Origin of the sequence: Agromyces sp. H66, from assembly GCF_004959775.1 — a bacterium.
Classification (GTDB): Bacteria; Actinomycetota; Actinomycetes; order Actinomycetales; family Microbacteriaceae; genus Agromyces.
This window is the reverse complement of record NZ_SJZG01000013.1, coordinates 1-57,671: the sequence shown is the minus strand read 5'-3', so window position 1 is coordinate 57,671 and position 57,671 is coordinate 1. Positions and strand designations below refer to the sequence as shown.

At 66.6% G+C, this 57,671-nt stretch carries 48 protein-coding genes and 2 pseudogenes (1 of these 50 running past the window's edge); 33 read left to right on the top strand and 17 right to left on the bottom strand.

All coding sequences use genetic code 11. The features are described from left to right. A protein-coding gene (locus EZM51_RS20675) for an NINE protein (RefSeq protein ID WP_211195970.1) crosses the window boundary here: on the top strand, positions 1 to 255 show its end. Its footprint begins 774 nt before the window's first position; only the last 255 of its 1,029 coding nucleotides appear in the window; its start codon lies off the left edge, out of view; it ends in the stop codon at positions 253 to 255. Positions 256 to 396: 141 nt separating this feature from the next. On the opposite strand, the gene EZM51_RS17630 is transcribed toward EZM51_RS20675, so the two are convergent. Continuing rightward, positions 397 to 714 carry a DUF1778 domain-containing protein gene (locus EZM51_RS17630; RefSeq protein WP_136709624.1) on the bottom strand — a complete coding sequence of 106 codons (318 nt, stop codon included), beginning with the start codon at positions 712 to 714 and terminating at the stop codon, positions 397 to 399. Between the two features lie 141 nt (positions 715 to 855). Here EZM51_RS17630 and EZM51_RS17625 point away from each other — a divergent pair, with 141 nt between their 5' ends. Together EZM51_RS17625 and EZM51_RS17620 are read left to right on the top strand one after the other, a co-directional pair. After that, positions 856 to 2,877, top strand: a complete 2,022-nt coding sequence (locus EZM51_RS17625) for a hypothetical protein (protein WP_136709623.1) — start codon at positions 856 to 858, stop codon at positions 2,875 to 2,877. Between the two features lie 753 nt (positions 2,878 to 3,630). Then, positions 3,631 to 4,869 (top strand): IS256 family transposase, encoded by a 1,239-nt coding sequence (locus EZM51_RS17620; protein ID WP_136709672.1) that lies wholly within the window; start codon positions 3,631 to 3,633, stop codon positions 4,867 to 4,869. On the opposite strand, the gene EZM51_RS17615 is transcribed toward EZM51_RS17620, so the two are convergent. Further along, positions 4,866 to 5,642, bottom strand: coding sequence for a hypothetical protein (locus EZM51_RS17615; protein WP_136709622.1), 777 nt, complete (start codon positions 5,640 to 5,642; stop codon positions 4,866 to 4,868). The two genes, EZM51_RS17620 and EZM51_RS17615, sit on opposite strands and share 4 nt — an antisense overlap. A gap of 79 nt (positions 5,643 to 5,721) precedes the next feature. Here EZM51_RS17615 and EZM51_RS17610 point away from each other — a divergent pair, with 79 nt between their 5' ends. Further along, a complete protein-coding gene (locus tag EZM51_RS17610; protein WP_211195969.1) occupies positions 5,722 to 7,008 on the top strand; it encodes a YDG/SRA domain-containing protein in 1,287 nt (428 codons plus the stop codon). A 37-nt stretch (positions 7,009 to 7,045) separates the two neighbouring features. On the opposite strand, the gene EZM51_RS17605 is transcribed toward EZM51_RS17610, so the two are convergent. Genes EZM51_RS17605 through pglW form a run of 6 tightly spaced genes read right to left on the bottom strand, consistent with a single transcriptional unit; the run spans position 7,046 to position 24,629 of the window. Further along, a complete protein-coding gene (locus EZM51_RS17605; RefSeq protein WP_136709620.1) occupies positions 7,046 to 9,151 on the bottom strand; it encodes a DEAD/DEAH box helicase in 2,106 nt (701 codons plus the stop codon). After that, positions 9,132 to 10,466 carry a BREX system ATP-binding protein BrxD gene (gene brxD, locus EZM51_RS17600; protein ID WP_136709619.1) on the bottom strand — a complete coding sequence of 445 codons (1,335 nt, stop codon included), beginning with the start codon at positions 10,464 to 10,466 and terminating at the stop codon, positions 9,132 to 9,134. Before brxD ends, EZM51_RS17605 begins: the two co-directional genes overlap by 20 nt. Before the next feature lie 3 nt (positions 10,467 to 10,469). Further along, positions 10,470 to 13,130, bottom strand: coding sequence for a BREX-2 system phosphatase PglZ (pglZ, locus tag EZM51_RS17595; RefSeq protein ID WP_169053969.1), 2,661 nt, complete (start codon positions 13,128 to 13,130; stop codon positions 10,470 to 10,472). Then, the gene (locus EZM51_RS17590; RefSeq protein WP_136709617.1) at positions 13,127 to 16,828 is read right to left on the bottom strand and encodes a DUF6079 family protein; all 3,702 of its coding nucleotides are present in this window, start codon (positions 16,826 to 16,828) and stop codon (positions 13,127 to 13,129) included. The genes pglZ and EZM51_RS17590 overlap by 4 nt, the downstream gene beginning before the upstream one ends. Then, positions 16,825 to 20,448: a BREX-2 system adenine-specific DNA-methyltransferase PglX gene (gene pglX, locus EZM51_RS17585; protein WP_136709616.1), complete on the bottom strand. Its 3,624-nt coding sequence runs from the start codon at positions 20,446 to 20,448 to the stop codon at positions 16,825 to 16,827. The genes EZM51_RS17590 and pglX overlap by 4 nt, the downstream gene beginning before the upstream one ends. Next, a complete protein-coding gene (pglW, locus tag EZM51_RS17580; RefSeq protein WP_136709615.1) occupies positions 20,445 to 24,629 on the bottom strand; it encodes a BREX system serine/threonine kinase PglW in 4,185 nt (1,394 codons plus the stop codon). Before pglW ends, pglX begins: the two co-directional genes overlap by 4 nt. 254 nt (positions 24,630 to 24,883) lie before the next feature. Between pglW and EZM51_RS17575 the strand changes: the two genes are divergently transcribed. Together EZM51_RS17575 and EZM51_RS17570 are read left to right on the top strand one after the other, a co-directional pair. Beyond that, positions 24,884 to 25,396 carry a CYTH domain-containing protein gene (locus EZM51_RS17575; RefSeq protein WP_169053968.1) on the top strand — a complete coding sequence of 171 codons (513 nt, stop codon included), beginning with the start codon at positions 24,884 to 24,886 and terminating at the stop codon, positions 25,394 to 25,396. Next, complete coding sequence (locus EZM51_RS17570) at positions 25,380 to 25,937, top strand: hypothetical protein (RefSeq protein WP_136709613.1); 558 nt, start codon at positions 25,380 to 25,382, stop codon at positions 25,935 to 25,937. The genes EZM51_RS17575 and EZM51_RS17570 overlap by 17 nt, the downstream gene beginning before the upstream one ends. A 35-nt stretch (positions 25,938 to 25,972) precedes the next feature. Here EZM51_RS17570 and dgt read toward each other — a convergent pair whose 3' ends face one another. From dgt to EZM51_RS17550, 4 genes are all read right to left on the bottom strand, one after another. Then, on the bottom strand, positions 25,973 to 27,697 hold the full coding sequence (dgt, locus tag EZM51_RS17565; RefSeq protein WP_136709612.1) for a dGTP triphosphohydrolase: 1,725 nt from the start codon (positions 27,695 to 27,697) through the stop codon (positions 25,973 to 25,975). Between the two features lie 4 nt (positions 27,698 to 27,701). Beyond that, positions 27,702 to 27,959 (bottom strand): hypothetical protein, encoded by a 258-nt coding sequence (locus EZM51_RS17560; protein WP_136709611.1) that lies wholly within the window; start codon positions 27,957 to 27,959, stop codon positions 27,702 to 27,704. 899 nt (positions 27,960 to 28,858) lie between these two features. Then, positions 28,859 to 30,055, bottom strand: a complete 1,197-nt coding sequence (locus tag EZM51_RS17555) for a hypothetical protein (RefSeq protein ID WP_136709610.1) — start codon at positions 30,053 to 30,055, stop codon at positions 28,859 to 28,861. After that, entirely contained in the window at positions 30,045 to 32,900 is a 2,856-nt protein-coding gene (locus EZM51_RS17550) for an AAA family ATPase (protein WP_169053967.1), read from the bottom strand. The genes EZM51_RS17555 and EZM51_RS17550 overlap by 11 nt, the downstream gene beginning before the upstream one ends. Before the next feature lie 225 nt (positions 32,901 to 33,125). Between EZM51_RS17550 and EZM51_RS17545 the strand changes: the two genes are divergently transcribed. From EZM51_RS17545 to EZM51_RS17495, 11 genes are all read left to right on the top strand, one after another. Next, entirely contained in the window at positions 33,126 to 33,620 is a 495-nt protein-coding gene (locus EZM51_RS17545; protein ID WP_136709608.1) for a hypothetical protein, read from the top strand. Positions 33,621 to 33,747: 127 nt separating this feature from the next. Further along, positions 33,748 to 33,933: a hypothetical protein gene (locus EZM51_RS17540; protein ID WP_136709607.1), complete on the top strand. Its 186-nt coding sequence runs from the start codon at positions 33,748 to 33,750 to the stop codon at positions 33,931 to 33,933. Between the two features lie 2 nt (positions 33,934 to 33,935). Beyond that, the gene (locus EZM51_RS17535) at positions 33,936 to 34,595 is read left to right on the top strand and encodes a hypothetical protein (protein ID WP_136709606.1); all 660 of its coding nucleotides are present in this window, start codon (positions 33,936 to 33,938) and stop codon (positions 34,593 to 34,595) included. Between the two features lie 79 nt (positions 34,596 to 34,674). Continuing rightward, a complete protein-coding gene (locus EZM51_RS20880; protein ID WP_211195968.1) occupies positions 34,675 to 35,175 on the top strand; it encodes a nucleotidyltransferase domain-containing protein in 501 nt (166 codons plus the stop codon). Beyond that, entirely contained in the window at positions 35,172 to 35,504 is a 333-nt protein-coding gene (locus EZM51_RS17525; protein ID WP_136709605.1) for a HepT-like ribonuclease domain-containing protein, read from the top strand. The genes EZM51_RS20880 and EZM51_RS17525 overlap by 4 nt, the downstream gene beginning before the upstream one ends. Before the next feature lie 84 nt (positions 35,505 to 35,588). Beyond that, positions 35,589 to 36,425 (top strand): nuclease-related domain-containing protein, encoded by an 837-nt coding sequence (locus EZM51_RS17520; RefSeq protein ID WP_169053966.1) that lies wholly within the window; start codon positions 35,589 to 35,591, stop codon positions 36,423 to 36,425. A gap of 229 nt (positions 36,426 to 36,654) precedes the next feature. Continuing rightward, entirely contained in the window at positions 36,655 to 37,731 is a 1,077-nt protein-coding gene (locus EZM51_RS17515) for a hypothetical protein (RefSeq protein ID WP_211195967.1), read from the top strand. Further along, positions 37,709 to 38,602 carry a hypothetical protein gene (locus EZM51_RS17510; RefSeq protein WP_136709603.1) on the top strand — a complete coding sequence of 298 codons (894 nt, stop codon included), beginning with the start codon at positions 37,709 to 37,711 and terminating at the stop codon, positions 38,600 to 38,602. The genes EZM51_RS17515 and EZM51_RS17510 overlap by 23 nt, the downstream gene beginning before the upstream one ends. An 80-nt stretch (positions 38,603 to 38,682) precedes the next feature. After that, positions 38,683 to 39,150, top strand: coding sequence for an XRE family transcriptional regulator (locus tag EZM51_RS17505; protein ID WP_136709602.1), 468 nt, complete (start codon positions 38,683 to 38,685; stop codon positions 39,148 to 39,150). Beyond that, positions 39,147 to 39,548, top strand: a complete 402-nt coding sequence (locus tag EZM51_RS17500) for a hypothetical protein (RefSeq protein ID WP_136709601.1) — start codon at positions 39,147 to 39,149, stop codon at positions 39,546 to 39,548. The genes EZM51_RS17505 and EZM51_RS17500 overlap by 4 nt, the downstream gene beginning before the upstream one ends. A 188-nt stretch (positions 39,549 to 39,736) precedes the next feature. After that, positions 39,737 to 40,192 carry a hypothetical protein gene (locus tag EZM51_RS17495; RefSeq protein ID WP_136709600.1) on the top strand — a complete coding sequence of 152 codons (456 nt, stop codon included), beginning with the start codon at positions 39,737 to 39,739 and terminating at the stop codon, positions 40,190 to 40,192. 52 nt (positions 40,193 to 40,244) lie between these two features. Here the strand turns inward: EZM51_RS17495 and EZM51_RS17490 are convergent, their stop codons facing one another. Both EZM51_RS17490 and EZM51_RS17485 read right to left on the bottom strand, forming a co-directional pair. Continuing rightward, the gene (locus EZM51_RS17490) at positions 40,245 to 41,609 is read right to left on the bottom strand and encodes an MFS transporter (RefSeq protein ID WP_136709599.1); all 1,365 of its coding nucleotides are present in this window, start codon (positions 41,607 to 41,609) and stop codon (positions 40,245 to 40,247) included. A 322-nt stretch (positions 41,610 to 41,931) separates the two neighbouring features. Then, positions 41,932 to 42,675 (bottom strand): SDR family NAD(P)-dependent oxidoreductase, encoded by a 744-nt coding sequence (locus tag EZM51_RS17485; RefSeq protein WP_136709598.1) that lies wholly within the window; start codon positions 42,673 to 42,675, stop codon positions 41,932 to 41,934. A gap of 215 nt (positions 42,676 to 42,890) precedes the next feature. Here EZM51_RS17485 and EZM51_RS17480 point away from each other — a divergent pair, with 215 nt between their 5' ends. Continuing rightward, positions 42,891 to 43,745, top strand: a complete 855-nt coding sequence (locus EZM51_RS17480) for a helix-turn-helix transcriptional regulator (RefSeq protein ID WP_136709597.1) — start codon at positions 42,891 to 42,893, stop codon at positions 43,743 to 43,745. Positions 43,746 to 44,139: 394 nt separating this feature from the next. On the opposite strand, the pseudogene EZM51_RS17475 reads toward EZM51_RS17480, so the two are convergent. Further along, positions 44,140 to 45,305: pseudogene (locus tag EZM51_RS17475) on the bottom strand (RtcB family protein). Between the two features lie 408 nt (positions 45,306 to 45,713). On the opposite strand from EZM51_RS17475, the gene EZM51_RS17470 reads away from it, so the two are divergent. The 11 genes from EZM51_RS17470 to EZM51_RS17420 all read left to right on the top strand — a co-directional run bounded on the left by EZM51_RS17470 (position 45,714) and on the right by EZM51_RS17420 (position 53,206). After that, positions 45,714 to 45,947, top strand: a complete 234-nt coding sequence (locus EZM51_RS17470; RefSeq protein ID WP_136709596.1) for a hypothetical protein — start codon at positions 45,714 to 45,716, stop codon at positions 45,945 to 45,947. A 4-nt stretch (positions 45,948 to 45,951) separates the two neighbouring features. Then, positions 45,952 to 46,353, top strand: a complete 402-nt coding sequence (locus EZM51_RS17465; protein WP_136709595.1) for a type II toxin-antitoxin system VapC family toxin — start codon at positions 45,952 to 45,954, stop codon at positions 46,351 to 46,353. Positions 46,354 to 46,483: 130 nt separating this feature from the next. Then, a complete protein-coding gene (locus tag EZM51_RS17460; protein WP_136709594.1) occupies positions 46,484 to 47,014 on the top strand; it encodes a hypothetical protein in 531 nt (176 codons plus the stop codon). Between the two features lie 28 nt (positions 47,015 to 47,042). Next, complete coding sequence (locus EZM51_RS17455; protein WP_136709593.1) at positions 47,043 to 47,288, top strand: type II toxin-antitoxin system prevent-host-death family antitoxin; 246 nt, start codon at positions 47,043 to 47,045, stop codon at positions 47,286 to 47,288. Next, complete coding sequence (locus EZM51_RS17450) at positions 47,285 to 47,656, top strand: type II toxin-antitoxin system VapC family toxin (protein ID WP_136709592.1); 372 nt, start codon at positions 47,285 to 47,287, stop codon at positions 47,654 to 47,656. Before EZM51_RS17455 ends, EZM51_RS17450 begins: the two co-directional genes overlap by 4 nt. Before the next feature lie 287 nt (positions 47,657 to 47,943). Next, on the top strand, positions 47,944 to 49,377 hold the full coding sequence (locus EZM51_RS17445) for an HNH endonuclease signature motif containing protein (RefSeq protein WP_169053965.1): 1,434 nt from the start codon (positions 47,944 to 47,946) through the stop codon (positions 49,375 to 49,377). A 156-nt stretch (positions 49,378 to 49,533) separates the two neighbouring features. Next, a complete protein-coding gene (locus EZM51_RS17440) occupies positions 49,534 to 50,094 on the top strand; it encodes an RNA polymerase sigma factor (protein WP_136709590.1) in 561 nt (186 codons plus the stop codon). Next, the gene (locus EZM51_RS17435; protein WP_136709589.1) at positions 50,084 to 51,328 is read left to right on the top strand and encodes a hypothetical protein; all 1,245 of its coding nucleotides are present in this window, start codon (positions 50,084 to 50,086) and stop codon (positions 51,326 to 51,328) included. The genes EZM51_RS17440 and EZM51_RS17435 overlap by 11 nt, the downstream gene beginning before the upstream one ends. Positions 51,329 to 51,382: 54 nt before the next feature. Next, positions 51,383 to 52,522 carry a hypothetical protein gene (locus EZM51_RS17430; protein ID WP_136709588.1) on the top strand — a complete coding sequence of 380 codons (1,140 nt, stop codon included), beginning with the start codon at positions 51,383 to 51,385 and terminating at the stop codon, positions 52,520 to 52,522. A gap of 46 nt (positions 52,523 to 52,568) precedes the next feature. Further along, complete coding sequence (locus EZM51_RS17425; RefSeq protein WP_136709587.1) at positions 52,569 to 52,820, top strand: type II toxin-antitoxin system prevent-host-death family antitoxin; 252 nt, start codon at positions 52,569 to 52,571, stop codon at positions 52,818 to 52,820. Beyond that, on the top strand, positions 52,805 to 53,206 hold the full coding sequence (locus EZM51_RS17420) for a PIN domain-containing protein (RefSeq protein ID WP_136709586.1): 402 nt from the start codon (positions 52,805 to 52,807) through the stop codon (positions 53,204 to 53,206). Before EZM51_RS17425 ends, EZM51_RS17420 begins: the two co-directional genes overlap by 16 nt. Positions 53,207 to 53,231: 25 nt before the next feature. Here the strand turns inward: EZM51_RS17420 and EZM51_RS17415 are convergent, their stop codons facing one another. Continuing rightward, positions 53,232 to 54,587, bottom strand: a complete 1,356-nt coding sequence (locus EZM51_RS17415; RefSeq protein WP_136709585.1) for a hypothetical protein — start codon at positions 54,585 to 54,587, stop codon at positions 53,232 to 53,234. Positions 54,588 to 54,720: 133 nt separating this feature from the next. On the opposite strand from EZM51_RS17415, the gene EZM51_RS21285 reads away from it, so the two are divergent. The 3 genes from EZM51_RS21285 to EZM51_RS21150 are packed head-to-tail and all read left to right on the top strand — an operon-like array spanning position 54,721 to position 56,353. Continuing rightward, complete coding sequence (locus tag EZM51_RS21285; protein WP_282568153.1) at positions 54,721 to 54,984, top strand: GTP-binding protein; 264 nt, start codon at positions 54,721 to 54,723, stop codon at positions 54,982 to 54,984. Continuing rightward, positions 54,936 to 56,147 (top strand): GTP-binding protein, encoded by a 1,212-nt coding sequence (locus tag EZM51_RS21280; protein ID WP_349236074.1) that lies wholly within the window; start codon positions 54,936 to 54,938, stop codon positions 56,145 to 56,147. The genes EZM51_RS21285 and EZM51_RS21280 overlap by 49 nt, the downstream gene beginning before the upstream one ends. Next, the gene (locus tag EZM51_RS21150) at positions 56,114 to 56,353 is read left to right on the top strand and encodes a hypothetical protein (RefSeq protein WP_136709584.1); all 240 of its coding nucleotides are present in this window, start codon (positions 56,114 to 56,116) and stop codon (positions 56,351 to 56,353) included. The genes EZM51_RS21280 and EZM51_RS21150 overlap by 34 nt, the downstream gene beginning before the upstream one ends. A 37-nt stretch (positions 56,354 to 56,390) precedes the next feature. Here EZM51_RS21150 and EZM51_RS17400 read toward each other — a convergent pair whose 3' ends face one another. Next, on the bottom strand, positions 56,391 to 56,864 hold the full coding sequence (locus EZM51_RS17400) for a pyridoxamine 5'-phosphate oxidase family protein (RefSeq protein WP_136709583.1): 474 nt from the start codon (positions 56,862 to 56,864) through the stop codon (positions 56,391 to 56,393). Positions 56,865 to 57,281: 417 nt separating this feature from the next. Between EZM51_RS17400 and EZM51_RS17395 the strand changes: the two are divergent. Beyond that, positions 57,282 to 57,671: pseudogene (locus tag EZM51_RS17395) on the top strand (hypothetical protein); the annotation flags it as partial.

Below are 57,671 nucleotides of genomic sequence, written 5' to 3'. Positions count from 1 at the left end.
GTGTCCGACATCGCGACGGCCCAGGAGTACGGGTGGCTCGACGTCACCGGCAAGGTCACGTCGACGTTCGATGAAGACCAGGAGCTGGTCACCGTCGCGGTGATCGCTCGGGATGCCGCGGGCACGATCGTCGGCAGCGATTTCGCGTTCATCGATCGCCTGCCCGCGGGCGGCACCGCGCAGTTCGAGTCCTCATTCTGGAACGTCGAGAACCTGCCCGAAGGCGTGACCTTCGAGGCGTTCGCGTCGCTGTAACGAGTACGGGTCGGCCGCGTACTGCGCGGTCGACCCTTTCACACTCTTGACCGGACTTGCAGCCGACCCCACTCCCTACGCTGAGCGCGACGACCCCGAGCTCGGGTCATCCCTTGGCGACCGAGCGAAGAGGCCTCTATCTCAGGTGTTCAGCGGCTCCGCACGCTGTTCCGCGCCATTACGCGTCGCACGAATCAAGTCGGCAAGCTGTGGCACCACGTCAGCGTCGGCCTCGAGTGCACGCTCGAGTTGCAGCACCGCGTGCGGGCTCAGTCGTAGCACCTGATCTTCAAGAAGGATGGCGCGGGCGCGTTCCATCGCAGTTCCCAGCACGAACGACGTCACATCCTGCTGTTGGCGCGCTGCAGCAGACCGAATGAGTTCCAGCGCCTCTGGGGAAATCCGCATGTTGAGGCGCGCGCTACGGCCTGGTTCCTCAATCGACATCTCTCTCACCACCTTTGGACAGTGTACATACGTGGTGCGTACACCTCAATCCGCTGACTCTGACCGAGAACTGAACGCGCGCAGCAGAGAACCGCCACCGACGGCGGTCGCCGATACCGTGAACCCACGATCCCCTGGCCGGAGGGATGAACGATGACGAGCCCCACCTCGACAACACGCCCGCGCACCGCCGAGCGCATCACCACGCTCGCCGAGACCGAGCGCCTCGCCGCCCGCATTCTCGACCCGACGCGCACACGCCCGCTCGTGCTGGTGACCACCACGCACGGTTCGAACGGCACGGATGTCGCGGCATCCGTGCCCCTCGATCCGCAGCGCCTGCTCGACGAGGTCGGCGACGTCGCCGACGTGGCCGTGCTGCCGACGGGCGAGCTGAGCATGCACCTCGACGACCTGCTGCCCGACATGCTGCAGGTGTACGGAGGTGCGGGCCGTTCGTACCCGGTGGGCCTCGCCGCCGATCCCGACTGGCGGCGGTCGCCGCTGCGCTTCCCTGGCCGCGGCGCTCCGGGACGGGCGCTCGATCAGCTCGTCTCCGACGCGGTCGCCCACGCCCACGCGGCCGGGCTGTTCGCGCACACGCCGGCCCGCACCCGCCGGGTCACGGGCGAGATGCGCGGCTTCATCGCGGGCGGTTCGCGCGCGCTCGTCGTGCACGACGACGGCGGCATGTCGACGATCTGGGCCGAGCTCACGGCTCCCCCGACGCCGCTCGAGTGGCTCCTCGCCGAGGGATGCCGCGTGTCGGGCACGCTCGACGAGGACACGAACCGCCTGGTCGTCGACGAGCTCGCGGCATCCGATGCCGACCTCGCCGACGCGTTCCCGCACGCGTCGGTCACGCTCGCCCTGGTGACCGCGGTCGACGGCGACGAGGCCGAGCTGGCGTTGCATCCGTCGCATCGCAGCAGGGTGCACGGCACGGATGTATCGCCGAATCCGCTCGACCGCGTCGACCTGCTGCTCAGCGAGGGCGAGGTCGTCGCGGCGCGGGTCGTGCACCTGTCGACCGGGGCGCTGCACCTGCGCCTCTCCGACGTGGACGACGACGAACCGATCGTGCCGCCGCTCACGCTCATCGCCGGCGGCACACCGTGGCTGCGGGAGGATCGTCCGCTGCCGACCGGCTCGTCGGATGACTCGCAGGCGGTCGAGGCGCAGCTCGAGGCGCTCGACGCGCAGCGCCCGGCGGCGGAGTCGACAACGTCGCCGCTGGCTGCCCAGCCGGTGGAGTCGACGGATGCCACTGCACCGCCCGAACCCGATGGTGCGGCAGCCGGCGCGCCCGCCGTCGCGGCACCCCGGCCGCTGCCAGGGCCGGGGCCGCGCCGGGTCGTGTCTGCCTCGGTTCCGGATGCCGCGTCCGCGTCTGACTCGACGACGCCCGCGTCTGTCGCGGCGCGTCTGCTCGGGCCGGCGCCAGCCGCCGTTCCCGGCCCGTCGGCGCGCTCGGCGCTGCAGGCGACGCAGCTCGAACTCGAGGCGGAGCGGGCCCGCCGCCTCGCCGCCGAGCAGCGCCTCGCCGACGCGGGCGTCTCCGACTCGGCGCTGTCGCGGCTCCGCACAGGGTCTGAGCTGGACCGCCGCCGCGCGCGCGAACTGCTCGCGGAGAACGCCGAGCTCCGCGCCGAGCTCGGCAGGCTGCGCGGCGACCGGGCGGATGCTGCCCGCCGCCTCCGCGAGTACGCGCGGCGCGGGTCGGCTGCGGTGGACGGTTCGGGCCGGCCGGCGCTCGCCGGTCGTGCGGACTTCATCGACGCCGAGGCGTGGGTGCGGCACGAGATCTGCTGTGCGTGGGTCGAGCGCATCCCGGCCTGCGACAAAGTCGCCTACCCGCTCCCGACGTATGTCGTCGGCGCGGACTTCGCTGCCTCCCTGGAATCCCTCGACGCCGACAAGTTCGCAAAGGCGATGAAGGCCGTCGTCGACGTGCTCACCGGCCGCGCGGAGCGGCTGGACGGTCGCGAGGTCCACCGCCTCCGCACGTCGGATGCGGGCGGCTCACCGTACGTCGTTCGCGACGACGGCGCCCACGCCATGCGCTGCGCCATCGAGCGCAACACGCCCTCGGCGCGCCGGCTGCACTATTGGGTCCTGCCCGGCGGCGAGGACGAGCTGGCGCGGATCGTGCTGCATGACGCCATTATCGGTTAGCTGCTATTCGCCACTGCGAATCGATCGGTGCGAGCCGACTCAATCGAGGCTGGCGCGGGACAAGACAATCAGTCCCGCCCCCGTTCAGGCTTCCCGCTATCGCGGTGATTGATGACGCCGGTACGGCTCGAGAAGAGATGGCCGCGGGGATAGCGCATGCTGAGTTCGCCGGCATCCAGGTACCTGGGAGAGCGCCGAACGGGAGTGGCTGCAGCGCGCGGGGGTTATGGAAGACATTCAGCCCGTCCACCCATCGTTCTTCCCGTCCCGGCGTCACCTCCTCCGCAAACCTCACAGGACTTGCGGGCGTCTCAGGATCGAGCCGATAGCCCACGTGAACGATCGTGGTGTCGGAAGACCCGAACCCGGCTGCAACACCGATTCGATTGAACTTTGAAAGCGTTCCCGCGCCATTGAACAAAACGGCGCTAACGTGCTCTGCGTCAGGCAAGTCGAAGAAGCCTGAGGGCACTACTTTCGAGCCCCATCGATGCTCAGTCGTCGGGTTGGCAACGAGATTGTCGCCCGCATCAACCGTCAATCCGTACAAGTATGCCTGGAGCGCCCCAACGCTATATGTCATCGACATCCCATCGTGAAAGTCCTGGATCGCGATGACAAATGGACACCGAGCTACTTCGGGACGATCCCAGTAGCGCTTGCCAAGCTTCGCCGTCAACGGGGGACTGTCTGATTAACGGTGGATCTGGCTTGGCCTGACCGAAAGGAAGGGCGATGACCGATGTCATCGAGATGATCGATCCTGTGACGGGAGAGATCATCGATCAGCAGCAGATCGCGAAGCAGTTGCTCGCGCAGGCCAAGGAGCAGGGCGTCAGCCTCGTGGGGCCGGGCGGGTTGCTTGGGAGCCTGACGAAGACCGTGCTGGAGACCGCGCTCGAGGCCGAGCTGACCGAGCACCTCGGTTACGACAAGCACGGCGCCGCGCCGGGCGTGAATGCCCGCAACGGTACGCGGGCGAAGACCGTGCTGACCGAGGTCGGCCCGGTCGAGATCCAGGTGCCCAGGGACCGGGACGGGTCGTTCGAGCCGAAGATCGTGCGGAAGCGGCAGCGCCGGCTGGACGGCATCGACGAGATCGTGCTGTCGTTGACCGCCCGCGGCCTGACGACCGGTGAGGTCGCCGCGCATTTCGACGACGTCTACGGTGCACAGGTGTCGAAGGACACGATCAGCCGGATCACGGACAAGGTGCTCGACGAGCTCACGGAATGGTCCAACCGGCCGCTGGATCGGGTGTACCCGGTGGTCTTCATCGACGCGATCGTGGTGAAGGTCCGTGACGGGCAGGTCCGGAACAAGCCGTTCTACGTCGCGGTCGGCGTCACCACCGCCGGCGAACGCGACATCCTCGGCATCTGGGCCGGCGACGGCGGCGAGGGCGCGAAGTTCTGGCTCGGGGTGCTCACCGAGATCAAGAACCGCGGCGTCGAGGATGTGTGCATCGTGGTGTGCGACGGGCTGAAGGGGCTGGCCGAGTCGATCAACACGACGTGGGAGCTCGCGACGGTTCAGACGTGTATCATCCATCTGATCCGGAACACCTTCAAGTACGCGTCCCGGAAGTACTGGGACCAGATCGCCCGCGATCTGCGCCCGGTGTACACGGCGCCGACCGAGGCCGCGGCGCGGGCCCGGTTCGACGAGTTCGCCGAGAAGTGGTGCACCATGTACCCGGCGATCCGGCAGCTGTGGCAGAACGCGTGGGCGGAGTTCATCCCGTTCCTGGACTACGACATCGAGATCCGCCGCATCATCTGCTCAACCAACGCGATCGAATCGCTCAACGCCCGCTACCGCCGCGCGGTTCGGGCGCGAGGGCATTTCCCGAACGACGCCGCAGCGCTGAAGTGCCTCTACCTCGTGACGCGCTCGCTTGACCCGACCGGGCGCGGCCGGGCACGCTGGGTCACGAGGTGGAAGCCGGCGCTGAACGCGTTCGCGATCACGTTCGACGGCCGAATCAACTAATGACCGCCACGCCAGATCCACCGTTTATCGGACACACCCGTCAACGGACCTGCAAAGCGAATTGGCAGGTAGTTGGCGAAGTAGTCGTCGACTTCTTGTGGCGTCTTCGGCCGCGGGGCGTCGACCGTTTGCCCGTTGATGATTGATGGGTTGATGGTCGTTGCTTCGATGCCAAAGCGATGTTCGCGGCCAATCGCGAGCAGATCCGGTGCTTGATCTGGAAATGACACTGAGTAGCCCGCCTCAATTAGAAGAGCGTACAAATAGAGTTCCCAGATCCGCGCGTCGAACCCTGTGGATTGAAACTGTTCGACGAAGTTCCCGTCTCTGTCGTCGTAGCACCGCATCAGGCTCGAAATGATCTCCCGGGCAGCGTTATGGCCTCTCCCGGACTCGATCAACCGGAAGCGAGGATGCATCTTTTCCACCGATACACGTGGGGCAAAGAAGTCGACCGGGCCTGTCTCGTCACCATGCAGGCGCGGCGTACGCTCGACCTCGGCGGTTGCGTCCGAGGCTGCCATGTGCATGGCCGCAACAGCGCGCTCTAGGGTGTCGAAAGAGTCTGTGTGCGACACCAACTGAAACCTCCCCAGTGGATCCCTTGCAAAGATCGCCCCTGAGTACTGCAAGCTTGCGTCCTCCCTAAGAACGCCAAGGACGTCACAGTCTTCGTTCTGGTACCACGCAACCTCATCAGAGGGCAGAGGCGCGGCGGTTGGGCGGGCATACGCAGCGAGCGCATCGAATCGAATGCGTGGGATCCGGTTCATGTACTCAGGATGAGGCATTCGGCAGCGCGGCGTCAGTTCGTGCCGTTCGGTCGTCGTACGAATGGGACATGATTACCTCGTGCCTCCAAGACCCCGCTCCCGATACTCGCGACCATTACGCTCCTCCCGTACATTCGGCTCAATCCCAGAGGTCACCGTTGGGTCCTGGTTTGAGAACCGGGTAGCACTTCGCGAGGCGGGCGTCCACCCGCCGAATCAAGCGGGGATTAGCGGTACTCCGGCCGAGGGGGCAGACTCCATCGTCCTCTCCGGCGGCTATGTCGACGACAAGGACCACGGCGACGTCATCATCTACACCGGTCAGGGTGGGCGCGGAGCGAACGGCAGGCAGATCGCCGATCAAGATCCCGAGAGGGACGGAAACGGCGCCCTCATTACAAGCATGAGTCGCGGCCTTCCGGTCCGTGTCACCCGCGGAGCAAAGCATAAGTCACCGCTTTCGCCGAAAAGCGGATACGCCTATGGCGGGCTCTTCCTCGTGAAGAAGTGGTGGACTGAACGTGGCGTGGATGGCTTCTTGATCGTTCGCTTTCGCCTGGAGCGGCTCGAATCAGAGCGGGATGGATCGTCATCTCCCCCCAATCGTGACGAGCCGGATGCCTCCCCTCCTCCTGCTGGGGTGGAGAGTTCGTCCGCTACGCCAGCGAGCGATTTCGAACGGCTCCTGGACACGATTGGAGGCGAACTCGCGCAGCTCCAGATTCTCCTGAGAACTGGAGCCGTCACGTCGTCGATGCAGGCTCAATACGACGCAATCACCCTTGCCATGAATGTTCGTGTGCCAAGGAGCGGGCGAAGCGGCGAGCGCGAGTTGTTCCGGCGAATCCGACGTGAAACCGACGACCTGCACTGGGACCATCCGGAGCTCGACCCGGCGTCGACGCCTCGATCCGAGTTGACCCGAGAGCGCACCGCCCAGTACCTGCAGAATATCGTGCGCGATTCCGGCCTCGACCGCACGCTCTTCGACGGGTCTTCAGTGCACGAGACTCTGGTGAACGATACCCCCGCGCCCCTCCACACCCACCGGGAACCTCACCCTCACGCTCTCGAGCTCACGAAATCAGCACGATTCCGACTGCAACAGGCGCGCGCCGGGCGCCGGGCGCTTGATACAGATGTGGTGATCTCGGCGCTGACTGTGCTCTACGAGGGGGGAGGCCGCGCTCCGAAGGCGGCGCTCGCAGACTCGCTCAATCTGCCCGACTCGAGGGTCGACCCGACCATCGCGGCGCTTCGACGGATCATCAACGTCGATGGCTATGAAGCGCTCGGCTTCGATCCCGACGGATCGACCGTCGTCCTGGACACCGCGCTCGTCGCTGAGCAGTTCCAGCTTGGTTAGCGCAGGGCGACATGGCAGGGGTGACAAAGGCGAGTGACTAGTCTTCGCTGCCCGAGGCCATCACGATCCCGTCCGTCACGATCTCCATGGCCCCGACCCGATCGGCAAACCGCTCAGCGAGCGTCTCCTGAGCCAGCCCGCCCGGCAGGGCCGCCGAAAACTTCAGCCCCGCCACCGCGTCGGGGCTGATCCACGGCACGGCGTCCCGCACGTCCGCGCCACGCACGTCGGCGACTCCGATATCGACCGGGAGAAGGATGCCTTCGTTCGCCGCCGTTGCCGAGTCAGACAGCCCCATCCCTGCGATCAGCGTCTGATTCGCCCGCAATCCGGCCCAGGTCCAGAACCTGACCGCCGTGCCACCGCGCTGCATCACCAGCCCGCCGTCGTCAACGCGCTCGCCATGCAGCGTCCGTCCGCCCTCGAGCCGCACGACGGCTCGCTTCGACAGCTTCACCGCGGGGTCGACCCCGAGGAGCACCTCACGACGAGCACGCATCATCTCGAATGACTCGGCGATCGGCTCGGAGGCCCACCGAACCTTGCCCTTCTCGGGATCCTCACTCACCACAACTTCATGCTTCTGCCAGTCGACCGATTGCACCTTCCACGCGCGACCTGCCAGCAAGAGCGGTTTCCGGCTGTCGACGACGTCCCGAGTCATCGACAGCGGGGATACCGATCCGATCTCGCGCACACCGGCGACCACACGCAGTTCGAGGTCGGCGACGAAGGAGGACAGCAGATCCATGAAGTAGCGACGACCGAACTCGCGTTCTGCCGCAGGCCCGATGAAGAGGAACCCGCCATCCTCGACGAGGTACTGTTCGGCGCGCAGGTAGTCGAGCACCTCCTCGGCGCCATCCATCACGGCGCACCCCGACCACCAGTCATGCCAACCGTTCGCGGGGAACCGTCCCTCCTGCAGCGCGAGCGCCAGGAGCTGCTGGGCGGCGATGTGTCGTGGATGCGGCGGCGGAAGCACAGGCTCCACGTAGCCGCGCGACCAGAGATGAAGGAGACCAGCGGCACGGAGGAAGGTGTCGAGGTCCGTGGCGAGGAAAAGTGCGTTCCGCGCGGTCCCAGCGCGCCGGCCGGTGCGTCCGAGTCGTTGCAGGAACGACGCGACGCTGAATGGTGCGTCGATCTGGACCATGCGATCAAGGTCGCCGATGTCGATCCCGAGCTCGAGCGTGGATGTCGCGACGATGACGCAATCTCGCGCTTCGGCGAATGCCCGCTCAGATTGGCGGCGTTCATCCACCGACAATGAGGAGTGTGAGACGAACGTCGTCACGCGTCGCTGACGTAGCTCGAACGCGAGCTCCTCGGCCTGCGCCCGAGATTGGCAAAACACCAGGCGCTTCTCGCCGACATACAGCCGCGAAAGGATCTCGGCGGCGTTCTCGACCGAGCCGACGTAGTCAAGCGTGACATCGGGGGCGGATGCTGCGCCGCCTCCGTCAGCAACGACTTGGCGGTCGACCCCGGCCGAGGCATTCGAGCCTTGCATCCACGTCAGGATCTCGTCCGGGTTTCCCACCGTCGCGGACAGCCCGATTCGCTGGATGCGTCGCCCCGCGAGTCGCTGGATCCGCTCGAGCACTGCCAGGAGGTGCCAGCCCCGGTCCGCCGACGCGAATGCGTGGAGTTCGTCGATGACGATCGCGCGCACGGTCGCGAAGAACGACCGGTGGTCGACCCGTCGCGATACGAGCATCGCCTCGAGCGATTCAGGCGTAGTGAGGAGCACGTCCGGCGGGTCGGCGAGAATCCGCCTGCGCTCACCATCGCCGATGTCGCCATGCCAGAGCCCGACCCGACGCCCCACCCACGCCGCGTATGTCTCCAGCCTGGGGTGCAGGTTGTTGAGCAGCGCTTTCAGCGGGGTGACATAGATGACCGTGAGTCCACGCCATCCTTCGTCGACCATGTTCGAGAGCACCGGGAACATCACTGCCTCGGTCTTGCCACCAGCCGTGGGGGCAATGAGGAGGCAGTCGGCACCGGATCGCACCGGAGCGATGGATGCCTGCTGCAAGGGCCGCAGCTGCGTCCACGCCAACGCGTTGACGATGTGGTACTCGATTGCCGCGCTCAGTTGATCGCCGGGCCCGCCTCGATCAGACGTCGAGCTCGACATCATCCACTCCCCCGGCCGGCGCATGCTTGCCGCCGAACCGAGTGACCGCGAGCTCGGCCTCGGTCATGTCTGCGGCGGGAATCGCACCGAGCGCGTCCCGTCTCGGCTCGTACTCCTCGAACTGGTCAGCCCGATCCAGGATGTCAACCAGCCGTCGCAGATACAGACGCGGCGCGACTCCGACTCGGCCACCCAGCTGCCCAGCGATCGACGAGCCGAGCTCGCTCAGGAACGCGTCATCCACGAGAGTCAGGAGCCGGTCCTGCGTCGGCTGACCGCTGGCGTACACCTCGCGGATGCGGGCACCGAGCTCGTGCAGGGATGCATCAGTGAACCCCGTGAGCCGAATCTGCGGCGCACGCGGATTATCGAAGCGAGGGTCGCCACTGAAATCAGCAGCGATCCGCTGCGCAAGCGGTGGCAGTCGCTGCATCCCCTGTGGCCCGTCGAAGAACGCGGGAGTGCCGGTGATGAGGATGTAGAGGCCAGGGAACCGCCCGGCGTCAACCTCGTCGACGAGCTGTCGCAGTGAGTTCAACGACCTCTCGCGGACGTCGGATCGCACACGTTGCAGTGTCTCGACCTCATCGAGGATGACGACCAGACCGCGATAATCCGAATCGCGCAGCACAGTGAGAAGCCCCTGCAGGAATCCAAGCGCTCCGAAGTGGTCGAGCTCACCACGCAGACCAGCGCTACGTCGCACACCCGCGGCGACGTGCGGTTGTCCCGCCAGCCACGCGAGCAACCCCTCAGCTTGTGCCGCGTCGCCGGCGCGGACGGCAGCGCGGTAGCCGCGGAGTGCCGTCGCAAATGCCGGCGCCGTCTTGCTCACATTGCTCAATCGCCGCTCCATGAGCGCGTCGGCCTCGGTTGCGACCTCGTGCGGGTCGGCGCCGTTCGCGCCGGCATCGATGGCATCGCCCTCGAGCACATGGAACCAACCGTCAATCACTTCGCGAAGTGCGCTCGGCTGTGCCTCCGCGGTCGCGAGGTTCTCGATGATCCGCCGATAGACGGTCTCTAGCCGGTGGAGGGGGGTTTCCGTCTCCGAGATCTGCAATTCGGCGGTCGCGAATCCCTGCTTCTTCGCGGTTTCGCTGAGCCACCGGGCGAAGAACGTCTTGCCCGAGCCATACTCGCCTCGCACGGCTTTGAACGATGCCCCGCCCTGCGCGACAGCGTCGAGCTCGTCTCGCACGGTCGCGTCGAACCGATCGAGCCCGACGGCCATGACGTCGAGGCCGCGCTCGGGGACGGTGCCACGGCGCAGCGCGTCGATGATGTCGCGGCGTCGGCGGGGGCTGATGTCCACGGGTTACCTCACGTTGAACTGTTCGCGCAGCAGATCGACGTCGAGCAAGATCGTCACGCCATCGCGGTCGAGCGAGATCACATCGTAGCCCTCGACGTTCAGCAGCCTGCGGAGCGCGGCGAGGGTTTGATCGATGGCTGTGGTCGCGATGCCGAGCCCCGCACCAAACGCATCCCGATGCGCGCGGCCGCGCTGTTTGTGAAGCACATCAATGGCGCGGGTGACCACGTCGTCTGACAACGCGTGCCGGCCGGCACGGGTCTTCTGCGAAGCGTAGAGATCGGATGCCACGAGACGTGACGACAAGCTCGATTCGTGCTCGCCGCCCGCCTCTACGTCGAACATCGCGGGCGTCTGCTCGGCGACGCGTCGTGCCGGTCGTCGGGCAGCCTTGATCGGAGCGGGTGCTGCGCCGGCTGTCGCCGACTCGTTCCACCACGTGGGTGCCTGCGGCACGGCGTCAGGCCAACCGGGGATCTCCCCGCCGCGGGCGTTTCGCAAGACGATCACCGGCACCGTGAGCTCGGCGAGAGCCGCGCCACCGTGGTACCCGGCCGCCTTTGGCATGTAGCGAAGGCGCTCGTCGACTGCCAAGATCGCGCGGCCGTCGGGGCTCAGCACCCGCGACCCCGAGACGAGAACCTCATCCGCAGCGAGTGGCCCGCTGTCAACCGTGCGCCACCGTGCCCCGCCAGAGCCACCCGCGATCGGACGGTACTCGCCCCCGCGCTCGATCACGTGCCCATGGTCGGAGGTCAGCACCACCGCCCGGCCTGCCAACGCCGCGGCGTCCAGGAGTGCCCGAAGGTGCTGCACGGCGGCGAGATTCCAACGAGTGCCACCCGGGTCATGCTTGGCGAGCGCATCGTCGATCGTGTTCAGGACCACACCAACGACCTTGCGTTTCCCATCGTTGATCGCGTCGATCACCGAGCGAGGAAGCTCGTGCCCGCCCGCCGCCCGAAGGTCGTCCTTATGGAACACCACTCCGCCAGCCTGCTGGGCGAACTGCGCCTTCTCTGTCGTCTGGTCCCCAGAGCGAAGGTCACTCGAGAAGAAGGACGTGCGCGAGAACCTGGTCAGCGACGGAAGTGCCGCGAGCGCGACCAGCCGCCGCGGGTGCCCATCGGGCAGCACCTCGACCCAGCCCGTCTGCTGCGCGTCCTGTGCAATCTCGGTCGCGGTCGCGACGCTCATGCCGTCGATGAGGATGACAAGGGTCTGGAGCCGCGTGGACAACGGCACCACGACGCGTTCGAGCAGCTGCTCGACAGGGATGACCGTACCCGCGTGGGTTTCTCCGGTGAGCAGCGCCGCGGCCGCCGCGTCCTCGCGGCCGCGGCGATGCCGGGCACGCTCCACGAGCGCCGCGTAAGCCGCCGCGGTCGCGGCGCCGGATGACCCAACCCAGGCAGCAGACAAGGCGCGATCGGCCCACCCGGTGTCGTGCGCGTACGCAATGAGTGTTTCGTCAAGGGATGCCGGGCCCTCGACGTCGACGGACATCCATCGCATCAGACGCACCGCCATCTGAGCGGTGAACACTTCAGACGCGTATCGCGCGGCGAACGCGTGCCCAGACAGGTTGCGTACGGCCGACTCGGCGAGTGCAGCAGCGTCCGATGCTCCGGCGAGCCATGCCTCGATCGCTTGGCCAACCTCGCCGAGCCGAGCGAACATGCCGGCCCGCGTGAAGCGAGACTGGGCTGCGCCAGCTTCCCAGCCCAGATCCTTCGCGAGCGCCTCCGCCTGGTCGAGGATGTGCTCGAACCCGTCGTCACCGAGAGCTTCGCGTCGGAGCACCGCGGCGATCGAGGCGTCAGCGAGGCCGCGGGCATCTCGCTCCTCGATGTCCGGGCCAAGCAGCTTCTCGAGCCGCACACGCGCAGCGAGCGCATCTCCTGGAAGCGACGACCGGCCACCGGTCGTCCAGAGCACGTCGGCAATCAGGCCGATTGCCGCGATCGAGATCGGATTGTCGGATGCCGCCGCGCGGAGCGCGAGCACGACGTGGCCACCCAGGACCTTGCCGGCCGCGGCGGTGAGACCTTCTCGTGTGGGGTCGTCGAGCTCGCGCCAACGCGTTCGCGCGTCAGCGCGTTCGAGCTGTTCAAGTACTCGTGCGGCGTCGATCTCCTCGAGCAGAGAGATGCCGAGGATCTCCGCGAGCAGGAGGCGAATGACCACACCGGTCGACAGGGGTCGGCCGGTCTGCTTCGGCCACCTCGTGGCCGGCTGATAGCGCAGGAGCGCCTCGGGAAGCCAGTTCTGGCCGATCGCGCGGAGGGCAGGGTCGACGTCTTGGCTTCGCACGGCGAAGAGTCCCGGAACGAGGTTCCAGACGTCGAGTCGAGTGATGCGCTGGTGGTAAGCCTGGAGCAGGATCGCCGAGCCGAGCTCGTCCTCGGTGAGCGGAGTGACGACCGCGAGCAGCTCATCGGGCTCAAGAGAGTACAGCTCGTCGAGAATGGCGAGCTGCGAGACACCCTCGGCAATGCGGATCGTGCGCCCCGCCGCGACGATGGACCTCGGCCCGCTCCACGATGATTGTGCGCGCAGAATCAGCACTCGTTCGGCGGCTCGGGCCATCGCGGCGAATGCCGCGACGTGTTCCTGCACCGCGGCTTCGGTTGCGACGGGGACGTGCGTGGTGACGGGTGTCACTCGAGCCACCATTTGATGCGAACACGCTTGCCCGGTGCCTGTTCCATCGCGCTGCGAATTTCATCGCGCAGCGCGTCGATGTTGGAGGTAATGGACGCGACATCGGGGAGGACGACCTCGTCAGGGTTCACGATTGGGCCTGCGCCTGAGGCGGAATCGCCGTCCGGTCGGGGAGCGAGCGTCGATCCGGCGCTGGACGCACCGTCACCAGGTCGCGGCATCGGCCCCGGTCCCGGCTCGGCCTTGCGGACCCGGGCGAGCACCGCTTGTCGCGCGACCACCATCGCCTGATCTAGCACTTCGCCGAGCGGGCTGACGTACTCGTTCTCCGAGGCCGCCGCGCGAAGCGCACCAATCGCATGCGCAGCCTCGGGCGCATCATCGAGCGCGTCTGCTGCGCGGAACGTGTCCCAATCGGCGGCAGCAAGCTTTCGCTGCAGGGCGGCCGCACTCGAAGTCGAGCGTGCCAGTGGAGTCACGTCCGTTCCGAGCTCCGTGGCCGCGAGCCGCTCGATCATGACCAGCGGATTGCGCTCCCCGGCGACCGCCGACACGAGACTCTGCGCCCGACGCGCGGTGGCGAGGCGCCCGACGGGCGCATCCGTGGCGATGCCCAGGTCACCAGCGTGACGAATGAGCTCTGTAACGAGACCATCAGCCGCCGGAACAGCCTCCCGCGCCCGCGGCTGCACAGCATCGCCGAAGCGCCGCACCGCCGTCGAGATGCGCGCGTGCTCCTTCGGCATGCCGAAGACCGCGGCGGCGACCTCGTTCGCCCGTTTCCAGTCGGCTTCGCTTGGCAGGTTCGCCGATCGAAGCACGAGGTCATTCGGGATCGAGCCGACTGCGGGCGCGGGCACTGCGGTCTCACCGCGCACCCACTCGCGGTCGGCGATGAGCGCCCAGCTGGCGATGAGCGCATCCTCGACATCACGCGCCATTCCCCACGTTGCGAGTCGATCGCGCAGCGTCTTCACGTCAATGCGATCATCCGCCTCGGCGGCCCACTTCGAGAAGGTGTCGCGCCATCGGAACTCCACCATTGACGCGACGAACACGTTCTCGCTGAGCGTTCCCAGCCCGAGCGGCACGGCGATGCGCTTGAGGACCTCCTGCTCGGGCCGAGCAAGTCCTTCTGCGCGACCGCCCGCGCTGACGGCGGTCTCGACCAGCTCCACAACTCGTCGGAGATCGATCGTGCGAATCTCGGCGCCGCTCGGCTCGAACGCTGGATGCTCGGGGAACTCCACAGCCCACGCCTGCTCGAGTGCCGACTGCAACCCCTTCAGCAGGTCGTCGGCGACCGGCGGACTGATCTTCAGCCCACGGAACAAGGTGGAGAACACCTCTGACGGCGTGAGGTCGTCATCGACATCGCCGGATTTTCTGCTCGAGACGGCGTACGCCTGTCGCAGCGCCGAGACGATCGAGGTGCGAAGAGTCTTCCGCTGATTCTCGAGTGCCTGCCGGGCCGGCTCCCGGTCGGTGGCGGGAAGATGGCTCGAGTTCTGATCAAACTGGTTCGGCAGCAGCACGTGCTCGAGCTTCACGAGCTTGCCAAGGTCCGCGAGCCGATCCTGCGTGAGGAAGTTCGGAATCCACACGATGGTCTGCGATTCGACGCCCTCATCTTGCAGGTCGCTGAGCCGCGCCAGATCGTCAGTCGGGGGTCGTCCGTCGGCGTCGTAGGGGTAGTCGATCACGAGTTTCCACTCGTCGCCCGACGAGATGAGGTCCTCGTCGCGGACATCATTTTGGTCGCGCACGTTGCCGAAAATCGCGACCACGTTCCGCTTGCGACCACGCCAGACGTGTGTCAGCTGCTTCTCGCGAATGAGCCCGCCGCCAGTCAGCTTCAGTTCGCCCTGGACGAGGTCGCGGATGAGCACGCGGCGGTTCGAGGGATTGTCTTCGGATGCCACGCGCTCGAGGATCGAGTCGTAATCGACCCCGCTGAGGTGGATAGCGATGAGCGGGTCGACACCCTCGCCAATCGAGACCTCACCGAACTGCTGTGCCCACTGGCCGACCCACGTGCGCACCTGCTGGGCCTCGGCCCCGGGCACGTACGAATTGATGGTCCCGTAGTTCAGCGCGGCCAGTTTCGCGGCGGTGAGGTTGCGCAGCGATGCCGCGCCCGGCGCGAGGTCCGCAACGAGCAGTGTCTTGGCGAGACGGTCTTCCGTACGGAACGGATGCTTCCGCCCGAGGGCACGCGCGTCCGACTCCATCAGGTTGTGCTTGTTCAGCAGGAACGGGCGGAACTTCTCCTCGTAGAACGACCGGGCGATCGAGAATCGCCGCTTCATGTCGTTCGTCAGCGGGGTCGAGCTGCCGGTCATGATCTGGTCGAAGAGGTCACCGACGGGAACGACATCGGATGCGGTGAGCTCGCTACGCCCATCTGCGAGCAGCTCACCCATGAGCTTGAGGGCGGTGCGCTCGCGCTGCATGAGTGACGACAAGGCGATCATCGAGTCGACGAGGGCGGGCGAGAACGGGTACACATCAGCGAAGTCCTGCTCGTCCGAGTTGACCTCATCGGTCATCAGGTACGTCCAAGCACCACTGCGCTTGACGCTCGCGAGGGCGTCACCGAGAACGGATGCCGCAGCGTCCGAGGTCGGCGCGAGGAGTCGCTGCTTCACGATCTTCGGCAGGTCGGCGGCCTTGAGCTCGATGCGCTCGAACCGGTCCTCCCACCACTGGAACGACTGGCCGATGGCTTGCTGCTGTGCACCGTCAATGCTGTCGCCGAGGAAGTCTTTGAGATCGCGTTGGCGAGCGACGAACGAGACGATCGGGATCGGCAGCGATGAGACGCCGGTCTCGACCAGCTTCGCGACTTTCGAGGTCTCCTCCTGGATGAACGCGCTGTCGGAAAGGTGCTGTCCGAGCCAGAGCACGAGCTCGTCGAGGAAGAGCACGATGCCGTCGTACCCCAGACTCTTGGCGTGCTCCGTCATCCTCTCGAGCCCGGTGGAGATGTCGAGCCACTGGCCCGCGTGCGTGTAGGACTGGTAGAGGGTGGAGGTGAGGTCAGTCACCAGGCGGTCGCGCTCCGCGCCGCCAGCGCGGATAGCCGCGTCGAAGCTCTCGGCATCCCAGGGTGCGCTGAAATCGCCCCAGCCATCGTCTGCGCCGGTGCTGATCGCGGCGAAGAACGCAGCATCGCCCATTCGCGCTCGAGCATTCGCGGCGTCGGCCAGGAGGCTGTCGCTCACATGGAGCATCGGAGTGGGCGCATGCGGGTGCGAGTTACGAACCGTCTTTAGATAGCCGTTGAACAGCTCATCCTCGAAGCTCTTGGCGCCAAGCAGGTGGTAGTCGATCGCGAGCACGTTTCGGGCGAGCACGCCGCTTCGACGATCCACGACGCTCGCGAGGCCGTCGAGTTTGCGCGCCGTCAGGTTACCGGTGAGCAGCAGGTGCAGCACCGCCATGAAGTGCGACTTACCACTACCGAATGAGCCGTGGATGAACGCGCCCTTGGCGCGCCGCTCCGCGAACGTGCGCTCGACGATACCGAGTGCATCGTCGAGCGACTCGGCGATGGAATCGGTGACCACATAGTCCGAGAGGGTACGGTCGGCGTGCTCGACACCCTCGTGGAGTTGCAGCACGAAATCGGATGCGTCGACCTTCTCCGGGATGTTGATCAGGTCGCGCAGCGGCGAAGTGAGGTTCAGCTCGGTCATGCGTTTGCCTTTTCGGTGGTTGCAGGCCGTCGACCGCGTCGTGTGACGGACGGAATCGGAGCCCACGCGTTCACCTCGTCACGGCTGACGCCGTATTGGGCGAGGAGACCTTCGAAGACGCCGGTGATCGCGTCGGCCGGGCTCGTGCCGAACGCCGGATCGACGTCAGCATGCCACTGCCGCAGCCACGGCTCCAGCTCGACGAGCCCTGCGAACAACGGCATCAGCGCATCGGATGACGCACCCTCGGCACTCATCGCGGACGCTAGACCCAGGAGCGCCTGACCACGCTCCGCGTGGTCCCAGCCGGCCCAGCCGAACACCGCGCTGTCGTCGTTCGGCAGCACCGCACCGGGATACGAGATGAATCGCTCCTTGGGCACGTCGAGCTTGCCGCGCGCTTTCCAATAGGTCGGCTTCTGGAAGTCGGCCTGCGTGTACTTCGGCGGCACCGGGATCGAGACCTTCTCGCCGCGATCCTCCGCGCGCTGGAGCTCCCAGACATGCTGCCACACTCGGAAATTCTGGAGGCCCTTCGGTTTGTACCGCTGTACGGCCACGTGCGGCACCGATTCTCCAAGGATCAGTTCGGCGACCAGCGCAATGTAGTCCACGTCGGACGATCCGACCAGCAACTCGGCCAGCTCGCGCGCCCGCGCATCGCGGCGCAGCTCCTGCGCGAGGTCCCCGACCGATCGTGTGGCCGGGCGGCCATTCGCGTCAACCCAGAGGTCTCGTGACTCCAGTCGGTCGAGTAGGGCATCGCGAAGCGCACCCGGGAGTTGGTGCTCCCACGAAGGGCCAGCCCACCGCCGCTTGTACTCGGGCTGCTCGAGGAGGCGGATCCAAGGGTTTGACGCTATCTCCGAAAGGCGACGCTCCACCAGCTCCCGGTATGCTCCCGGCCAGCTTGCCGGCACATCGGTTACCGGCTGACTCCCGTGCCGATCGAACCAATCTGATGTGATCTCGCCAGACTGAACACGGCGTGCAAGCGCGACTTCGAACGCACGCGATCCGAGTTCAATACTTCCGTTCGCCTCACCCACGAGCGGTCGATTAGTGAGTCCATAGATCGAATACGTCAGCCAGTCGAGCTCTTCCTGAGCCCACACCATTTGGCCACGGATTGCAGCGTGACGCTTGCGCGCGCTCTCGAGCGCGTCGCGAAGACGCTCGGCGTCGCCTGTGCGAGCGATCGTCGCGGTGGGCTGGACGGTCGCGAGCTCATTCGCGAGGCGATCAAGTGCCTCAGCGTGCTCCCGAGGATAGCTCGACGGCAGCGGGAAGGGTCCAAGCTTTGTCGCGGTGAACTCGAAGAATCGCTCCCATTCTTGGTCCGCGATGCCACCGCCGTACCCGCCGTTTCCCTTGTCATGGCTGACCTGCTTGAGCCAGAAGCAGGCGGTGGAGGAGTTCAGGATGCCGAGCAGGTCGTAGTGGTCGTCCTCGGTCGCATCCGCGGGCAGCTTGATCACCGGCGCCGACTGCTTGAAGACCTTCCCACCCCGGTCCAATACGAAGTGGTTATGCGTCGCCACGAACGCGAACGTGATCGATAGCGGAATCCGGTACTTTGCTGGAATCCAGCGGTACCACACCCACCAATCGGCGCCAGCCTCCTTGCTCGTCTCGCCTCCGAAGCCGGTAGTCGCGTCGAGCACTGCCCTAAATGCCCAGAGGTGCCGCCCCCAGGCACTCTGAACGTCGAAAGGCAGAGGCTTGAACGACGCGTCGTAGGGTGCGATCGACACTTCGCTGGGAGAAACGGACCAGTCGCGAACTACATCACCGGTGACGAATACCTTGCCAACGTGTGCGCTATCGGTGTGCCGCTCAAACCACTGATGGTCGAGCACAAACGGCTCGTCGTTCCCAGGAAAGCTCGCAAATCCCGTCGGCATCCCGAGACGATTCTTCAGTTGTGTGACCCCCGAGGCATCCAGCATCGCCTTAAGGTCGCTGGCGCCGCCCCCGGAGAGGGACCATGGGAACCGTGAGAGTGTCTCTCGGCTGAGGTCGCTGATAGTGACGTACGTACCGTTATAACCGGGCTCGTCGATGTGCCCCGTGATCTCGCTCCACACCTTGCCGTGTGCCGGATCCGCTGGCTGACCCGGCTCCCCGCGCACACCGAGCGCCGCACGCACAACGTCAAGGGCAGGACGCCGGCGCCGTCCGAACAGAATCACCGTCGGCGTGCCGTGACCGGGGATGTACGCACCTGACGTGTCGACCACACCACTCAGGTCCACCGGGCTGAACGGGTCCGCGCCTGAGAGGAACTGCTCAATTACTTTTTTCCCGAACTCGCGTTTCATGAACGAGTTCGACGTGATCTTACCCACATACCCGGCACCGGACCCGGCAGCATCCGACCGCTTCGCCAATTCGAAGAACAGCTCCATGAACGGCACGCTCAGCGCGTACTTCCCGGAGCAGGTCTTGAACAACTCCCGGTACCGCTGGTTCAGGGCCTTGTCCTTGACGGTGATATAGGGCGGGTTGCCGACCACGACGTGGTACTGGCCGCGATCAAGGATTCCGGCGTACTCCTTGACATCCTCGACCGAGTAGGTGAACTCCTCCTCGTCGTCCCCCATCGACAACTTCTGCGTCGACGCCTCTGAACGCAGCAGTGAGTCACCGACCGCGAGATGAAACCCGAACGCCGGGGCGTCCGTTAGCGTCGGCTCACCCGACGCCCGCAGCGCCGCGACCGTCAATCGGAAGCGGGCGATCGCCACCGCGAAGGGGTTCAGGTCCACACCGTGGATGGAGTCCAGCGCCTTCTGCACGCGAGCGCGCGCATCGAGCCCCGGCGCGTGCGCCTGCCACGCGTCATCCAGCCGGGCGAATGCGCCAAGGAGGAAGTGACCCGACCCACACGTCGGGTCGATGAGCTTCAACCCTTCAAGCCCGAACTCATCAATCGCGGGATTCAACGTGCGATCGAGGATGAACTCCTCCACGAACACCGGCGTCTGCAACAGCGCGTACGTCTTCTTCGCGTACTCCGAGAGGTCCTGGTACAGGTCACCGAGGAACCGCGTGTCCAGGGTCGCGTCAGTGAAGTCGTGTACGACCTGACCGCTCAGGTCCGCTTGCCGCCAGAAGGCCAGCAGATCATCTGCGGCCGCACCACTGATGGGCGCCGACCACACCGGGTTGTGGCGCCGATCCAGGAGCGCCTTGCCTGCGGGCAGGTCGGCGAGGACGCCGAACGCGACGTGGAACCAGTCGCGGCTGTTCGACGTTGGCACGGCATTGTGGAACGCCGTCTGGTTCTCCACCGCCCGATCACGAGCGACACCAGGACCTGACAACCACGGCCCCTCGATCCCTCGGTCATCCCGAGCGCCAGCCAGCAACCCGTTGTCCTCCGCGAACCGCACGAACACGCACGCGACGATCCAGGCCACCGAGGCGAGCGTCACCTCACCGTCACGCCACTCCGACCACGACAGCGCCGTCCGGTCACGCGCGAACGCGCGGTTGTACTCCGCGCGCAGCTCCTGCGCCCACGCGTCATCCGAGACTTCCGCGCGTTCCCGCAGGTCGTCTTCGAGCAGGCGCACTCGCCGCTTCAGGTCAGCCAGCAACGCGGCAGCATCAATCACGCAACAACTCCAGACGAAGAAGGGAACAGTTCAGCGAGGTCTGAGGGTAGCGATACCCACCGATCGGGGCCGAGTGGGATCGGTCGCCCATCGAGGTCCGGCGTCGGCTTGGCCGCTTTGTGCGGCACGAGCAGCCAACGTGCGGCGGGCCTCGGGCGGGCGAGGTCGAACATCTCGGCGAGGTACTCGGTGAGGCCGTAGCGAGCGATCGGCGCGGCGTTCGTGAGCAGCAAGGGATTCGGTTCTGCTGAGAGTTCGCGCCAGTACGGCTCGAACGCCTGGCGTGCGATCTGACTCACCCGCTTGAAGTCGTTCGACGACGCCTCCGAGGCATCCGCCCGCGTGACGACGGCCCACTTCGCGCCACGCTCGTCGGCCACCGCATGCATGCGACGCACGAGCTCAGCTGCGAGATCGATGGTGGTGACGTCGTACCGGTTCGTGAGGTACCGCCGGGCCTCCGTGTAGCGTCGCGGATTGACCGCAAGCGTCAGCGCCGCGTTGCTCCCGATCGACCCCAGGAGTCGTGCATGCAGGTCGGATGCGGGGAGCGACTTTGCGAGATCGGTGCGCGAGAGCGTCGTTGAGCTGTAGGAGCCACCCACCGTCGAACGCGGGCGGTAGGCATCGCCCGACCAGACCAGGTGCGGGTGCGTTCGCGCGATCACGTCGTCGAGGGCGGGTCGGTGCGGCACCTGCTCGGCGAGCGGGAAGCGCGACTCGGTGCGGCGGATGATGCCATCGCGCGTCAGGTCCCGAACCGCGATGCCCCGCAGGGCAGTCTCGACCGCGCGATCGCCGGGCATGCGCTTCGGATAGACCTCGCCGACGCTCGATCGTGCGGCGCCGCTCGAGGCGCTCACCGCGAGCTCCACGAGGCGTTGGTCATCGATGAGGGCGGTGTCGGGAGCGGCAGCGCGAAGCTGTTCACGCGCACTCGCGGCGTCCACGACCTCGCCCGACTCGACGAGCGCGTCGACCCGCCCTGCGAGTGCGTTCGCCACGTCGAGCATGGCGTCGGCCGTGGGCACCGAAGCCTGGCCGGGCGACGGCACTGCCGACGTCAATGCGATGAGGATGTCAGGTTCTGCCCCCTGCGTACGACGGAACTGGAAGCGCGGTGTGGCGGCTGCGGCATCCGTCTCGATGGCCGCACGGAGGAGTCCCAGCGCCCGCCGCCGCCGCGCAGCGCCATCGAGCGCTGAGCCGTACGCAACCATCAGGGCCGACGCGAGCTCGTCGGCGGTGGCGACGCGACCACGACTCAGCAGGGTCTCGACGAGGTCATCGAGCACGCCCCGCAGGGTACCGTTCTTCTTCCATCGCACGACGGCCGTGTCGATGACGCGGAGAACGTCCTGGATCGACACGTCGGTGAGCTTGGACAGCTCCGCCATCGACGGCCAGTTGGGGGCTGATGGCTGCACGTCTCGTGCCTCAAACCCCAGAAGGTGCGTGAGCACATTGACCTCGGCGGCATTGTCTTCGGTTGCCCGGGGAACCAGCGCAGCGGTTCGACGTTCGATCGACTCGCGGCGGGTGGGATCGGGGGTCGCGGGAGGTGTCGTCGTGCTGAGCAGTCGGGCACGCCATGCGGCGATGCGACCCTGCACCTCCTTGCGAACACGCTCACCCATGCCACGAACGGCGTTGAGCTTCACCGGCGGAACCGCGAGGAGCTCGCCGACCGTTGTGGCATCGACACGTGCGAGCGCGGAAACCGCGCGGGCGCTCAGCCCGGACTGCTCGATCGGCGTGTCAAGCGTCGCGCTCTCGGCGCGTGCGTCGCTCGACGGGGCATCCTTCTCGTCACCCGGAACCGCGTCGACCTCGGCGAACACTCGACGCCAGGCCTCGGCGATTTCGCTCACGTTCGCGAAGCGCTCTGTGGCATCGGGGGTGAATGCCTTCGCGAAGAAGCTCGTCAGACCTGATGCCACCCCGGCGTCAAAGAGGCCGTCGTGCACGACCGCCGTGTCGTCGGTGCCGGTGGGACCTGCACCACCCTTGTCCCACCACGGCGTCGACGCGACCGCCATCTCGAAGAGCGTGACCGCGACAGCGTAGAGCTCGGCCGCCCGGTCGTACTGCTGGCGTCGTTTCTGGCCGAGGAACGGGTCCAGGTACGGGCGAGAACCTGACTGGATGTTGCGCACCGGCTCTTTCGCCAGGGAGAAGTCGAAGAGATTGAGTCGCGGCTTGCGAGTGCCGGGATCTGGGGCGACGGCGAGGTTTGCCGGCTTGATGTCTCGGTGGAATACGCCATGCGCGTCGAGGTAGGCGACCGCCTCGAGCAGGTCGGCACCGAATCGCTCAAGCTGCTCGATGGTTGCCCGGCCCTCGTTCTGGAGCTTGAGGGCGAGGGTCTCAGCGCCGGCATCCGACAGAACCAGCGCGGTGCGCTCACCAACGGTAATCGGGCCCTCGATCAGCTTCACGACCCTCGGGTGGTCGAGATTTCGCAGCACATCCGCCTCGACGTGCAACCGGGCGGCCGCAGCGTCGTCGCGAGCCAGCTTCAGGATGACGCCCGAGATCTCGGCCTCGAAATCGTCCACGAGCAGGGCGGTGCCGGTTGACCCCGATCCGCGGCGGTCCTGTACGACGAACCGCTCGGCGATGGTCTCGCCCTTCGACGCGTCGATCGGGTCGCCCTCGGCCTCGCGTCGTTCATCTGCGTCATCCGGTCGTGTGATCTCATCGAGCGCGTACTCGAGGCTCGCCAGCACCGAGTCGATGTCGATCGTGCGGTGGATCTCCTGGAACATCGTCGCCTTAGTGATGACTTCGGCGACGGGCTCGGGCAGATCGGGGCTGACCGAGAGCGGGTCGAGGCTCTCGAATGACTGGACCCGATCCAGCAGGTCCTTGAGCCCCTGGGCCGGGGGCTCGCCGGTGAGGATCAGGAAGGCGACTGCGCCGAGCCCATAGACGTCGAGTGCGATCGGCGGCGCATCCGGGTCATGGCGCAGCGTCTCGGGCGCCAGGTAAACCCACGATGCGTGCTCGACGAGGGAATCGACTTGGGAGACGCCGCCTGACACGATCGTCAGACTCGTGGTACTCGAAGAGGCTCGCTGCGCGGTCATCCAGTCACGGATCGCGACCGTGAGCGTCGCACCTGACTGCCGGACGTAGATCTGGCGGGGCGTCAGCGCGCGATGCGTCAAGCGGCGCGCGTGGGCGTACGAGAGCACTTCACCGACGCTGCGGATCAGTCCGAGGCGTGCGTCAAGGTCGAGTGGGGCGCCCACACCAGCGAGGAAATCATCGAGCGGCACGTCATCGGGGTGGTAGTCGAACAGCAGTGCTGGGCCGTTATCGGTAGCGAAGTACTCAATCGCGCGAGCGATGCCGGGAAAGGAGAGTCCGTCGGTGAAGGCGAACTCGCGCTTCGCGTTGAGTTCGATCTGCTGAAGCGCTTGGGCCGACGCACCGCGCGGCACGTCGAACAGGCGCATCCGCCGCTTCTTACCAGTATCGGGATGGGTGACGAGCACGTCGCGCCAACCAGCGCCCTCCCCGAGGGGGTCGGCGTTGTCAAGCTGGTAGTGGCCGACGGTTCGCGTCTTCGGAGTCGGCAGGAAGCCGGCGGCCTCAATGATCTTGCGGATCTCGTTCGCACGGGGCCCGTCGACCGGCTTCTGGTCGGCGATCGGCGTGGAGAGGAAATTGGAGACGGTGTTGCCGGCGGGAAGGCCCTTGACGTTGTATCCGTCGAGCGTGAGGACCCGAACCTCGGTTGGCGCGTCAAGCGACACCTTCGAGTCCTTGCCGTGGAGGACGATTCGGGCCGTAACGAACGGAACCTTCGGTTTGCCAGGGATGCGCGAGGCCGCATCCTTCAGCGTCGATGCGAGCCGCTTTGCCTTGCTGTCAGTGAGGATGTACGGGTTCGCCACGAAGTCGAGCCGTTTGCCGACCCTGCGCTCCCACGTCGTTGCTTTGCCATAGATCTCGCCGTGCCAACCCTTGAACTCGAGCACGAAGAGGCCGGCTCGCGTCAGGAGGAGCGCGTCGATCTCATCGGTGCGTCCATCCGGGTTGATCGCGGTGAGGTTCACCCATGCGGTCGCGATGCCATCGTCTGGCAGGAGTTCGCGGAACCGCTCGAGCGCGTCCGACTCAGCTGGAGTTGCAGGCTCGCCAAGGGGAATCCACCTGTTCGAGTCTGACTTCATTGGGATTACAACCTAGGGCGGTGCTGGAAGGGTCTGGGATTGATTGTCGCAGAGGTCGAACCTTCCCGGACGGCGGCATTGATCAGGAGCAGCACCCCCATTGGGGGGACGGCAAGCCGAGCCCATTCGGCACCGCTCTGCTTCCGTCTGGTGACCTCGCCGGTTCGTGCTGTGTGAGGGGTTGAAACAGCACCGGGCCGCAGCCCGCAGCCTATCGGTACGATCGGCACAGGCCGCCCCTGATTGGAGCCCCAGTGAGCGAAGAGTTTGAGCGAAAGTACCTCGTGGCGAGCGATGAGTGGCGCGCCAAAGTTGTCCGATCCGAAGCGATTGGCCAGGGCTATCTCGCGATCAACGATCGCGCGACCATCCGCGTCCGCATAGCCGACGGAAGAGGCACCTTGACGGTCAAGAGCCAGCACATGATTGGCATCGCACGAGTGGAGGTCGAAGCGGCCATTTCACTCGCGGACGCAGAAGCATTGCTCGAGCATCTCTCTTCGGGGACCGTACTCAAACGGCGCCACTACCTGAGTTCCGAGGCTGCCGATTCGCTAACATGGACTGTTGACGAATTTGAAGGAGGCAATTCGGGGCTGCTCATGCTCGAAGTGGAAGGGCCTGGAGAATTTGACCTGCCAGATCTTCCGGGATGGGTCGGAGATGAGGTCACATTCGATCCACGGTTCAAGAACAGTTACTTGAGCGCGCACCCATTTGCCGGGTGGGGGACTAAGCATCCGACACCAGATGGCGCTGCACGATGACGGCGGATCCACGCACAAATACGAACGCGAACGACGTTTCCTGGTCGCAGACTCCTCGATTGTTAGGGGCTGTCCTCATGTCTTGATCACGCAGGCATATCTGTGGACAGAGGATGGCTACGCAGCGAGGGTTCGCCTGATTCAATCCGAGGAGAACGACGGTAACACGCGTGACATCGATGCGACCTTTGCCATTAAAGGGCCACGAATAGGCGACGAGCGATTCGAGGTTGAGTCTGCGTTGTCAGACTTCGATGTTGCCCGAGCCATCGTTGAACGAGCGTCCATGATCGTGACGAAGCGACGGTATCAGGTCTACGACCTCGAAGCCTGGGACATCGACGTATTTCGCGGCGATAACGAGGGTCTCGTGATTGCTGAGATTGAAGGCACGGAATCGCGGAGCGTCCAGCAACCAACATGGGCTATCGAGGAAGTCTCGAGTCAGGAAAAATACAACAACGAGGAACTGGCACGCCATCCATACGCGAGATGGAAACCAGGCACCAACGATAATGACGAGCTCTGGTCAAACGCCTAGCATCTAGACCTTCTTCTGAGACGCATGCCGAAACACTAGATAGACAGCCAGTACTGGGAGAGCGGCCGGACCGCGTCCCCCGTCAACCGCTGGTGAAGCAGGGCTGCTTGCTTGTCCGTCAGCGTGCAGATGAAGTCGACAATCGCCCTCGCCACGGCCGCCTCTTTCCCTCCGTAATTGTCCGCAGAGCCGTCCGAGAACGTCTTGTCCAGGTACTCCACTAGGCGCGGCGGCAGCCGCCTGTTGTTCACGCTACGACTAGGGGTATAGATACCCAGCGCCATCGCGAACAGGTTCTCATAAATATCCCGAATAACGCGCCGCTGCCCGCGCTGCACGGCTTCCAGGTTCGCGTCGTTGATAACGTAGAACTTGGTAATGGATTTGAGGAACTCCGCCACGATTCTTCCAATAGGATCGACCTTAAGGTGAAGCGTTTCGGGCGAGAGACCCACCACTTCACAAGCATCTTGCAGCTGGCGGATCATCGCTGAGGCGAATGATTGGATTTCGGCATGCGAGGAGCGTGAACCATTGAAGGGAGCCGTCGGGAAGTTGCTCACAACTGTCTCTCGAACGAGATCCCACAGTTCGTCCACCGTAAAGCTGAGCTTGGTCTCGTCCGATAGTCGGTTGATCTTTTCGGCGGCGAATGGCAGGAGCTCGTTCCAGTCCAAGTCTCGAAAGAGCGAATCCGGGGGCGCTTCCGCCAGAATCGGCGCAGTATCCGGCGACGGAGTCTCCACTCTTTCGCCTGAGTCTAGGTTGCGGCGCTCTGCGCCGTCATCGTCGCTCAGCTCGTCGTCCGCCATCAAGACCGCGTCCGACGGCTTCAGGGTGCCATCGCCCGCCTGCAATTCCCGCTGGATCACGGATTCCGACGGGGTGGTGTCGACGCTACCCGAGTACCGCAGCCTATGAAGAGGAATGCGACCGGACTTATAGAAGTCCTCGAGATCGTGGACCGCGTAGGCGATGTCATCTGCCCAGTCCATGATCTCCGCTTCGACAGACCTCCGACCGGGCTCCCGCTCCGCGCCTTCGGACCCGGCCGCGTTGTGAAACAATCTTGCTGAAACTAGCTCGTCGTAGTACCACTTCTCAGTGGAATAGAATCCCCACTTTTGAGAGGTTTTCGGATTCTGAGGGTTCTCGCCATGCATCCACGGGTACTTAGAGATGGCGGCGAGCGAGCGGAACGTCAGATTGAGTCCCTCTTCTGAGGCCATACCAGGTTCACGATGCTCCGCCTTCCGGAAGCTGAGCCGAGAAACAATCCGAAACGACTGCGCATTACCCTCGAAACTATCAGGCAAGATAGGGCGCTTCCCGACGCCCGGAAATCCCACGGCACTGCGCAGTAAGGATTGCAGTTCACTTTCCGCCGCGTGCCCAAAAGGTGGGTGACCGATATCATGGCACAGCCCTGCTACATAACAGACCTTGGGGTTAAGGTAGGAATTCTCGACCTCTTCCCGAGAGATTCCCTTCAGCTTTGCGAATTTCTCAGCAAGGAGTTGAGCGAGCCGTTCAGCCACCTGCGCGACCTTGAGGCTATGAGTTAGCCGGTCGTGGAATACGTAATCATCCTGCGGCGAGATGACCTGAGTCACGCCGGACAGCCGTCGAAATTCTGGGGCATAGAGCACGCGGTCGGCGTCAATCTCGAAGGGCGACCGAAACTCGCCGTCCTCGGGCTGTGTTTTCTCAACACGACGCTGTGCACCACGATGTACTTTCTTCGAAGATGTCGGCGTCATTGTCTCATCGTAAGGACATGCGGCCGGCCTTTAGGTCATAATGAATGACCCCATCTGACTCAAGTTGATCGAGCACTAGTTGCGCTGTACCAGGCGATACATTGGCATTCTTTACTACCAATCGCTTGAGCATCAGCGGGCTCACGGTGATGTCCCGACGTGCGGCGATCTCGAGGACAAGGTGCGCGACTTGCCGAGCTGCTTGCCACTGCGACCGCTCCGCGTCTTCTCGCTCGTCGAGCGACCTCTTGATGTCGCTCACTGTGGATTCCTTGGCAGAGCGTCCCGGTATCGGGCTCTCAACGATTGACATTCACCCCTCCGCAACCCCAGCTTCGCAGCAGCGCTGGTCGATAGGAGTTTCGCCACCCCCACCGACATCAGCGAGTGCATCTGTCTGGCCGTGGATCAAGACTATCGGTCCGCCGAGGGTCACGGTGTGGCCAACCCGCCGATCCACCTATGGATCCACCTACGAGCCGAGTCGGGTGGTTCTGCCCACGAGCGGCGTCGGTGGATCTGCCCGAGCGACGAGCCATCGCATAATGCTCTGGGTGGCGGCCGCCGCGATGGGCTTCCCAGTTGGGTCCTCGTCGTAGACGTCGCTAGCCATCGGTGATGGTTAGTGAGTGCCGATCAATGTCTCGGGGGCGCTCATTGGCGCACCGAGTCACGCACCGCGCAGTGCAAGGGCACCTGGCCCAGGTCGTAACCACGATCGCCAGGCAGCTTCAGCTGCCGCTGCCAAAGCTGTGAAGCGAGCCGTTCCTCCTGCCATGGCTGGAACGACGCCGCCGAGGTCGATCAGACCCCGTTCGCCGTCGCGATATCGAGAGCACGTCCACGGCGTATCCACCTGGAAGATGGAAAACCTGGTCCAGGGGCTCGGCGCCGACACCAAGTCCGAGGTGTCCAGGATGGACGGCAACCTCGACAAGGACGCGTTCGTATGGGGCGGCCGCGGCTGCTTGCGCCTCGATCAACTCCTGGTAGCGGTCTGGGTCGCGAACCGGATCCGCTCGAGACGTTCCTTGATGCGACCTGTGCAAGGCGGGTAGTGTCGCGGGCCGTGGCCCATCGCGAACTGCACCTCCGTTCCTTCGGTGAACCTCCTGGAGCTCCTCACTGCCGAACCAGACAGGGCGTCACCGATACGCAACATCAAGTGGAGGCGTCAGTGAGTGCGGCGGCATAGGTCGCGAGAGAATCCAGCCGCAATCGGACGTCCGACCAGTCGCCTCCGAGCCCCAATGGGTAGCACACAAGCTCCTGTCCGCCGCCAATCACCGTCACTTGGCGGGGCGGGGCGCCGTCAGCCTTGCAGTACACGAGGATGCCACGAGGCAGCCCGAGTGCCGTCGCGTAGGCAAGGAGCTGGTAGTAGTCCGGGTTGTGAGCTATCCCCGATCCTGTCAGCTTGTACTTCACGTCCCCGACAAGAACGTCTCGCCCGCGCGTCCGGAACAGTAGGTCGGGCTGCATCGAGACCGTGGGACGCTGGCTGAGTGCTATCCCCTCCTGCTCGACCACTTGCAGCGCCGGATGCAAGCGCGCCGCTAACTCGGCTCCGATCCAGCGCTCGTACAGCTTGTTCATATCGACGAGGAAGGAGGTAGCTTCGAAATCTCCCGGCCTGTGCGCGAGCCCAACCCCTTCAATCACGATGGCCGCGAGAGCCAGCGCCGACTTGTAGTGCTCGTTGAGCGGGCCCGCCCGGATGAACTCGGCCTCCAGTAGCGGAAGGTCGGAGTCGGATACCTCCTCGAAGCGAACCATCAGATCAGCGCTGAGACGGCGTACGTCAGGAGGAACGGACCACTGCCGGATCACCTTGACAGCCGCACGAAGGACGCGGTTCTCGGGCACGTTCGCCGTGAACTCGTCATACCGGCATGGAGCCGGCCACGAATCCCAAGGCCGGGCGACAAGCTCCGACATCAGGAGTCGACCTCGGAGAACGGGCTGGCGATCCTCGCGCGTCTGGTACCCGTGGATAAGCCCCCTCCTAGTCGCCTGATCGATCTCGCGGAGCACGAGTTCGGCGGTACCTTCGACGAGGTCGGCGCTGGCGTAGTCCGCAGCACGTGAGGACCAGTCCGCCAGTCCAGCGACTGCCGCAAACATCATCAAAACGTTCTGCAAGTCATCGACCTTCGGCACGATCCTGACCCTGATCGTGTCCAGGTCGACGGTGCCAACCCACGACGACGCGCGAACCGTGAACCATCCCGGCTCTGTCGTCGGCACAACCCAGAGTCGATCCTGCGGAACGTTCTCAAGAAGCGTCAGGTCTCGCCCGCCGAGTTGTACGGGCGGGGACGCACCGTACTCGGCCAGTGAGACGGTCCTAAGCGTCATCGGATTCCAAGTCGGCGTTGAGAGCTTCCTGCTCCTCTGCCGCCGCAGTTGAACCTGGTCCGTACCGATGGAGCACTGATTCCCAGGTGAACTCAGCGAGCCTCTCGGGCTTGCCGTAAAGCTGGTCCTCGATCATCGGGTAGACGCCGTAGTTCCACACGCGCCTCAGGCGCGTGTCTTCGAGGACAGTCGGCTTGCCCTTGCCTGCGCCATCTGGCATGAAGTGCGAGTGGCCGATCAGCAGGTGGCTGCCACGGAGAAGCACCCTGAGCTCCTCATTGACCCCGTCGACGAGCGAGGCGATCCACGCCGGTTCTTCGTTCTCCTTCAGCCAGCGGCGCAACAACCCCGACAGAGGCCCTTCGTTGGGTACGAATGGCATGAAATGGAACCGCCGCCGCAAGGCAGCGTCAATCATGGCGATCGAGCGGTCGGCCGTGTTCATCGTTCCGATGAAGTAGAGATTCGCTGGCAGCTCAAACGGCTCGTCAGCTCGATAGGCGGTCCGGACCCACTTGCGCCGGTATTCGAGCAGGTACAGAAGCTCGCCGAACACGCGCGGGAGGTTTGCCCGGTTCAATTCGTCGATGATCAGCACGTGCGGCTGGCCAGGTGCAGCTTCGGCCTTCTCAGCCATCAGGGCTAGAGGCCCTTTGCGCAGTTCGTACGACATCTGACCGGCCTCGTCGGTTCGTGGCCGGTAGCCTTCAAAGAAGTCCTCGTACGACGTCGACGGGTGGAACTGCACGAGCATCCGACGATCCGGGTCTGGCTGAATTGCAGCGGCGAACTTGTCGGCGACGTAGGTCTTGCCGGTTCCGGGCGGGCCGTAGAAGACCACCTGCCCCTTCTCGAGGATCAGCTCCCTGATCTCCTCCAGGAAGGATTGCGGTACGAACAGCTCCGCAGCCGTCCGGCCGAGAAGGTCTATTTCGGTTCCTGAATCGTCAACGTCGTTCCCAAGAAGCCAGTAGGCAAACTGAGTCTGACCCCAGGGTTCATTCGGAAACAGCGGTTCGAGTCTGGCCCGCAGGGTGTCGTTTGCCGCGAGGTGTTGCTCGCCCCGGGACAACGTCTTGTCCGGCTCGGGAAGCCCCAGCCGACGTAGCATCGCGATCTTGCCATGGGGGCCGGTCAGCGGGAACACCGGAAGGAACCGGTCTGGGTCAACGATGGCAAGCATCTTCAGCACCACCGACTCGCCAAGACCCTTGGTGCCGAGATCCTCCCAGTCGAGCGCCCGGTCGATCCTCTTGGCCACGGGCTCAGGGTCCCAGAGGATGTCGTGGACCTTGCGCGCAAACGCGTCAAGCGCGATCGAGTCCATTACGCGGAGGCTCGCGTTCAGCACTGATTGTGGTCCTGGACCGCCATAGCGAGAGGTGTTGATCAGCAGGCGGAAAACGTCCAGATCGAAAACGACCAGATTGTCGGCGCTGAGCATCTCCGCGAGCTTCGCCCGCTCATCCTTATGCCAAGAATCCTTCTCGTTGGGGTACGGCCACTCCGCACGGAATCGCTCCGCGAGGGTGGTGAGTTCGTCGTTCACGGAGGCGCCAGAGATCGGTGTGATCGTCACCTGCCTGTCGGCACGAGGGGCGACCGCATCAAAGACCGGAACGAGAGCTTCTGCGACGTCGAGGACAGCTTCACGCAGGCTGATACCTTGCGGGGCTTCGTCCCACGTCCACCACCGACCGACGAACACCTGTCCCGAGCGGTAGCCCGTGATCGGCGTAAGGCGGTCGCCAGTCAGGTGCGGCTGAAGGTGGAAGAACGTCATGCCCTCAGGCACCGTCGATAGCACACGCTCGGCGATCGCAGTTGCGTCTGCTTCATTCTCCCCATACGCGTGGACACCGACCGCGACGCCCGAGCGCGTAGCCCAAAGCCTGAAGCTCGGCGCGCGACTCACGTCGCTCTCGGCCCAGACTGTGTATGCGTCCGCGCGGTACGCTCCCGTCTTGCTGAACTCGATGCGAGCGTCTATGGGCTGCGCCTTGAGCGCGCGGTCCACTCGAGCGCTCAGCGCCTCGACTAGCCCTTCGGCTGCAAGCCCAAGTTCTCCTTTGAGCTGAAATGCCAACCCTTCGGCACGAGTCGCGATGGGATCGTCGGCATACCCCACGCCGCGCGTGTACCTCGCCATGAGCTCAGCGGCCTCAGCACACATGCTCGCAAGCGTTGGGTTGAGGCCGACGAACTTGTGTTCGGACAGGTACCACAAGAGCCGGTCGAACCGGGTGATCCTGTCGGGGCTCAAGGTGCGCGCGGCTTCGACATACTCGGGCCAACGCTCCTGGTTGCTCCAAGGACGCAACCAGCCAAGTTCGGACATCATCTGAGGAGCGCTCGTCCACATCACTGGCCACGGCGGCGTTGCCCGATCGGTAGCCCAGAACAACGAGAGTACGTAAGGGATCCGGCCCACTTGCGGGTAGCCCTTCGACGTGAGCTTCTCCGTCACTCTCGCGACCGCATTGATCTTGTCGATGGACTCGGCGATGCTTTGCGGCGTTGTCAATGCACTCTGTAGGACCCGGATGGTGTCAGTGTCGCCTTCGGGCGTGTACTTCGCGACCTGATTGAGCCACATTTGGCCGAAACCACCGAATGAGGTGTACGGTCCAGGTCTGTGCCGCCACTCGTCGACTTCTTTGCGAAACTCGACGAGGTCTCCATCACGCTGGAACGCGTCGACTATTGCGCGTAATTCGCCGTCTCGGTCTGCTCGGTGTGCATCCTCTGCGGCCCACGCATTCAGGACTTCTCGGTCGCCCTCGACCGCCGCATCGATCTGCTCAAGCTTCGCTTGCCACCGAGGCAAGTCATCCTCATTTATCACGACCAAACCTCCTGGGGTAAGGATGCCGTGTGAGAGGTGTCTATGTAAGCGGCTGGCCGACAGCCGCCGCAAAGTTAGAAAATGGCGTCCTCTTTTCGGACTCGGTCGAGTTGCCAACATGATCCGAAACCATTTCCCGATGGAGCGACGAACGGATGCTGCGGGGCGGTGCGGGAGGGGCGTGATGGTGACGGCCGTCGAGGTCACCGACGCTACGCTGTCGCGATGGATATCTCTGAAGCCCCGCTTCAGGCCGTGCTTGCTCAGCGAGCGGAGCTTCTCGCGCAGGTGAAGGCGCTCACCAGCGAGCTGCGGCGTCGCGGGATCGCGCGGACCGACAACTTCATTGGCGAGATTGGCGAACGGCTGGCGCTCGACGTGTACGGCGGTGAGCTCGAATCTCCGTCTGCGAAGGACATAGATCTCATCGACGGCCGCTCGCGCCGCATTCAAGTCAAGGTGCGCGAGCTACCTGCGGGCGACCTTCGCCGGTACACGTTCGCTTCGTTGGACTTCGATGTCGCGATCTGCATTCGATTCGATCGCGCTACCTACGCGATCGACTGGGCACGCGAGATCTCGGCGGCGGAGATCGCTGAGCTGTCGCAGGCCTACCGGGCAGAGCTCCGACTCAGCGGCTCCCGTGCCCGTTCAGCAGGCGTCGATGTCACCGAGTCGTTCCGCAACGCCTGGAGCAAATTGCAACGCCAGTTCGCATGATTGCCCGACGCATCAAGCCTAGAGACCGAGGCGAGCGATCTGCACGGTCTTCACCTGCTCTCGCTGACGTTGTGTCGTTCTACGGCACCAACCCCAGACCTCGCCGCGTCTCGCTACGCTCTCGATCATGACCGCCCAGCCCGTGACACCCAACGAACTCGCACGTGAACTCGACGTGCGGCCGGTGACCATTCGCAACTACCTGCGCTCGAAGTACGGCGTGCTGGCCTCTCGGCACGAGACGCGCTGGTTACTCGATGCCGACCAGTCCGCCGACGTCCGTCGCGAGTTTGGTCACCGGGCGGGCAGGTAACGATGCGAACCGCCGACCTCATCCGTCTCTATCCTCAGGTGTTCCACATGGCCGCCGATGGCAGCTGGCCGTCGATCGAACGGCATGGCCTGCTCTCGTCGGCCGCGCTCGTGGACCGCTGGGACCTGGAGCCCGCTCATCGCGCCCGCCTGCTCGCAGAGCGCCGTGAGGAGTCGCACGTGTTGGAGCATCCGATTCATGGCACCGCCGTGATCCGGGATCAGAAGCCGATCCACGAACAGTCTTTGGCTGAGGCGTTGGACGGAATGACGCCCGTCGATTGGTACGGGGAGCTGAACTCGCGGGTGTTCTTCTTCCTGCAGCAACGCCGCCTGCTCGATCTGCTCGGTGCACGCTCCTACCGGAACGAGGCGCACACCGTGATCACCCTTGACACCGCGCGCCTGGTGGAACGTTACGAGTTCGCCATCGAGCTTTGTGCGATCAACTCGGGCTTCGCTCAGCGCCACAGCAAGGCACGGCGCGGCATCCGAACCTTCAGGTCGATCAGCGGCTACCCGCACCCCGAGCGGGCCGAGCCCCGCGCAAAGGGACACGACGTCGCCGAGCTGACCGTGCGTGGTGGAGTCACCGATCTCGGGGGTCTCGTGGTCCGCGTCGAGCGGACGCGCGGCACTGAGGTGCTCGAACGGATCCTCTGAGACGCCGTTCATGCGGAGGTCCCGTGCTCTTGCGGGATCACCAAGGTACCAGATGGTATTCTGGTACCAAGGAGCAATGATGGCGACATTCACCCCGATCAAGATCGACCCGGCGACCGATCGCCTCGTCTCCGATGCAGCGCACCTGCTGGGCCGGACGAAGAAGGACATCGTCAGCGCGGCGGTGCGGGAGTTCATCGATTCGCACCACGCGGAACTGAGTGCCGGCGTGACGGCGACGGCGGAACGACTGTCGGGCGGGCGCCCGGCGCCGAGTCGCCCCGGCGTGCGCCCGCTGCGTGCGCGTCTCAACGCGAACCGCGAGGAGCTGCTGGCCGCACTCGGCGACTTGGGCGCCACGAATGTGCGCGTGTTCGGCAGTGTCGCCCGGGGTGACGAAACAGCGACGAGCGACGTCGATCTCCTCGTCGACGTTGGCGACGGCGTCGGCATGTTCGGCCTCGGCCAGATGCGCAGCGCCGCGGAGCGCATCCTGGACGCGCCGGTCGATGTCGTGCCGGCTTCGAGTCTGAAGGCCGACGTCGTCGACAGCGTGCTTCGCGAGGCGAGGCCGGTGTGAGCCGGTCGTCGCGAGCCCGGCTCGGAGACATCCTCATCGCGTGCAGGATCATCGAGGACTACGCGACACGAACCGACGACGACGGCATCGTGTTCGATGCGATTCGCATCCGACTCATCGAGATCGGGGAGGCCGTCAAAGATCTCGATCCGTCCGTCACCGCGCCCGAGCCCGACATCCCGTGGGGCGACATCGCCCAGATGCGTGATCAGCTCGCGCATCGGTACTTCGACACGTCACACGCGATCGTGATGGCCACCGCTCGAAACGACATCCCGCTCCTCAAGTCCGCTGTGGAGCGCCTGCTCGACGGCGAACGAGGTCAGTAGGTACCTTCTCGACGAGCGGGCATCCTGCGGTTCGTGCAGATCCGTCAACCCCGCGTTCGGGGACTCTCACCGGCGCCAGGTCCATTGGCAGTATCGGAGACCCACACCATCGACCCGGGAAGTGACGCCCTGAACGAGCACACCGTCAGCCCCTCTCTTGGGCTGCGCCAGCCCGCGACATCCGTCATCGCCGAATGCCTGCGCGTGCAGGCGACCGTACCTTCGAACACCGCCGTGCAGCGCTTCTTCGGCGTCTCGCCACTCGGCCGCGAGGCCGAGCCGTGGTACGTCGGCGCACTCGGAGAGCTCGAGGTCGCGCGCCGGCTCGCCGGGCTCGGGCCTGAATGGTACGTGCTGCACTCCGTGCCGGTCGGCAGCGGCGCGAGCGACCTCGACCATGTCGTGATCGGGCCGGGCGGGGTGTTCACGATCAACACGAAGCACCATCGCGGGCAGAACGTGTGGGTGGGCGCGAAGCGCATCCTCGTGAACGGGCAACGTACCGACCACCTGCGCAACGCCGCGTATGAGGGGAAGCGCACGTCGAAGCTGCTCTCGGTCAGCGCGCGGATGCTCGTCGACGTCACGCCGATCATCGCGATCGTCGGTGCACGACGTATGACCGTGCGCGAGCGCCCGTACACTGTTGCTGTGCTGCGAGACTTCGAGCTCGTCGGTTGGCTGCAGCGGCATCCGGTCACGCTGACGGCCGAGCAGGTGCAGCAGCTCGCGTCGCTCGCCGCTCAGCCCGCGACGTGGAAGCGGATGCCGGAGACCGAGGCCGTCGATCACGACGCGTTCGACCGACTGCGACGCGACATCGAGCGGGCGCGACGGCGCCGCGTGCTGTGGGTGACGCTCGGCATCGCCGCGCTGCCGTTCGCCGCGATGGCGATTTACTCCGCCACGTTCTGGCCGTGATCTCGGTCGATCGCTGACGCCCCGGCTGTGGGAGGAGCTCGTCGCTGTGCCGCAACCCGCTGCGTTCGCGTATTCCACATAGTCCGCCGGGGGCGGAATTCTTAGTTTTCCCGAACATGGACACCCCCAACCGCTCTCCTTGCCGGTACTCTTGCGAGTGTGTTCGGGAAAACGCCATTGTCGGGCGCGTAACGAGGTAGCATATTTTCCGAACGGATGGGGGGCGATCATGCCAAGCATCGTGGAGCCGATGAGCGAGGCCGAGGTCATGCGTGAGGCCGCTCGCAGGGTGATCAAGGCGCTACCTCCGGAATGGTCAGGCGAACTCTCGTCCCCACGCGCCGAGTTGCGCGGACGCAACGACGCAGTACTGACCATCCGTTCACCAAGCGGCGCAGCCGCCACTATCCCCGTCGAGGCCAAGCGAATCGTTGAGAGTCGCGATGTCGCCGCATTCACCGATCGAGTCAGTTCTTCAGATCGACCGATCCGCCCTCACCTGATCGTCATGGCCCGCTATCTTCCTGGAACAGTTCGTGAGCGACTGACGAATGCCGGACTCTCATGGGCAGACGCCACGGGCAACATTCGTGTTTCCCTCTCATGGCCTGGCCTATTCGTCTTCGACAGGGGGGCGGATAGCGATCCTTGGCGTGGTCCAGGGCGCCCGAAGGGCACGCTCAAGGGCGAGCCAGCGGCGAAAGTTGTTCGCGCGCTCGTCGATTTCGACCGTGAATGGTCCATGCGACAGCTCGTGGAGGTTTCCCGCGCGTCGACGGGTGCGACCTATCGAGTAGTCGACTTTCTGGAAGAGGAAGGACTTGTCGAACGAGCAGACGGGCGCGTGATTGCCCGGGATTGGCTGCAGATCCTAAGGCGGTGGAGTGTCGACTACAGCTTCGCACTGACGAATCTGACGACCAAATGGATTGCACCAAGGGGAATCGACAGCGTGCTCGCTCGTGCTCGAGAAACACCTGATTTGCGTTACGCGGTGACGAGCACCGTAGCAGCCGCGCGCTGGGCGCCCTGGGCGCCGCCCCGCTCGGCAATGATCTACACAGAGTCAGTGTCGCTCGCCGTAGAGAAGTGGGGCCTTCGTCCAGCAGAGAGCGGGGCGAACATCGTACTGGCCCAACCCAAATACGACGTCGTCTTTGAGCGAAGTCAACTCTGGGATGGAGTGAGAATTGCCGCGGCATCGCAGGTCGCGGTTGACCTGATGACCGGCCCTGGCCGTAACCCGGGGGAAGCAGAGGAGTTGCTCGGATGGATGTCACGCAATGAACACGATTGGCGCCGATAGCCCACTGGCTCACGAGGACCTGCTTGTCGCAGCACGCTCCGCCCTCCTTGATGCGCTCGACGCGCTGGAGGCACATCGAGACGCCGTCATCGTCATCGGCGCCCAGGCCATCTACCTCCGCACGAAGTCCTCGCTGGTTGCGCTCGCGGAGGCGACAAAGGATAGTGACCTTGCGATCGACCCACGTGCGCTCAGTGATGATCCGAAGGTTGAGGAGGCAATGCGGAGTGCCCACTTCTACCCGAACCCTGTGTCGGGGAATCCGGGAGAGTGGATGAACTCCGCTGGAATCCCCGTTGACCTCATGGTCCCCGAAGCACTCGCTGGTCCGGGCAGAGCAAGCGCGCGTGGGGCTCGAATCCCCCCGCACAGCCGCCGAGCAACCAGACGGGCGAGCGGCCTGGAAGCGGCGCTGATCGACAATGACCGACTCGAAGTCGCTGCGCTCGACACCAACGACAAGCGCGTGTACCGAGTGCGAGTAGCCGGCCTGGCTGCCCTACTCGTCGCGAAGCTGCACAAGTTGGGCGAACGTGCCGCTACCGCTCCACGCCGACTGCATGACAAGGATGCTCACGATATCTACCGGATTCTGGTGGCAAGCGATACTGGCACGATCGCCGCGAAGTTTGTCGAGCTCGTCTCCGACGACATGAGCAGTGCCGCGACCGCTCAAGCGATTGAGTATCTCCGCGAGCATTTCGCGGCAGGTGCGAAAGCAACCGGGTCGGCGATGGCTGGCCGTGCCGAGGAAGGAGTCGGTGACCCCGACTTCGTTTCGCAATCAGTTTCGATCCTGGCCGATGAACTGCTCGTTGCAATCGACAAACTCAGCCGTAACGATGGAGGCTACGAAGGCACGGATTCGTGAACTCGCCGGTTCGAGGCGATGCCGCTGTAAGGCGGGATGAGGCTTCCTCGTCGGCGATATCAGCACGATATACTCTCGTCATGAGCGCAAGCGAGGAGTCCGCCGCCGCGCTCGTTCGACGCGCTCGCGAGGACGCCGGCATGTCCCAGCGAGACCTTGCCGCCCGCGCCGGGCTGAAGCAACCGAACCTCGCCGCCATCGAGTCTGGCGCCCGGGAGCCGAGCAGCGAGCTCCTCTCCCGGATCCTCCGCGCCGCGAGACTGCGCCCATCGATCCCCCTCGAGCTCTTCGCATCGCGCATTCGCGCGCTGGGGCCGCGGTATGGCGTGAGCAACATCCGGGTGTTCGGTTCCGCTGCCCGCGGCACCGACACCGAGCGCAGTGATGTCGATCTCTTGGTCGACGCCGTTGATGAGGTCGACTTCCTCACGCTCGCGGCCTTCCGCGAGGAGGTCGCGAGCATCCTCGGCTTCCCCGTTGACGCGGTCGTCGACGACCCCGACGACGAGATCGTCCGCGTCATCCGTCGCGAAGCGGTTCCGCTGTGAGCGAGGAACCCGCACCGCGTGGCTTCCGGGCTCGACCACGAGCGGATGCCTCGGACCACCAGCGCCGAATCGAACGCCTGCTCGAAGAGGTCGCGCGCCTTCGCTCGCGATTCGAGCGCGTGTCGCGCGACGGTCGCGAGGCGTTCGTCGCGTCGGGATCCGACAGCTACGACATCGGGATGCTCGCGGTCATCCACCTCGCCGATTTCGTCGCCCGCGAGCTGCCGGATGCCATCGCGGCCGCCCTCCCGGAACTCGCGCGCGATGGGCTGCGCGCAACTCGCAATGTCGCCGCACACAACTGCGCGGGCCTCGACAATGCTCGACTCTGGAGCACGGTCAGCGAGCACGCTCCTGCGTTGCTCGATGACATCGAGGCAGCCCTCCGAGCGCGCTGACGACGAGGGCGCGATGCGGGCGCGACCGAAGTCATAAGGCGGCTTGGAACCGTCCGGCGAAGTTATTGGTGAATCAGCCTTCGCCGTATAGCTTCACAAACCCCGCCGACGGCCCGTTGCCGCACACGGGAGCCCGGAGTAGATTCCGGACCGCTGGGCTGAGTTCTCTTACCGAAGGGGCGATCGAGATGGCTGATGGAGCATCCCAGCTCGAACCGACGATCGAGATCACGGACGCCGACTACCCCGAGATCATGCGGATCATGGCATCGGATGGAGAGGTCGACGCGTATCTGCGAAGCGCCGGCGTCGCGTCGGAGGTCTTCGACGTCGCGATGGACGCCGGAGCGGGCCCGTGCGCCGGCGAGCGCGCGATGCTCGGAAATGCACTGCTCTACGTGGTCGAGGTCGGCGAAGTGACCGATGCGTCGGAGTCGGAGGGAACGATCAACCTCCCGGCGTCGGCCGCCGCCTCGCTGATGGCATCGCTGACCGAAGTGAGCAACGAGGGCCTTCGCGTGGCCGACTGCCTGGGAGCGACGAATCCGGATGCCGCCGCCCCACTTCGGGAGACGTTCGAGCTGCTCGGCCTCGATGTGGACCGTCTCCGGCGAGCGACCGACCGGCGGTCGACGGGCGCCTGAAGCGAGGCGGATCGGCCGGGCGGCGCTCGCCGTCCGGCCGATCGCGACCACGTCAGGCGATGGTTGGTACGAGCTCTCCGGCGGTTCGAGTCCGCTCTTCGCCGTCGTCCTCGGCGACTGCGGCAACAGGCGTCGATTCCTCGCCCGTGTCGAGCGGGTGCGCGAGCTCATCGCGCCGCATCCGCGCCGCCACGATCGCGACGACCCCGATCACCAGCGGCACCACGCCCGCGATGAGGAACACGACCGGCAGTCCCAGCGACTCCCCCGCCGGCCCGGCGAACGCCATCGACGCGGGCATGAACGCGAGCGAGACGAAGAAGTCCAAGCTCGAGACGCGGCCGAGCATCTCCGCAGGGACCCGGCGCTGCAGGAGCGTGCCCCAGATCACGACGCCGCCGTTGAACGCCGCACCCACCAGGAAGGCGGCAAGAACCATCAGCCAGATCTGGTCGGTCAGTCCGAACGCCGCGAGGGGGAGGCATCCGAACCCCCAGAGCAGGTTCATCACGGTCAGGTACCGCCGCGGCATCCGGAGTGAAGCCACCGCCATCGACCCGGCCGCACCGCCGATGCCGAACGCCGCCAGGATCAGCGCGTGCTCCCCGGGTCCGCCGCCCGCGACGTCCTTGATCACGAACGGCACGAGCACCTCGAACGGCCCCATGATGAGCAGGATCAGCAGCGACGCGAACGTGAGCGTACCGAGCAGCCACGGCGTGCGCACCATGTAGCCGAAGCCGTCGCGCACGTCGACGAGCAGGGCGACGGCCGGATGCCGCGTGCTGCCGGCCTGCTCGACCGACTCCGCGCGCTCGCCGCGCAGCGGCACGTCGGGCACCTTCAGCAGGCACACGGCCGCCACGACACCGGTCAGGGCGGTCACGGCGAGCGCCGCCCCCGGCGACGAGATCGCGATGAGTGCGCTCGCGAGCGCCGGACCGCCCGCCTGCATGAGCACCGGCCGGGCCATGCCCTCGAAGCCGTTCGCGGCCATGAGCTGGTCCTCAGGCAGCACGCTCGGCAGCAGCGCCGAGTACGCCGGGTAGTACAGCCCGGCCATCACGCCACCGACGAACGCCACCGCGGACAGTTGCCACACCGCCAGGCCGCCGGTCAACGAGAGCATCGCGACGATGCCGACGCTCGCCGCGCGCACGACCTCCACGACGACCAGGATGCGTCGCTGCGGAATCCGGTCGGCGAGCGCCCCGCCGAGCAGCGTCGTGAGCAGCATCCCGACCGCCGTCGCGCCGGCGACCACCGAGAGCTCGGCCGCACCGCCGCCGATCGCGACGATCTGCCAGACCAGCGCGACCATCCAGATGCCGGCGCCGACGAGCGACGCCACGAGCGCCGCCGCCAGCCACCGGTATGCGGGGTTGCGCAGCGGCCGGAAGGCCCGGGGTGTTGACATTGGCCTGCTCCTTCGAGTTCGCGTGAGTGGATGCGCGGATGCTTCGTGAGGCCGATGCCTCGACGGATGCTTCTACCCATGCGTCGAACGAGAAGCGGCCGGATCGACACGGCCGCACCGTCTCGCCGACGAGTGCTCGATGTGCAGCGATTCGGGCGATATCAGCGCGAGACACTCCCGACATGATCGTCAGGGAGGAGTCAGCCGCCGCCCCGGCTTGAGGCGAGTTCGACCTGAGCGGATCGGCACGCCAACCAGACACGAGGAACGCTCCGTCACCCTGCTCACGCGCGAGGCCATGACGTCGAGCCTGAGGCATCCGTCAATGCGAGTTCACCATCGCGATGGCCTGCTCGTAGGCGCCGTTCACCTCGGAGAAGCGCAGCGGCTTGACTCGCTCGACGAGGATCTCGGTCGCGGCGGGCCGGCTGGCCAGGAGCGACATGGTCTCGTCGACGTAGTCGTCGAGCGGGAGGAACGCCTCCACCTGCGATTGGCCCGGCATGAGCTCGGTGCGAAGAGCGGGCGGGACGAGCTCGATGACCTGCACGGAAGTGCCGGCGAACTGCAGGCGGATGCTCTCGGTGAACTGGTGGATGAACGCCTTCGAGGCGTTGTAGCTCGGGGTGAGCCGCAGGGGCGTGTGGGCCAGTCCTGACGAGACCGTCACGATCGTGGCATCCGGCCGGGCCTGCAGGTGCTCGGAGAACGCGGAGATGAGGCGCACCGGCCCGAGCACGTTGGTGTCGATGGTGCGCTCGGCGACCTCGAGGAAGTCGGCCTTCGTGACGTCCTCGGCGACCATGATTCCGGCCATCGCGATGAGCACGTTCAGGTCGGGGTGGGCGGCGAGCACCGCGTCGCGTGCGCTCACCACCGAAGCGGGGTCGCTGATGTCGATCGTGGCGGCGCCGAAGCCGTGCTCTGCGGCGAGGCGGTCGAGCACGTCGGTGCGCCGGCCGCCGATCACGACGGTGTTGCCGGCGTTCTGCAGGCGCTGCGCGAGCGCGAGGCCGATGCCGGACGTGCCGCCGGCGATGAAGATGGTGTTGCCGGAGATTCGCATGGTGTTGTCCTTTTCGGTATTCGAGGGTTGCCTTCGATGGCTGCCGTGAGACGGCTGCCGTTCGATGGTTGCCTTCGATGGCTGTCGTGAGACGACTCCCGTTCGACGGGGTCACCACGACGCTGCGCCCAAGCGCGCTGCGACACGAGAGACGCGGTTGTCGTAGGTTTCCCGATCCCTCCCTCCGGCCGCCCACACGGCGCATGATGGAAGCCATGGACCGCGAACAGCTCGCCGACTTCCTCCGCCACCGGCGCGAGAACCTACGGCCCGAAGACGTCGGTCTGCGTCCGGGGGCTCGCAGGCGCGTCGCCGGATTGCGCCGCACCGAGGTGGCCGAGCTCGCCGGCATGTCTGCCGATTACTACACCCGCCTCGAACAGGGGCGAGGACCCCAACCGTCGGAGCAGATGCTCGCCGCGCTCGCCAGGGCGCTCCGCCTCTCGACCGACGAGCGCGACCACCTCTACCTCATCAGCGGCCACAACGCCCCGAATCGCACGCCGCTCGACACGCACGTCGCCCCGGCACTGCAACGCGTATTCGACCGACTCGACGACACCCCCGCGCTCGTGCTGTCGAGCCTGGGCGAAACGCTCGTGCAGAACCGGCTGGCCGCTGCCCTCTTCGGCGATCACACCCGCTTCACGGGCATGGCAAGGTCGGGTATCTATCGATGGTTCACGGATGCCTCCGAGCGGGCCGTGTACCCGGTCGCCGACCAGCCTCGGCAGGGCCGCGCTCACGTTGCGGGCCTCCGCGTCGTCTATGGCCTGGGCGGGCCGTCGTCGCGCGCCGGCCGACTGGTGCGTGCGCTGCTCAAGGAGAGCGCCGAGTTCGCCGAGTTGTGGGAGCGGCACGAGGTCGCTCGGCGCTTCGAAGACCACAAGATCCTGATCCACCCCGAGGTCGGCGAAATCGAGTTCGACTGCCAGGCGCTGATCACCGAAGACCAGTCCCAGGCGCTGCTGATCCTCACCGCCGCCCCCCGCACCGAAGCGGCCGACAAGCTCGCGCTGCTTCGGGTGCTCGGGCAGGAGCAGTTCACGTCGTCGAGCGAGGGTCGCTGAACGCCTCCGCGCCACGCCCGTTTCGGGTCCGCACGATGCATCCCCGCCCGCGTCGACGCCGACGGACAGCGAGCCGGTCCATGTCCGCCGACGGCTTCGCGAGCACGCTGTCCGACGTCGGCGGTCAGGGAGGCGGCGGATGTCTCGGGCGGACGTCTCGGGCGGACGTGCCGGGCGGATGTCTCGGGCGGACGTCTCGGGCGGACGTGCGGTGGCCCGTGTGCCCGCAGCGCGGCCGGCCGCGTGAGGAGGCCCCACGATCGGACGAGCGTCCTGAACCCGGCACGCCGAGCAAGCACGGCGAACCAGCGGATGCCGCGACCCGCGCCCGCCCGCTTCCGAGCCGAGCGGGGCCGCGACATCCGTCACCCCCTGCTCCCCCTACCGCCGCAGATCAATCGCCCTTCACGTTCACGATCTGCCGCAGCGTGTGCCGCACCGACACGAGCGACGCGGCATCCGCCATCACCCGGTCGATCGGCTTGTAGGCCTGCGGAATCTCGTCGACGAACGCGTCGGTGTCGCGGAACTCGATCCCCGACATCGCCTCCCGCAGCTGCTCGTGCGTGAACTCCCGCCGAGCCGCAGACCGCGAGTACGACCGTCCCGCGCCGTGCGGTGACGAGTTCAGCGACATCGGATGCCCCAGCCCCTCGACCACGTACGACGCCGTGCCCATCGAACCCGGGATGAGCCCCGGCCGACCCGCGTCGGCCTGGATCGCACCCTTCCGCGACACCCACACCCGCTTGCCGAAGTGCACCTCGCTCTCGGTGAAGTTGTGGTGGCAGTTGATCCGCTCCCGCTCCTGCACCGGCTCGCCGACCCACTCCGACACCTGCCGGATGACCCGGCCCATCATCTCCTCGCGGTTGAGCAGCGCGAAGTGCTGCCCCCACCGCAGTTCGGCGATGTAGCGCGTGAACTCGGGCGTGCCCTCGACGAGGTACGCGAGATCCTTGTCGGGCAGGTCGATCCACCACTTGCGGGCGAGCCCCTGCGCGACCGTGATGTGGTGCTGGGCGATCTTGTTGCCCACGCCCCGGCTCCCCGATGCAGGAACAGCCACACCGCATCCGTCTCGTCGAGCGACACCTCGATGAAGTGGTTGCCGCTGCCGAGCGATCCGAGCTGCTCGCGCCAGTTGCCCGCGTGCCGCGCCGGGTCGAATCCCTTCGCCTCGGCGAGGGCCTCGAGTTCGGCCACCCGTGGCTCGGCAGTCGCGACGATCTTGCGGTTCGCCTTGCCGGCCGACAGCGGGATGGCCCGCTCGATCTGCTCGCGCACCGTGCGCCGGTCGCCCGGCAGGTCGGATGCCGCGAACTGCGTCTTCACGGCGATCATGCCGCAGCCGATGTCGACGCCGACGGCCGCCGGCATGATCGCGCCGAGCGTCGGGATCACCGACCCCACCGTGGCGCCGAGCCCCAGGTGCGCGTCGGGCATCAGCGCGAGGTGCGGGTAGATGAACGGCATCGTCGACGACGTGCGGGCCTGCTCGACGGTCTTCTCGTCGATCAGGCTCGCCCACGAGACGAGCCGTGAGGAGAGCTTCTCCATGGTCCTTTCCTGTCTGCTTGCGTTGCGTGATGATCGCGGAGCCCGAGGGCTCCCGTCGCGCGCAGACAGGAAATCACCCCGGGCCTCGACGGCACGGGATGACGGGAAACGCAGCGGATGCCGCGGGGCGTCAGTGTGCCGGGTCGAGAACCTGCTCGAGATCGCGAATGCTTTCGCGCTGGCGGCGCTTCGCGGGCTCGATGAAGGACGGTCGATTCGTGCGCTGCAGATACACGGCTCGTCCTTCCTCGTGCAGGTCACCGGGGTCGCTGCGCGGGTGCGCAGCCTTCGAACACTAGCGGGTGCGCGCGAGGGTGGTCAATGGCGGATGTCCCGAGCGCCGCAGGCTCCTCGACTGGTCCTCCAGAGTGCATGCACTCTGCAAGCATCTTGCGGTACCGTGAAGGGATGCCGGTGAACATCACGATTCGCGCCGTTCCCGACGACGTGCGGGACGAACTCGCGGCACGCGCCAAGCGCTCCGGCCGATCGCTGCAGGAGTACCTGACCGCCGAGCTCGCCCGCATCGCGAGCACGCCGTCGCCCGACGACACCCTCGCGCGCCTCCGAGAGCACGCGCGCGGCTATCCACGAGTCACGACCGCAGAGATCCTCGACGCGCGCGACGCAGACCGGCGCTGATTCGATGAGGTCGCAGCCACGGCAGCTCGTCGTCGACGCATCCTCCATGACCGCCCTGCTGCTCGACGCGGAGGCGGGCGAGCACGAGCTCGTGAGCGGCGCGCAGCTCATCGCACCGAGCGTGTTGCCCTACGAGGTCGCCAACGTGTTGCGACGGCTCAGCCTCGCCGGCCGTCTCAGCGCGGCCGACGCCGAGCAGGCATTCGACGATTTCAGCGCCCTGGCGGTCGAAGTCTGGGACTGGGCGACGATCTCTGCACGCGCCTGGAGCCTCAGGGCGAACCTCTCGAGCTACGACGCCGCGTATGTCGCACTGGCCGAACTCGTCGACGCAACGCTGCTCACCCGCGACGCGCGACTCGCACGCGCACCGGGGGTCGGTTGCCGGGTCGAACTGTTCAACTGACCGGCGACCCCGGACAAGGGGACATCCTCCCGTTGCGCACTCGTCCTCCCCATCGCCGCAGCCCTCCGAGTAGCTCCCCCGACGTCGGTCGGCCCGTCCCCCTGGTGCGCCTCGACCGTACGGTCGACGCATGATCATCGATTCCGGCTGGGACTTCGTTCAACTCACCTCGGCGCGCATGAACTGGAGCGACCCGAGGTCCCGGCGCCTGTTCGTCGTGGGCATGGATCGCGACCTCGGCTACTACTTCACGCGGGTCGTCACCGAGCGGTTCAACGGCGACCTCTCCACCAGCGCCGAGCAGATCGTCGACCTGGTCGACGAGGACTACATCCGGTACTTCGCGACGATCGAGCAGGTTGCCGAACTCGACACACACGACTGGTGGGCCGACGACGACGGAAACTCGATCACGAGCGAGCTCGAGCGAGTGAGCGAGAGCCGCGGCATCCATCACATCGGTCACTACCAACTCGATCCGACGAGTTGGCACTCGACTGGGCCGATGCACAGCTTCCGCGACTACTACCAGCCCGACCTGCCGAAGTTCGAGATCACGCGACCGCCCCAATACGACGGCTGGCGACGTGCCACGAAGCCGGAGGATCGGTTCGGGTTCAGGAACGAGTTCGGCGTTGCGGACGATCCCACCGTTGGCTAGGTCAAGTCTGGTCAAGTACGATGGAGATATGGCGACGGGTGAAGAGAGCGTCAACATCTACCAGGCGAAGACCGAGTTCTCGCGGCTGATCGCGCGCGTCGAAGGAGGCGAGCGCATCGTCATCAGTCGCAGCGGGCGCCCGGTCGCGAGACTCGTGCCGTTCGCACCCGAACGTTCGACGCGGCAGCCGGGCGCCTGGAAGGGACGAATCGCCATCGCGCCCGATTTCGACGCGTTCACGGCGGATGACGCGGCGGCCTGGTTCGACGAATGAGGCTGCTGCTCGACACCCAGGTCCTGCTCTGGTGGCTCGCCGACGACCGACGGCTCGGCGACGACCATCGCGCCCTCATCGCCGACGCGTCGAACATCGTACTGGTTTCGGCGATGACGGTCGCCGAGATCGCGATCAAGACCTCGCTCGGCAAGCTCGATGCGCCCGACGACCTGCTGCCGACGCTCGAAGCCGGCGGCTTCGACGAGCTGACGTTCGAGTCGCGCCACGCCGAGGTGCTCCGATCCCTGCCATGGCATCATCGCGACCCGTTCGACCGAATGCTCATCGCCCAGGCGATCGCGGAGCAGCTCACGGTGCTCACCGCGGATCCGCACTTCGCGGCGTACGGCGTCGACCTTCGATGAACAGGGCCGCTAGACAACTGGTGACCGAAGTAGTGGTCGAGTGACCGGAAATGGAGTCACTCGACCTCGGCCCGCAGCGAGCGTGCTCTCCAGCCGAGCCGGCACCAGGACGTGAACGAGATCGAGGAACGCCTCGAGGTTCGACCCAAGGGCGGCCATCTCGGCGGATCCATCGTCACTTGTCCTCCACAGGGACGCCGCGGCCGGAGTTTTCCACGGGACATTTACCTGATCAGTGGCGCTTTCCGTGCGGATCGAATGTCGGTGGGTCGGTGCAGGATGGAGTCATGGAACAGCCCCTGCACTCCCTCGAGCGTGATGTCGCGGCGTTGCGTGCGGCGTGGGCCGGGGCGATGCCGGCGTTCGGTGCGATCGGCGGGGTGACGCAGGTCGAGGTCGAGCAGATGAGCGATGCGGGCCTGGTTCGGGTGACGGACGCGCTCGCGCGGGTGCGACGTGATGCCGAGGCGCTGCTCGCCCGCGTCGCCGCCGAGGTGTCGACCCGGTCGAGCCGGGAGTCGGGTGAGTCGAGCCTGGCTCGGGTGCAGGGGTTCCACAACCCGGTGCGGATGATCGCCGCCTCGACCGGGGCGTCTCGATCTGATGCGGCGAAGCTGATCGCGGTCGGCACCGCGACCGCCGGGCGGCAGTCGTTCGGCGGTGACCGGTTGCCGGCCCGGTATCCGCACGTCGCCGCCGCCCTCGAATCCGGGCGCATCGGTGTGGACGCGGCCTCCGCGATCACCGGGATGCTCGACCGGGTGCGGGTGCGTGCCGATCCTGGGCTGGCCGACACCACCGAGCAGGTCCTCGCCGACCTCGCCGGGCGGGTGCCGCTCGACCTGCTCCTCCGCGGGGTGCGTGAAGCCGAGGCGAGGCTCGACCAGGACGGCGTCGAACCACGCGAAGAACTGCTCCGCGGCGAACGCATGCTCACGATGCGCGAAGACGCTGCGGGCATGGTGCATTTGCGGGCGCGCCTCGATCCCGAGACCGCCGCGCCCATCAAGACCGCGATCGAGGCGCTCGTGGGCGACGTGCTGCGCCGCCGAGAGCGGGGCGCCGGCGCCGCCGTCCCGGTCGGCGGCGGCGCCACACCGGTCGGCAGCGATCAAGGTCCGGTCGTCGACGACCCGCGCACGATCCCGCAGATCCAGGCCGACGCGCTCGCCGCCATCGCCCGGCACTCCTTGGGCTGCGAGCAGACCCTCACCCCGCTCGCGAAGACCACGGTCGTGGTCCGCCTCGACCACGACACCCTCATCGACGGCCTCGGGCACGCCCGCATCGACGGCATCGACCAACCCATCTCTGCCGCCACCGCCCGCCGCATGTCCGCCGACGCCGAACTCATCCCCGCCGTCTTCGGCGGCGACAGCCTCCCCCTCGACCTCGGAAGGGCCGCCCGCCTGTTCAGCAAGGCGCAACGACTCGCCCTCGCCGAACGCGACGGCGGCTGCGCGTCCTGTGGCCAGAACATCGCCTACGTCGACGCCCACCACATCAACTGGTGGGAACGCGACACCGGCCCCACCGACCTTTCGAACGGGGTCATGCTGTGCTCGTTCTGCCACCACGGAATACACCGCGAAGGATGGGACATCCACGCCACCCGCACCGACGTCTGGTTCATCCCACCACCACACATCGACCCCCAACGAACACCCCGACCCGGCGGACGAACCCGATTCACGCTACCCACCACCCGGTCGGCTGCATGAGGATGCCCACGATCGGGAGGGCCCTGAACCCGGCCAGCGAGCGCGAGCCGCGACATCCGTCACCCCCGGCCACCCAGCTGCCCGGCCGCCCAGCGAACTCTCGTCGCTGCGTGACCTTTCCGCATTTCCAGACATTTCTACAGTGAGGAGGTGCGCGTGGACGAGAGCGGAGGGACCGACGCCGATCTGCTGGAACGATTGGCCGTCGGTGATCAACGAGCGCTGTCGGTCGTGTTCGATCGGCATGCGCCGGCGGTGACGAGGTACGCATGGGCGATCGCGACGAGCCGGATGGACGTCGAGGAGCTCGTGCAGGACACGTTCGTGACGATGTGGCGCAGGTCGTCGGAGATCACGATCGCCGAGGCATCCCTACTGCCTTGGCTGCTGGTCACCTGCCGCAACCTGGGCCGCAACGCCGCACGCAGGGCGGCACGGCATCAGGCCGACGAGCTCGACGAGACCTCGACGAACCGCGGCGACGCGCTGCGCGACTACCACGAGGCCGAGTCCGCACGAGATGACCTGCGCTGGGTGCTCGACGAGATCGAGCGCCTCGATCCGATCGATCGACGCATCTGCGAGATGTGCCTGATCGACGGCGCGCCCTACGCGGAGGCGGCGAAGCAGCTCGGCCTCAGCGTCGGCGCGGTGAAGCAACGCGTGTCCCGAAGCCGGGCCCGATTGAAGAAGGCGGTGACCCTCGATGAGGTCTGAACCTCCCGCAGGCGACGAGCTGACCCGCATGCTCGTGTCGATGAAGCGCAACGTGCTCGAGCAGGCGGCGCGCGAGCCGGCGCCTGCCAAGCGCACGTCGCGAACCGACCGAATCGTCGGCGGCGTGCTCGCGGCAGCGCTGCTCGCCGGCGTCGCCGTCGGAGCCGCGTTCGTCTTCGGTGTCGCGCCCCTCGGGCAGTACTCGATGGATCCCGCGGCGACGACGTCGCCGAAGCCGGTCACCAGCCCGAGCCCGACCCCGACGCCGCCTCCCACCGAGGACCCCGTGGTGCCCGGCATGCCCGAATCGCGCTACGGACTCACGTGCGAGACGCTGGTCGACCCCGCGCTGGTGTCGGACCTCTTCACCACGGATGTCGCGGCCGCCGACCCGATCGTCACCGCATCGGGTGTGGGCATCGCGATCCCGAGGGTCACCTCGATCCTCTCCGTCGGCGGCACGGTGTGCCAGTGGTCGAACGGCGAGGCGTACAACAGCCAGTACGGCGCAGCTCCGGCGTACACCGGCGTCATCATCGCGGTCGTACCCCGGCCCGCCGCGGGATGGAGCGAGCCGGCCGTGGGCGGCGGGATGCCGGGGGACTGGAGCGGATGCGACGAATTCGGCGGCATGTGCTCGAGCACTGTCGAGGTCGGCGATGCCTGGGTCGTCATCGAGGCGTTCGGTGGCCCGACAGCCCTGAACGTCTCGGCCTGGCAGCCGTTCTCCGACGCGGTCACCGAAGCCGTGAACGCGGCGAGCCCTGCCGCGGCCCCCTCCGCTCCCGAGCAGTTGGGCACGCCGCCGGCTGAGGATTGCGAGGCCGTGCTTCCGCTCGACACCGTTCGGTCCATCACCGCGTCACCCGACGCCGAACCCCAGCGCGCCGCTGGCGGCTGGAGCGCATGGGCGGAGGCCCGCCAGACCGCCGGAGACGTCGGATGTCTGTGGTCGGTCTCGGATGTCGACCTCGTGGCCGGCGTGGACTGGGTGAACGACGGTCGCTGGGCGTTCGAGCGGATGCTGCAGGCCGGTACCACATCTCCGGTCGAGCTGACCGGGCTGGGAGCCGACGATGCAGCGGTCATCCGATGCAACGTCGAGCCGTACGGCGACAGCTGCGCGATCGACCTCGCGGTCGGCAACGACTGGTACAACGTCACGGGCACCGACCGCGACACCGCGATCGCGCTCGCTGAGGCGGTACTGGCGCAGCTCGCACGCCAGGGCTGATCACGATTCGGTCAACGACACTCCGCGGCGCGCCGGCTCTGTCACCATCGAAGTATGAGCGACCCGACGAGGGCGCCCGCTGGGTGGTACGAAGACAGGTCCGGCGCGCGGTGGTACTGGGACGGCGACGCGTGGGCGCAGTACCTGGCGCCCGCATCCGAGACCGCGGCGTCGACACCGGCCGATCCCGATTCGACGCCGACCGCGGTGCTGGCGACCGGCGACGAGCATCCGACGATTCCGTTCGTGTGGGGGTCGCGGGGGTCGGATGCCGCGGGCTCGGTGCCGTACGACACGACCTCGCCGTACGCGCCAACCGTGCCGTACGGGGCGGCCGGCGGTCCGTACGCGGCCGCCGGCGGCTACCCGGAGCCGCCGACGCAGCGCTACGCCGCACCCTCGCCCACCGCGCTGCCGGGACATCCGTTCACCGAACCGTCGAACCCCGGACCGAACGCGGTGGGCATCATCGCACTCGTGGTCGCGATCGCAGGGCTCGTGGTCACGTTGATCCCCGCCGTGAGCGGCTTCGCGTGGATCCTCGTGCCCGTCGCGTTCGTGCTCTCGCTCATCGGGCTGTTCCTGCGCGGCGCGAAGTGGCCGGCGGTGACCGGGCTCATCGTGTCGATCATCGCCGTGGTCGTCGGCATCGTGGTGCTCGTCACGTCGCTCATCGCGTCGCTCGGCACCGTGGTCGACGAGATCGACGATGCGATTCCGGATGTCCCGGTGCTGCCGCTGCCGGGTGAGGATGCCCCGGGTGAGGATGCCCCGGGCGCCGACCCCGATGCCGGGCCGCTCGCATTCGGCGAGACGATGACCTGGGATGACGGCGTCGCGATCACGGTCTCGGCGCCCGAGCCGTACATTCCGAGCGACTTCGCGGTCGGCGCGTCGCAGGCGAACCACGTCGTGTTCACGCTGACGATCACGAACGACTCGGCGGAGGACCTGCAGCCGCTGCCGCTCCCGACGGTCTCGTCGGGCGAGCAGGAGGTGAGCCAGATCTTCGACCTCGGCAACGACCTCCTCGAGCCCGGTGACGATGTGGGCATTCCCCCGGCCGTCGTGATCGAGCCGGGCGGGTCGGTGAGCTGGCGGGCCGCCTGGTCGCTCGACGACCCGAGCGCGCTGACACTGGAGGTGGCGCCGAGCTTCCTCTATCCGAACGCGACGTTCACGAATGCGCCGTAGGAGACGACCGGCCGCTCGCCTTGAAGAAATCTGATAATCTGATTCCATGCGCACGATGACCGCCACGGATGCGAGCAGGGCGTTCGCCGCGCTCCTCGACGCGGCCGAAGGCGGCGAGACGATCATCATCACGCGCGGCGGCAGGCGCATCGCCACGGTCGGACCGGCCGACTTCAGCAACGGGTCCGAGGTCGTGGCGCTCCTCGCCGACGCACCCGTCGACGACGAGTTCGCGAGCGACGTCGCCGCGGCGCGCGAGGCCGTCGAACTCACCGAGCCCACATGGCCCGCCGACTGATCCTCGATACCGGTGTGCTCGTCGCGACCGAACGTCAGCGGCGTGAGACATCCGACGCACTCTCGGCCGACGACGACGTGGTCATCGCCGCGATCAGCGTCGCCGAACTGCGAACCGGCATCGAGCTCGCCTCCCCCGAACATCGTCAACGGCGCACCGAGTTCCTGGTGCGGGTACTCGAGACCCTGCCGGTGGAGCCATACGACCTTGCGACCGCCGAGGCGCATGGCAGGCTCCTCGCTCACGTGAGCCGCGACGGCAGGAAGCGTGGCGCCCACGACCTGGTCATCGCCGCCACCGCCGTCGCGACGAAGCGCGTCATTCTCACCACCGACCGGGCAGCGCGATTCGGCGACCTGCCCGGCGTCGAGTGCATCGAGGTGTGAGCGGCGCGACATCCGCCCGCCGTGGTCAGTCGAAGATCCCGTCGAGGATGCTCCCGATGACGAGGCCGCCGAGGATGCCGCCCATGACGTCGGAGCCGCCGCCGCGGCGCCCGCCGCCCCAGCCCGGGCCGCCCCACTGCCCGGGATCCTGCGGCCGCGACGAGTCGATGTCGCGCCGCGCCAGGTGCAGCGCCTCCCCCGCGAGGTGCGCCGCACGCCGGGCCATCGCCATCGCCTGCTCGCGGTGGTCCTCGTCGATGACCGTCGCGGCCGCCGCGGACATGCCGAGGTAGCGGTCGAGATCGGCCCTGACCCGTTCGGACTCGGCCAGCCGGGTGCGGGCGTCGGCGCCGATCCAGCCGCGGTGGCCGGCGATGACGTCGCGCGCGACGGCGAGCTGCCGGTCGGCATCGTCGATGGCGTGGCGCACGTGCTCGAGCGGTGGGATCGGACGCGCCGCGCGCTCGCGGGCCGCCGCGATCGCGGCATCCAGCCCCGCATTCGCCTCGCGCAGCCGGTCCAGCTGCGTGAACGGGTCGGTGTTGATGCCGACCGGCGGCAGGCTCGCGAGCGCCCGCTGCAACTCGGCCATCGCCCTGCCGACGGCGGGCGACTGCGGCTCCTTGAGCGCGGCGACGAGATCGCCGCGGGAGTCCTCGACGATCGCCGCCAGCGTGGACTCGGCCCGCAGCGCCTCGATCTCGAACGTCTCCACCGCGTCGAGGAGGGTCGCCGCGCGCCGCACCGCCTCGGTGGATGCCTCGAGCGCGAGGTTGGCCTGCTCGCGCTGCCCCGCCTCCCGCCGTCGCTCGGCGACGCCGGCGCTGTGCTCGGCGAACCCGAGCAGCTGCTCGGCCTCCGCCGGATTGGACTCCACCTGCGCGAGCGCCGCCGGCGCGTAGCGCACGCCGAGCCGGTCGACGGTCTCGCGGGCGTGCGGGATGCGAGCGCGCAACCGCGCGGCATCCGCCCTGACGCCGGCGATGATCTCGGGAGCCCGACGCGCCCGCGCGATCTTCTCTGCGAGCGCGGACGTGCGCTCGTCGAGCACATCCTCGGCCCAGTCGCACAGCTGCACGATGCGCGCGTTGCGGGTACGCAGCTCCTCGGCGGAGTCGGGGATCTCGTCGTGATTGAGCTGGTTCAGCCGGAACGCCTCGCCCAGGTGCCGGCGCACCGAGTCGAGCGCGACGCGCAACTCCGCCGTCGCCTCGTACCCGAGTTCGGCCTCGGCGAAGACGAGCTCGTCGACGGTGAGCCGGATGCGCTCGTCGGCGGCGACCAGGGCCGTGCCGGCCCGCTTCGCCAGGTCGGCATCGTGGGCCTGCTGTCCCTGCAGTTCCTGCTCGTCGCGCTTGCGCTTGCCCCAGAACCCGGCCATGCCTTCGATCCTATGGGTGCCGGTGAGCGAGTGGATCGCTCGTCGATTCGATCGGTTGTCGGTTGAGAGGCAGCCGGTGTCATCCTCATGAGAGGCAGCGGCGCCATCCTCACTCCTCGCAGGCCTCTTCCGGTTGCACCACCAGACGGGTGATGTCGTTGCTCGTCGTACCCTCAATCTCGGCATCGTCGCGAACGTCGATGCCGGCAAGACCTCACTCACTGAGCGACTCCTCGCCGAGGTCGGCGTGCTCGACCACCCCGGCAGCGTCGATCACGGGACGACCGTCACCGACTCGCTCGACCTCGAGCGGCGTCAGGGCATCACGATCCGCTCGTCGGTCGTGTCATTCGTGCTGCCCGGCGACGGCCGCAGCCCGCCGTCGCCGTCAACCTGATCGACACTCCGGGCCACTCCGACTTCGTCGCCGAAGTCGAGCGCGCACTCGCGGTGCTCGACGGCGCAGCGCTCGTCGTGTCGGCCGTCGAAGGCGTGCAGGCGCAGACCGTCGTGCTCATGCGCACCCTCCAACGGCTCGGCCTGCCCGTCATCCTCTTCGTGAACGAGATCGACCGCGACGACCACGGCGACCGCCAGGTGTTCGTGCATGTGCGCGCCGGCACCCGGCGAGTGCGCGACCGGGTCATCGTGGCGGGCCGCGACGGCGTCAAGATCACCGGCATCCGCTCGTTCGAGAACGGCACGGTCGTCGAGACGGATGCCTCGCCCGCGGGCCGCATCGCGCTCGTCCGAGGGATCGACGACGCGAAGATCGGCGCCGCCATCGGCGCGCACTCGCAGAGCGCCGCGCCGGCGGGACTGGCGCGGCCGATGCTGCAGTCAGTCGTGGAGTTCACTCCGGCGCACGCGGGCGCGGCCTTCTCAGCGCTCGCCGACCTCGCCGAGCGGGACCCGTTCATCGACCTGCGGCAGGACGACGCGCGCGGCGAGATCACCGTCATGCTCACAGGAGAGGTGCAGAAGGAGGTGATCCAGGCGATGCTCGCCGAGCGCGACGGACTCGTAGTCGCCTTCCGCGAGTCGACGGTCGTGCGCGTCGAGCGGCTCGCCGGTGTCGGCGAAGCCGTGGAATACAACAAGACCGGCGGCAACCCCTTCCTCGCGACCGTCGGCCTGCGCATCGAACCCGCCCCGCCCGGCAGCGGCGTCGTGTTCCGCCTCGGAGTCGAACCCGGGACGATGCCGCCCGCCTTCTTCGCCGCGACCGAGCACACGGTTCGAACGACGCTCGAGCAGGGACTCCTCGGCTGGGACGTGCCCGACTGCGTCGTCACGATGACGCACTCGGGGTACTCGCCCCGGCAGAGTCACGCCCACCAGCGCTTCTCGAAGGCGATGTCGAGCACCGGGGCGGACTTTCGCGCCCTCACTCCGCTCGTCGTGATGGACGCGCTCACCCGTGCCGGCACCGTGGTCTGCGAGCCGATGCACCGCTTCGATCTCGAGGTTCCGATCGACGTCGTCGGCTCGGTGCTCTCCGCGATCACCCGCCTCGAGCCGCGCCGATGTCGACCGACGAGCATCGGTTCACGGCCGTGATCGCCGGTCGCGTTCCGCCGCGACGACTCGACCCGCTGCGCGCTGCGCTGCACGGGCTCACGCGCGGCGAGGGCGCACTGCGGTCGGAGCCCGACGGCGACGAGCCCGTGCACGGCGTGCCGCCCGAACGTACCCGCATCGGCGAGAATCCGCTCGACCGTGAGCAGTACCTGCGGCGCATCGCACGGACGGTGAATGGGGTGTGACCATCCGCGTCCGCACATCCGCGAGCTCGGGCACCGATCACGTCAGCGCGACGCTGACCCGGTTCTCGGTCTCGTCGAGCACGAACACGGCGGTCGCCCGCGCCACGTAGAGCCGGTGCGGTGCATCATCCCTGACCGCCGATTCATCCCAGACGGAGAGGCCCCGCGCCGCCGAGCGCGCGCCATAGATCGCGAGCCCGGCGGCGAGGTCGACGTCGTCGACCTGTCGGGCGACCGCCTCCACGTACACCGCCTCGGCCCGGCCGACGGGCGCCGTCGAATCGAAGACCACGAGGGACACCTCGGATCGTCCCTCGATGTTCCGCGAGTGCCGCCGCCCCGGTCGTGATATCCAGAAGAACTCCGCCAGGTCGCGCGCCGCGAACCACACGGGGCTCGCCCACGGGCGCCCGTCGCGATCGGCGGTGGCGAGCGTCAGGTAGTCGTTCTGCTCGATGAGCCGCCGTGCGGTCTCGGGCGGCGTCTCTGCGGCATCGATCGACGTCTGCATGCGCGCCACGGTACCCGAGTGCGGCGCCGGCGCGACGGCACGCGGGGAGAAGGACCCGAACTGGCTCACCGAGGCTCGGGGGCATGTGCCCTGCACACCGGCGGCTGTCGCACCCCGCTCCCACCGCTCGCCCTCCTCGCTCTAGCCCTCCTCTCTCTTGCCCACCTCCCTTGCCCACCTCCCTCGCCCACCTCCCTCGCCCACCTCCCTCGCCCCCCTCCCTCGCCCTCCTCCCTCGCCCTCCTCCCTCGCCCTCCTCCCTCGTCATTTGCCGAACCGTCGCCCCTACTTCTCGACTCGCCCCGGACTTGTCCTCCACAGGCGGGTCGCGTGCAGAGTTGCCCACAGGGGATATGCCTGATCAGTGGTGATTTCGTGGCTCGCAGGAATGTCGGTGGGTCGGTGCAGGATGGAGTCATGGAACAGCCCCTGCACTCCCTCGAGCGTGACGTCGCGGCGTTGCGCGCGGCATGGGCCGGCGCGTTGCCGGGGTTCGGGGCGGCAGGGGGTGCCACGCAGGTCGAGGTCGAGCAGATGAGCGATGCGGGGCTGGTTCGGGTGACGGACGCGCTCGCCCGGGTGCGCCGTGATGCCGAGGCGCTCCTCGCCCGCGTCGCCGCCGAGGTGTCGACCCGGTCGAGCCGGGAGTCGGGTGAGGCGGGCCTTGCCAGGGTGCAGGGGTTCCACAACCCGGTGCGGATGATCGCCGCATCGACCGGGGCATCCCGTAGCGACGCGGCGAAGCTGATCGCGGTCGGCACCGCGACGGCCGGGCGGCAGTCGTTCGGCGGTGACCGGTTGCCGGCC

Excerpts from the sequence above, each read along its gene's own strand:
- EZM51_RS17625 (WP_136709623.1), top strand. The coding sequence starts at position 856 with ATGACGAGCCCCACCTCGACAACACGCCCGCGCACCGCCGAGCGCATC.
- EZM51_RS17620 (WP_136709672.1), top strand. The coding sequence starts at position 3,631 with ATGATCGATCCTGTGACGGGAGAGATCATCGATCAGCAGCAGATCGCG.
- EZM51_RS17615 (WP_136709622.1), bottom strand. The coding sequence starts at position 5,642 with ATGAACCGGATCCCACGCATTCGATTCGATGCGCTCGCTGCGTATGCC.
- EZM51_RS17605 (WP_136709620.1), bottom strand. The coding sequence starts at position 9,151 with ATGTCGAGCTCGACGTCTGATCGAGGCGGGCCCGGCGATCAACTGAGC.
- EZM51_RS17590 (WP_136709617.1), bottom strand. The coding sequence starts at position 16,828 with ATGACCGAGCTGAACCTCACTTCGCCGCTGCGCGACCTGATCAACATC.
- pglW (WP_136709615.1), bottom strand. The coding sequence starts at position 24,629 with ATGAAGTCAGACTCGAACAGGTGGATTCCCCTTGGCGAGCCTGCAACT.
- EZM51_RS17570 (WP_136709613.1), top strand. The coding sequence starts at position 25,380 with ATGGCGCTGCACGATGACGGCGGATCCACGCACAAATACGAACGCGAA.
- dgt (WP_136709612.1), bottom strand. The coding sequence starts at position 27,697 with ATGACGCCGACATCTTCGAAGAAAGTACATCGTGGTGCACAGCGTCGT.
- EZM51_RS17555 (WP_136709610.1), bottom strand. The coding sequence starts at position 30,055 with ATGACGCTTAGGACCGTCTCACTGGCCGAGTACGGTGCGTCCCCGCCC.
- EZM51_RS17545 (WP_136709608.1), top strand. The coding sequence starts at position 33,126 with ATGGATATCTCTGAAGCCCCGCTTCAGGCCGTGCTTGCTCAGCGAGCG.
- EZM51_RS17540 (WP_136709607.1), top strand. The coding sequence starts at position 33,748 with ATGACCGCCCAGCCCGTGACACCCAACGAACTCGCACGTGAACTCGAC.
- EZM51_RS17535 (WP_136709606.1), top strand. The coding sequence starts at position 33,936 with ATGCGAACCGCCGACCTCATCCGTCTCTATCCTCAGGTGTTCCACATG.
- EZM51_RS20880 (WP_211195968.1), top strand. The coding sequence starts at position 34,675 with ATGGCGACATTCACCCCGATCAAGATCGACCCGGCGACCGATCGCCTC.
- EZM51_RS17515 (WP_211195967.1), top strand. The coding sequence starts at position 36,655 with ATGCCAAGCATCGTGGAGCCGATGAGCGAGGCCGAGGTCATGCGTGAG.
- EZM51_RS17510 (WP_136709603.1), top strand. The coding sequence starts at position 37,709 with ATGAACACGATTGGCGCCGATAGCCCACTGGCTCACGAGGACCTGCTT.
- EZM51_RS17505 (WP_136709602.1), top strand. The coding sequence starts at position 38,683 with ATGAGCGCAAGCGAGGAGTCCGCCGCCGCGCTCGTTCGACGCGCTCGC.
- EZM51_RS17495 (WP_136709600.1), top strand. The coding sequence starts at position 39,737 with ATGGCTGATGGAGCATCCCAGCTCGAACCGACGATCGAGATCACGGAC.
- EZM51_RS17490 (WP_136709599.1), bottom strand. The coding sequence starts at position 41,609 with ATGTCAACACCCCGGGCCTTCCGGCCGCTGCGCAACCCCGCATACCGG.
- EZM51_RS17485 (WP_136709598.1), bottom strand. The coding sequence starts at position 42,675 with ATGCGAATCTCCGGCAACACCATCTTCATCGCCGGCGGCACGTCCGGC.
- EZM51_RS17480 (WP_136709597.1), top strand. The coding sequence starts at position 42,891 with ATGGACCGCGAACAGCTCGCCGACTTCCTCCGCCACCGGCGCGAGAAC.
- EZM51_RS17470 (WP_136709596.1), top strand. The coding sequence starts at position 45,714 with ATGCCGGTGAACATCACGATTCGCGCCGTTCCCGACGACGTGCGGGAC.
- EZM51_RS17465 (WP_136709595.1), top strand. The coding sequence starts at position 45,952 with ATGAGGTCGCAGCCACGGCAGCTCGTCGTCGACGCATCCTCCATGACC.
- EZM51_RS17460 (WP_136709594.1), top strand. The coding sequence starts at position 46,484 with ATGATCATCGATTCCGGCTGGGACTTCGTTCAACTCACCTCGGCGCGC.
- EZM51_RS17455 (WP_136709593.1), top strand. The coding sequence starts at position 47,043 with ATGGCGACGGGTGAAGAGAGCGTCAACATCTACCAGGCGAAGACCGAG.
- EZM51_RS17450 (WP_136709592.1), top strand. The coding sequence starts at position 47,285 with ATGAGGCTGCTGCTCGACACCCAGGTCCTGCTCTGGTGGCTCGCCGAC.
- EZM51_RS17445 (WP_169053965.1), top strand. The coding sequence starts at position 47,944 with ATGGAACAGCCCCTGCACTCCCTCGAGCGTGATGTCGCGGCGTTGCGT.
- EZM51_RS17435 (WP_136709589.1), top strand. The coding sequence starts at position 50,084 with ATGAGGTCTGAACCTCCCGCAGGCGACGAGCTGACCCGCATGCTCGTG.
- EZM51_RS17430 (WP_136709588.1), top strand. The coding sequence starts at position 51,383 with ATGAGCGACCCGACGAGGGCGCCCGCTGGGTGGTACGAAGACAGGTCC.
- EZM51_RS17425 (WP_136709587.1), top strand. The coding sequence starts at position 52,569 with ATGCGCACGATGACCGCCACGGATGCGAGCAGGGCGTTCGCCGCGCTC.
- EZM51_RS17420 (WP_136709586.1), top strand. The coding sequence starts at position 52,805 with ATGGCCCGCCGACTGATCCTCGATACCGGTGTGCTCGTCGCGACCGAA.
- EZM51_RS17415 (WP_136709585.1), bottom strand. The coding sequence starts at position 54,587 with ATGGCCGGGTTCTGGGGCAAGCGCAAGCGCGACGAGCAGGAACTGCAG.
- EZM51_RS21150 (WP_136709584.1), top strand. The coding sequence starts at position 56,114 with ATGTCGACCGACGAGCATCGGTTCACGGCCGTGATCGCCGGTCGCGTT.
- EZM51_RS17400 (WP_136709583.1), bottom strand. The coding sequence starts at position 56,864 with ATGCAGACGTCGATCGATGCCGCAGAGACGCCGCCCGAGACCGCACGG.